The sequence below is a fragment of the Actinoplanes awajinensis subsp. mycoplanecinus genome, from assembly GCF_001509495.1.
Lineage (GTDB): Bacteria > Actinomycetota > Actinomycetes > Mycobacteriales > Micromonosporaceae > Actinoplanes > Actinoplanes palleronii.
Genome location: NZ_LLZH01000097.1, coordinates 150295 through 205573 on the forward strand (window position 1 = coordinate 150295; position 55279 = coordinate 205573).

The 55279-nt window shown below is 71.6% G+C and carries 58 protein-coding genes and 1 riboswitch (2 of these 59 running past the window's edge); of the genes, 31 read left to right on the top strand and 27 right to left on the bottom strand.

Going from position 1 to position 55279, the window contains the following annotated elements:
* A protein-coding gene (locus tag ADL15_RS13935; protein ID WP_067689809.1) for an RNA polymerase sigma factor crosses the window boundary here: on the bottom strand, nt 1-984 show its 5' portion. 570 nt of this gene lie to the left of the window's left edge; 984 of the gene's 1554 nt are visible here — the first part of the coding sequence; it begins with the start codon at nt 982-984; the stop codon falls past the left edge of the window.
* Between the two features lie 253 nt (nt 985-1237).
* Here ADL15_RS13935 and ADL15_RS13940 point away from each other — a divergent pair, with 253 nt between their 5' ends.
* The gene (locus ADL15_RS13940; RefSeq protein WP_083971225.1) at nt 1238-2059 is read left to right on the top strand and encodes an inositol monophosphatase family protein; all 822 of its coding nucleotides are present in this window, start codon (nt 1238-1240) and stop codon (nt 2057-2059) included.
* Between the two features lie 11 nt (nt 2060-2070).
* Here the strand turns inward: ADL15_RS13940 and ADL15_RS13945 are convergent, their stop codons facing one another.
* Entirely contained in the window at nt 2071-2619 is a 549-nt protein-coding gene (locus tag ADL15_RS13945; RefSeq protein ID WP_067689468.1) for a LytR C-terminal domain-containing protein, read from the bottom strand.
* A 348-nt stretch (nt 2620-2967) separates the two neighbouring features.
* On the opposite strand from ADL15_RS13945, the gene ADL15_RS13950 reads away from it, so the two are divergent.
* Nucleotides 2968-3264, top strand: a complete 297-nt coding sequence (locus ADL15_RS13950; protein WP_067689470.1) for a DUF4193 domain-containing protein — start codon at nt 2968-2970, stop codon at nt 3262-3264.
* Nucleotides 3265-3393: 129 nt separating this feature from the next.
* A complete protein-coding gene (locus tag ADL15_RS13955) occupies nt 3394-4245 on the top strand; it encodes a hypothetical protein (protein ID WP_232344081.1) in 852 nt (283 codons plus the stop codon).
* On the opposite strand, the gene ADL15_RS13960 is transcribed toward ADL15_RS13955, so the two are convergent.
* Nucleotides 4211-4708 (bottom strand): DUF3093 domain-containing protein, encoded by a 498-nt coding sequence (locus ADL15_RS13960; protein WP_067689472.1) that lies wholly within the window; start codon nt 4706-4708, stop codon nt 4211-4213. The two genes, ADL15_RS13955 and ADL15_RS13960, sit on opposite strands and share 35 nt — an antisense overlap.
* A 94-nt stretch (nt 4709-4802) precedes the next feature.
* Here ADL15_RS13960 and dut point away from each other — a divergent pair, with 94 nt between their 5' ends.
* Genes dut through ADL15_RS13980 form a run of 4 tightly spaced genes read left to right on the top strand, consistent with a single transcriptional unit; the run spans nt 4803 to nt 7150 of the window.
* Nucleotides 4803-5255, top strand: a complete 453-nt coding sequence (gene dut, locus ADL15_RS13965) for a dUTP diphosphatase (protein ID WP_067689473.1) — start codon at nt 4803-4805, stop codon at nt 5253-5255.
* A 20-nt stretch (nt 5256-5275) separates the two neighbouring features.
* Nucleotides 5276-5935: a DUF3710 domain-containing protein gene (locus ADL15_RS13970; protein WP_083971228.1), complete on the top strand. Its 660-nt coding sequence runs from the start codon at nt 5276-5278 to the stop codon at nt 5933-5935.
* A 58-nt stretch (nt 5936-5993) separates the two neighbouring features.
* On the top strand, nt 5994-6371 hold the full coding sequence (locus tag ADL15_RS13975) for an OB-fold nucleic acid binding domain-containing protein (RefSeq protein ID WP_067689479.1): 378 nt from the start codon (nt 5994-5996) through the stop codon (nt 6369-6371).
* Nucleotides 6368-7150, top strand: a complete 783-nt coding sequence (locus ADL15_RS13980) for a DUF3159 domain-containing protein (protein WP_067689483.1) — start codon at nt 6368-6370, stop codon at nt 7148-7150. Before ADL15_RS13975 ends, ADL15_RS13980 begins: the two co-directional genes overlap by 4 nt.
* On the opposite strand, the gene ADL15_RS13985 is transcribed toward ADL15_RS13980, so the two are convergent.
* On the bottom strand, nt 7147-7815 hold the full coding sequence (locus ADL15_RS13985; RefSeq protein ID WP_067689486.1) for a potassium channel family protein: 669 nt from the start codon (nt 7813-7815) through the stop codon (nt 7147-7149). The two genes, ADL15_RS13980 and ADL15_RS13985, sit on opposite strands and share 4 nt — an antisense overlap.
* 1 nt (nt 7816) lies before the next feature.
* Nucleotides 7817-8482, bottom strand: a complete 666-nt coding sequence (locus tag ADL15_RS13990; RefSeq protein WP_067689489.1) for a potassium channel family protein — start codon at nt 8480-8482, stop codon at nt 7817-7819.
* A gap of 60 nt (nt 8483-8542) precedes the next feature.
* On the opposite strand from ADL15_RS13990, the gene ADL15_RS13995 reads away from it, so the two are divergent.
* Both ADL15_RS13995 and ADL15_RS14000 read left to right on the top strand, forming a co-directional pair.
* Nucleotides 8543-10639: an APC family permease gene (locus ADL15_RS13995; protein WP_067689492.1), complete on the top strand. Its 2097-nt coding sequence runs from the start codon at nt 8543-8545 to the stop codon at nt 10637-10639.
* Nucleotides 10636-12024, top strand: coding sequence for a class I SAM-dependent RNA methyltransferase (locus ADL15_RS14000; protein ID WP_067689494.1), 1389 nt, complete (start codon nt 10636-10638; stop codon nt 12022-12024). The genes ADL15_RS13995 and ADL15_RS14000 overlap by 4 nt, the downstream gene beginning before the upstream one ends.
* Before the next feature lie 1149 nt (nt 12025-13173).
* On the opposite strand, the gene ADL15_RS14005 is transcribed toward ADL15_RS14000, so the two are convergent.
* Complete coding sequence (locus ADL15_RS14005; RefSeq protein ID WP_157441352.1) at nt 13174-13542, bottom strand: MerR family transcriptional regulator; 369 nt, start codon at nt 13540-13542, stop codon at nt 13174-13176.
* A 101-nt stretch (nt 13543-13643) separates the two neighbouring features.
* Here ADL15_RS14005 and ADL15_RS14010 point away from each other — a divergent pair, with 101 nt between their 5' ends.
* Complete coding sequence (locus ADL15_RS14010) at nt 13644-14717, top strand: alkene reductase (protein ID WP_067689500.1); 1074 nt, start codon at nt 13644-13646, stop codon at nt 14715-14717.
* A gap of 19 nt (nt 14718-14736) precedes the next feature.
* Here ADL15_RS14010 and ADL15_RS14015 read toward each other — a convergent pair whose 3' ends face one another.
* Together ADL15_RS14015 and ADL15_RS14020 are read right to left on the bottom strand one after the other, a co-directional pair.
* The gene (locus ADL15_RS14015; protein ID WP_067689503.1) at nt 14737-15609 is read right to left on the bottom strand and encodes a bifunctional 5,10-methylenetetrahydrofolate dehydrogenase/5,10-methenyltetrahydrofolate cyclohydrolase; all 873 of its coding nucleotides are present in this window, start codon (nt 15607-15609) and stop codon (nt 14737-14739) included.
* A gap of 18 nt (nt 15610-15627) precedes the next feature.
* Nucleotides 15628-15709, bottom strand: a riboswitch (ZMP/ZTP riboswitch).
* A 316-nt stretch (nt 15710-16025) separates the two neighbouring features.
* Nucleotides 16026-17390: a cation:dicarboxylate symporter family transporter gene (locus ADL15_RS14020; RefSeq protein ID WP_067689506.1), complete on the bottom strand. Its 1365-nt coding sequence runs from the start codon at nt 17388-17390 to the stop codon at nt 16026-16028.
* A 138-nt stretch (nt 17391-17528) separates the two neighbouring features.
* Between ADL15_RS14020 and dxs the strand changes: the two genes are divergently transcribed.
* From dxs to ADL15_RS14045, 5 genes are all read left to right on the top strand, one after another.
* Entirely contained in the window at nt 17529-19454 is a 1926-nt protein-coding gene (gene dxs / locus ADL15_RS14025; RefSeq protein WP_067689509.1) for a 1-deoxy-D-xylulose-5-phosphate synthase, read from the top strand.
* An 86-nt stretch (nt 19455-19540) separates the two neighbouring features.
* Nucleotides 19541-20863, top strand: a complete 1323-nt coding sequence (locus ADL15_RS14030; RefSeq protein WP_067689512.1) for an outer membrane protein assembly factor BamB family protein — start codon at nt 19541-19543, stop codon at nt 20861-20863.
* A 39-nt stretch (nt 20864-20902) separates the two neighbouring features.
* Nucleotides 20903-22252 (top strand): outer membrane protein assembly factor BamB family protein, encoded by a 1350-nt coding sequence (locus tag ADL15_RS14035; protein WP_067689515.1) that lies wholly within the window; start codon nt 20903-20905, stop codon nt 22250-22252.
* A 68-nt stretch (nt 22253-22320) separates the two neighbouring features.
* Entirely contained in the window at nt 22321-22995 is a 675-nt protein-coding gene (locus ADL15_RS14040; protein WP_067689518.1) for a response regulator transcription factor, read from the top strand.
* Nucleotides 22996-23045: 50 nt separating this feature from the next.
* Nucleotides 23046-24239, top strand: coding sequence for a sensor histidine kinase (locus ADL15_RS14045; RefSeq protein WP_067689822.1), 1194 nt, complete (start codon nt 23046-23048; stop codon nt 24237-24239).
* A 29-nt stretch (nt 24240-24268) separates the two neighbouring features.
* Here the strand turns inward: ADL15_RS14045 and ADL15_RS14050 are convergent, their stop codons facing one another.
* Both ADL15_RS14050 and ADL15_RS14055 read right to left on the bottom strand, forming a co-directional pair.
* Nucleotides 24269-26332: a 3-hydroxyacyl-CoA dehydrogenase NAD-binding domain-containing protein gene (locus ADL15_RS14050; protein WP_067689520.1), complete on the bottom strand. Its 2064-nt coding sequence runs from the start codon at nt 26330-26332 to the stop codon at nt 24269-24271.
* Nucleotides 26329-27525 carry a thiolase family protein gene (locus ADL15_RS14055; RefSeq protein ID WP_067689523.1) on the bottom strand — a complete coding sequence of 399 codons (1197 nt, stop codon included), beginning with the start codon at nt 27523-27525 and terminating at the stop codon, nt 26329-26331. Before ADL15_RS14055 ends, ADL15_RS14050 begins: the two co-directional genes overlap by 4 nt.
* A 328-nt stretch (nt 27526-27853) precedes the next feature.
* Between ADL15_RS14055 and ADL15_RS54140 the strand changes: the two genes are divergently transcribed.
* Complete coding sequence (locus tag ADL15_RS54140) at nt 27854-28000, top strand: hypothetical protein (RefSeq protein ID WP_198170761.1); 147 nt, start codon at nt 27854-27856, stop codon at nt 27998-28000.
* Between the two features lie 39 nt (nt 28001-28039).
* On the opposite strand, the gene ADL15_RS14060 is transcribed toward ADL15_RS54140, so the two are convergent.
* Nucleotides 28040-29344, bottom strand: a complete 1305-nt coding sequence (locus tag ADL15_RS14060) for an HRDC domain-containing protein (protein WP_067689526.1) — start codon at nt 29342-29344, stop codon at nt 28040-28042.
* 147 nt (nt 29345-29491) lie between these two features.
* Here ADL15_RS14060 and ADL15_RS14065 point away from each other — a divergent pair, with 147 nt between their 5' ends.
* Nucleotides 29492-30691, top strand: a complete 1200-nt coding sequence (locus ADL15_RS14065) for a S1C family serine protease (protein WP_067689529.1) — start codon at nt 29492-29494, stop codon at nt 30689-30691.
* A 258-nt stretch (nt 30692-30949) separates the two neighbouring features.
* On the opposite strand, the gene ADL15_RS14070 is transcribed toward ADL15_RS14065, so the two are convergent.
* A complete protein-coding gene (locus tag ADL15_RS14070; protein WP_067689540.1) occupies nt 30950-31522 on the bottom strand; it encodes a DUF3000 domain-containing protein in 573 nt (190 codons plus the stop codon).
* On the opposite strand from ADL15_RS14070, the gene hemE reads away from it, so the two are divergent.
* From hemE to hemQ, 3 genes are all read left to right on the top strand, one after another.
* Nucleotides 31521-32639 (top strand): uroporphyrinogen decarboxylase, encoded by a 1119-nt coding sequence (hemE, locus tag ADL15_RS14075; protein WP_083971230.1) that lies wholly within the window; start codon nt 31521-31523, stop codon nt 32637-32639. The genes ADL15_RS14070 and hemE overlap by 2 nt on opposite strands.
* A gap of 175 nt (nt 32640-32814) precedes the next feature.
* Entirely contained in the window at nt 32815-34206 is a 1392-nt protein-coding gene (gene hemG / locus ADL15_RS14080; protein WP_067689546.1) for a protoporphyrinogen oxidase, read from the top strand.
* The gene (gene hemQ, locus ADL15_RS14085) at nt 34203-34904 is read left to right on the top strand and encodes a hydrogen peroxide-dependent heme synthase (protein WP_067689549.1); all 702 of its coding nucleotides are present in this window, start codon (nt 34203-34205) and stop codon (nt 34902-34904) included. The genes hemG and hemQ overlap by 4 nt, the downstream gene beginning before the upstream one ends.
* Nucleotides 34905-35039: 135 nt before the next feature.
* On the opposite strand, the gene ADL15_RS14090 is transcribed toward hemQ, so the two are convergent.
* On the bottom strand, nt 35040-35495 hold the full coding sequence (locus ADL15_RS14090; RefSeq protein WP_067689552.1) for a GNAT family N-acetyltransferase: 456 nt from the start codon (nt 35493-35495) through the stop codon (nt 35040-35042).
* An 82-nt stretch (nt 35496-35577) separates the two neighbouring features.
* Between ADL15_RS14090 and ADL15_RS14095 the strand changes: the two genes are divergently transcribed.
* From ADL15_RS14095 to ADL15_RS14115, 5 genes are all read left to right on the top strand, one after another.
* Nucleotides 35578-35832 (top strand): isoamylase early set domain-containing protein, encoded by a 255-nt coding sequence (locus tag ADL15_RS14095; protein ID WP_067689555.1) that lies wholly within the window; start codon nt 35578-35580, stop codon nt 35830-35832.
* A gap of 64 nt (nt 35833-35896) precedes the next feature.
* The gene (gene wrbA / locus ADL15_RS14100; RefSeq protein WP_067689558.1) at nt 35897-36502 is read left to right on the top strand and encodes an NAD(P)H:quinone oxidoreductase; all 606 of its coding nucleotides are present in this window, start codon (nt 35897-35899) and stop codon (nt 36500-36502) included.
* 12 nt (nt 36503-36514) lie between these two features.
* Entirely contained in the window at nt 36515-37312 is a 798-nt protein-coding gene (locus ADL15_RS14105; RefSeq protein ID WP_067689561.1) for a thymidylate synthase, read from the top strand.
* 97 nt (nt 37313-37409) lie between these two features.
* Nucleotides 37410-37889 carry a dihydrofolate reductase gene (locus tag ADL15_RS14110; RefSeq protein WP_067689826.1) on the top strand — a complete coding sequence of 160 codons (480 nt, stop codon included), beginning with the start codon at nt 37410-37412 and terminating at the stop codon, nt 37887-37889.
* 67 nt (nt 37890-37956) lie between these two features.
* Complete coding sequence (locus ADL15_RS14115; protein ID WP_067689564.1) at nt 37957-38928, top strand: glycosyltransferase family 2 protein; 972 nt, start codon at nt 37957-37959, stop codon at nt 38926-38928.
* Here ADL15_RS14115 and msrB read toward each other — a convergent pair.
* Nucleotides 38909-39313: a peptide-methionine (R)-S-oxide reductase MsrB gene (gene msrB / locus ADL15_RS14120; protein ID WP_067689567.1), complete on the bottom strand. Its 405-nt coding sequence runs from the start codon at nt 39311-39313 to the stop codon at nt 38909-38911. The two genes, ADL15_RS14115 and msrB, sit on opposite strands and share 20 nt — an antisense overlap.
* A gap of 73 nt (nt 39314-39386) precedes the next feature.
* Between msrB and ADL15_RS14125 the strand changes: the two genes are divergently transcribed.
* The 3 genes from ADL15_RS14125 (at nt 39387) to ligD (ending at nt 41705) form a co-directional block, all read left to right on the top strand.
* The gene (locus ADL15_RS14125; RefSeq protein WP_067689570.1) at nt 39387-39875 is read left to right on the top strand and encodes a hypothetical protein; all 489 of its coding nucleotides are present in this window, start codon (nt 39387-39389) and stop codon (nt 39873-39875) included.
* A 100-nt stretch (nt 39876-39975) separates the two neighbouring features.
* On the top strand, nt 39976-40524 hold the full coding sequence (locus tag ADL15_RS14130; RefSeq protein WP_067689573.1) for a hypothetical protein: 549 nt from the start codon (nt 39976-39978) through the stop codon (nt 40522-40524).
* A gap of 143 nt (nt 40525-40667) precedes the next feature.
* Nucleotides 40668-41705 carry a non-homologous end-joining DNA ligase gene (gene ligD, locus ADL15_RS14135; RefSeq protein ID WP_067689576.1) on the top strand — a complete coding sequence of 346 codons (1038 nt, stop codon included), beginning with the start codon at nt 40668-40670 and terminating at the stop codon, nt 41703-41705.
* Between the two features lie 39 nt (nt 41706-41744).
* On the opposite strand, the gene ADL15_RS14140 is transcribed toward ligD, so the two are convergent.
* The 3 genes from ADL15_RS14140 to ADL15_RS14150 all read right to left on the bottom strand — a co-directional run bounded on the left by ADL15_RS14140 (nt 41745) and on the right by ADL15_RS14150 (nt 44914).
* Nucleotides 41745-42212 carry a GNAT family N-acetyltransferase gene (locus ADL15_RS14140; RefSeq protein ID WP_067689579.1) on the bottom strand — a complete coding sequence of 156 codons (468 nt, stop codon included), beginning with the start codon at nt 42210-42212 and terminating at the stop codon, nt 41745-41747.
* Entirely contained in the window at nt 42197-43735 is a 1539-nt protein-coding gene (locus ADL15_RS14145) for an alpha/beta hydrolase (RefSeq protein ID WP_067689829.1), read from the bottom strand. Before ADL15_RS14145 ends, ADL15_RS14140 begins: the two co-directional genes overlap by 16 nt.
* A 111-nt stretch (nt 43736-43846) precedes the next feature.
* Complete coding sequence (locus ADL15_RS14150) at nt 43847-44914, bottom strand: ATP-dependent DNA ligase (RefSeq protein WP_067689582.1); 1068 nt, start codon at nt 44912-44914, stop codon at nt 43847-43849.
* Between the two features lie 258 nt (nt 44915-45172).
* Between ADL15_RS14150 and ADL15_RS14155 the strand changes: the two genes are divergently transcribed.
* Nucleotides 45173-45835: a hypothetical protein gene (locus ADL15_RS14155; protein WP_067689585.1), complete on the top strand. Its 663-nt coding sequence runs from the start codon at nt 45173-45175 to the stop codon at nt 45833-45835.
* Here ADL15_RS14155 and ADL15_RS14160 read toward each other — a convergent pair.
* Genes ADL15_RS14160 through ADL15_RS14170 form a run of 3 tightly spaced genes read right to left on the bottom strand, consistent with a single transcriptional unit; the run spans nt 45832 to nt 47530 of the window.
* Entirely contained in the window at nt 45832-46200 is a 369-nt protein-coding gene (locus ADL15_RS14160) for a DUF3037 domain-containing protein (RefSeq protein ID WP_083971241.1), read from the bottom strand. The two genes, ADL15_RS14155 and ADL15_RS14160, sit on opposite strands and share 4 nt — an antisense overlap.
* A complete protein-coding gene (locus ADL15_RS14165; RefSeq protein ID WP_067689590.1) occupies nt 46197-46919 on the bottom strand; it encodes a HipA family kinase in 723 nt (240 codons plus the stop codon). The genes ADL15_RS14160 and ADL15_RS14165 overlap by 4 nt, the downstream gene beginning before the upstream one ends.
* Before the next feature lie 56 nt (nt 46920-46975).
* A complete protein-coding gene (locus ADL15_RS14170) occupies nt 46976-47530 on the bottom strand; it encodes a hypothetical protein (protein WP_067689593.1) in 555 nt (184 codons plus the stop codon).
* A 161-nt stretch (nt 47531-47691) separates the two neighbouring features.
* On the opposite strand from ADL15_RS14170, the gene ADL15_RS14175 reads away from it, so the two are divergent.
* Entirely contained in the window at nt 47692-48321 is a 630-nt protein-coding gene (locus ADL15_RS14175; RefSeq protein WP_067689596.1) for a TetR/AcrR family transcriptional regulator, read from the top strand.
* Nucleotides 48322-48343: 22 nt separating this feature from the next.
* Here ADL15_RS14175 and ADL15_RS14180 read toward each other — a convergent pair whose 3' ends face one another.
* Together ADL15_RS14180 and ADL15_RS14185 are read right to left on the bottom strand one after the other, a co-directional pair.
* Nucleotides 48344-49810 carry a deoxyguanosinetriphosphate triphosphohydrolase family protein gene (locus tag ADL15_RS14180; protein ID WP_067689598.1) on the bottom strand — a complete coding sequence of 489 codons (1467 nt, stop codon included), beginning with the start codon at nt 49808-49810 and terminating at the stop codon, nt 48344-48346.
* Nucleotides 49811-49820: 10 nt separating this feature from the next.
* Complete coding sequence (locus ADL15_RS14185) at nt 49821-50339, bottom strand: hypothetical protein (protein ID WP_394326934.1); 519 nt, start codon at nt 50337-50339, stop codon at nt 49821-49823.
* 149 nt (nt 50340-50488) lie between these two features.
* Here ADL15_RS14185 and ADL15_RS14190 point away from each other — a divergent pair, with 149 nt between their 5' ends.
* Nucleotides 50489-51589 carry an MBL fold metallo-hydrolase gene (locus ADL15_RS14190; RefSeq protein WP_067689604.1) on the top strand — a complete coding sequence of 367 codons (1101 nt, stop codon included), beginning with the start codon at nt 50489-50491 and terminating at the stop codon, nt 51587-51589.
* 333 nt (nt 51590-51922) lie between these two features.
* Here the strand turns inward: ADL15_RS14190 and ADL15_RS14195 are convergent, their stop codons facing one another.
* From ADL15_RS14195 to ADL15_RS14210, 5 genes are all read right to left on the bottom strand, one after another.
* A complete protein-coding gene (locus tag ADL15_RS14195; RefSeq protein WP_232344082.1) occupies nt 51923-52468 on the bottom strand; it encodes a nucleotidyltransferase domain-containing protein in 546 nt (181 codons plus the stop codon).
* A gap of 17 nt (nt 52469-52485) precedes the next feature.
* A complete protein-coding gene (locus tag ADL15_RS54145) occupies nt 52486-52707 on the bottom strand; it encodes a hypothetical protein (protein ID WP_198170772.1) in 222 nt (73 codons plus the stop codon).
* 135 nt (nt 52708-52842) lie between these two features.
* Nucleotides 52843-53736, bottom strand: a complete 894-nt coding sequence (locus ADL15_RS14200; protein ID WP_067689607.1) for a diacylglycerol/lipid kinase family protein — start codon at nt 53734-53736, stop codon at nt 52843-52845.
* A gap of 58 nt (nt 53737-53794) precedes the next feature.
* Complete coding sequence (locus ADL15_RS14205; RefSeq protein ID WP_067689610.1) at nt 53795-54361, bottom strand: GAF domain-containing protein; 567 nt, start codon at nt 54359-54361, stop codon at nt 53795-53797.
* A gap of 10 nt (nt 54362-54371) precedes the next feature.
* A protein-coding gene (locus tag ADL15_RS14210; RefSeq protein ID WP_067689613.1) for a hemolysin family protein crosses the window boundary here: on the bottom strand, nt 54372-55279 show its 3' portion. Its footprint extends 364 nt past the window's final position; 908 of the gene's 1272 nt are visible here — the last part of the coding sequence; its start codon lies off the right edge, out of view — the gene reads right to left on this strand; its stop codon occupies nt 54372-54374.

Consider the following 55279-nt stretch of genomic DNA (forward strand, 5'->3'; position numbering starts at 1 on the left):
CTTGGTGTAGTCGAACTTCTCGACCGCGCGGATCAGGCCGAGGTTGCCCTCCTGGATCAGGTCGAGGAAGGCCATGCCGCGACCGGTGTACCGCTTCGCCAGCGAGACCACCAGCCGCAGGTTCGCCTCGAGCAGGTGGTTCTTCGCCCGCTCGCCGTCCCTGTTGATCCACTTGAGGTCGCGCTCGAAGTTGCGCTCGAGCGCCTCCTCGCCCTCCTCGGCGGCGCGCAGCCGCTCGGCGGAGTAGAGGCCGGCCTCGATCCGCTTGGCGAGCTCGACCTCCTGCTCCGCGTTGAGCAGCGGAACCTTGCCGATCTGCTTGAGGTAGGCGCGGACCGAGTCGGCCGACGCGGTCAGCTCGGCGTCGCGGCGGGCCTGCTTGAGGGCCTCGGACTCCTCGTCGTCCCACTCGAAGTCGCCCTCGGTGGCGGAGCTCGCGGCGTCGGTCGCGGCGGCCACGACCAGAGCCGGCGCCTCCTCGACGACGACGTCCTCGATCCCGGCGGCGAGTTCCTCGGGGTCGATCTCTTCGCCCTCGGGACCCTCACCGGGCTTGGCGGCCTTGGCCGGACCGGCCTTGCCGGCAACCGCCTTCTTGGCGGGCACCGCGGCCTTGCGCACCGGCGCGGCGGCCTTCTTGGCGAGCGCGGAACCGTCGCCGGCCGGGCCGGGCTGCTTCGGCGCCGGCGTCGTCTTCTTGACCGGCGCCGTCTTGGCGGTGGTCGCCCGCGAGGCCGGGGTGGTGGAGCGGGCCGCGGACACCTTGCGGCGGGTGCTGGCCGAGCCGTCGACGACGACGGTGATGCCGGCGTCCACCAGGCCGCGCAGGATCTTCTTGGCCTGTGCCGGGTTCACCGAGGCGGACTCGAGCGTATGCGCTACCTGGGCCGAAGTGAGCTGCCCGCCCGCACCCTGAGCATGGGTGATCAACGCCTCGGTGAGAGAGCGAACGTCGGCACCGTTCTGGTGGGCTGCTTCTGTCACGAATGACCTTCCGGAGGCGATGAGGTTGGGCACGGCCATGTTCCAGCGCAGCACGCGGGGGCGAGTCTCGCCGGAGTCGATTTGGGCGCCCCCGGGTCACGGAGCATCCCGCAGCGAGCGTCCGTGAAGCGTGGGCAGGGGTGAATTGTAGCGCCGTCCACCGAGATCCTCCCCCCGCAGCACGCCGCCGGGGGCCGACGACCTCGTCAGAGACGCTCCGGGCGAGAATCGTATCGGCGGAAAGGACCGATACGTGAGCGAGATTCCTCCGGGCCCGGTGCCCGGCGAGTTGCTGGAGATCGCCGTTCGAGTGGCGCGGGAGGCGGCGGCCACCGCGCGCCGGATGCGCGACGAGGCGATCGGGGACGTGCAGACCAAGAGTACCGACACCGACGTGGTGACGGCAGCCGACAAGGCGGTGGAGCGTCAGGTCGTCGACGCGCTGCGGGCAGTCCGGCCGGACGACGGGGTGCTGGGCGAGGAGTACGGCGACAACGCGGCCGCGGTGCCGGGCGCGGTGCGCTGGATCGTCGACCCGATCGACGGCACCGTCAACTACCTCTACGGCCTGCCGCAGTACGCGGTCTCGCTGGCCGCCGAAGTGGACGGCGAGGTGGTGGCCGGCGTGGTCCGCAACGCCGCGACCGGTGACGAGTGGACCGCGACCCGCGGCGGCGGCGCCTGGCGTGCCGGACGCCGGCTGTCCTGCTCCACCGAGACGGTGCTGGGTCAGGCGCTGATCGGCACCGGCTTCGGCTACGACCCCCGCCGGCGGGCGCACCAGGGCCAGGTCTTCGCCCAGATGATCACCCGTGTGCGGGACATCCGGCGGATGGGCGCGGCGTCTTTGGACCTCTGCCTGGCCGCGGAGGGCAGACTGGACGCGTTCTTCGAGAAGGGTCTCAACCCGTGGGATTACGCAGCCGGTGGTCTGATCGCGTCCGAGGCCGGGATGGTCGTCACCGGCCTGAACGGCGCGCCGGCCGGGCCGGAGATGGTGCTACTGGCCCCGCCGGCGCTCTTCGAGGCGCTGCACGAGCTGCTGACCGAGCTGGACGCGTCCGGCGGGCCGTAGGGCCGGGCGGCTCAGTCGTCCTCGGGCTTCTTGGTGATCGGCTTGACGCAGGCGCCGGCCGGCAGGTCCGGCTCGCCGATCTCGACGAGCGACTGGTTCACCTCGGTGGTCGTCGCGAGCTGCTGGAATTGGCTGCCGATCACGATTTCGACGACCGCACCCTTACGCTTGGCGTTGTACTCCATCTCGGCCTGGGCCAGGAAGTACGCCTGCACCAGCTGCGCCTTGCCGACGGCGTCCGGGCCGAAGCGGATCTCCGCGACGCCTTTGAACTTGGTCTTGCTCTTACCGGGGGTCTGAATGGTGAAGCGACGGTTCTTGAATTCGTTGGAGACACCGTCCGCCAGGCCGGCCCGGTTGGTGCCGTTGAGGACCTTGAGGGTGACCTCTGCGGGGTCGTCCGGGAGCTGCATGTCCGCGAGCGGGGCGCCGTCCGGGCAGTTCGCGCCGTTCCCGACGTCGGCCTGCTTGTCGCGGACGAGCGCCACGATGACGAAGACGATCGCCGCCACGGCGAGCACGCCGACGACGACGAGCGCTCGGACGCGCGCAAAGCTCATGGGGTTGGCTCCAGGATCGGACGACAGGCCCCGGTGAGGTCCTCGGGCCTGTCGAGAGGTTAGCGTCTGACCGCCAGACGCGCGGAAACAGGGAATGCTTCCGGCGTGCCGACGGTGATCCTTCAGGCTGATACCCCTACTTTGATGTCGCCTCAGTCACATCGGGAACAATGTGCCGCCAGAGGGCGTACAACTTTGCCGCAGCAGCGGTAAGGTTCCGCGCTCGCCGGGCCCCGTCCTCGGTGCCCGAACGAGTGTCAGAAATCGTCTGGCGGAACCGGGAACCGAAACCAAGTCATCGGCGTTACTAACGCCAAGTGACACATCGATACAGGAGAGTGAAAACCGATGGCCACCGACTACGACGCCCCGCGTCGCGATGAGGTCGACCTCGGCGAGGACAGCCTCGAGGAGCTGAAGTCCCGTCGTGCTGACTCGCAGTCCGGTTCGGTGGACGTCGACGAGGTCGAGGTGGCGGAGAGCTTCGAGCTGCCCGGCGCCGACCTCGCCGACGAGGAGCTGACCGTCAAGGTCCTGCCGATGCAGACCGACGAGTTCCGCTGCTCCCGCTGTTTCCTCGTGCACCACCGCAGCCAGCTGGCGACCGAGCGGAACGGGGAACTGATCTGCCGCGAGTGCGCCTGATCGGCGTGCTCGCGCGCAGAGCGCTGACACCCGGCGAGGGTCGCCGGGCCTCACCCGAGGATTGACAACGGGTTTGACCCCGAGGCGGAACCGGGCACTGTACCGGCGAAGACGACGGGAAGGACGACGATGACTCAACCGGAGCGCGCCACCGAATCCGAGGCCACCGGCCCCGGCGCCGACGCGTCCGCGATCGGCGCCGACCCGCTGGAGACCCCGGCCGAGGCTCGTGCCGACGAGGAGCTGGGCCGCACTGTCGCGGCCCTGACCGCCGACGACCTGGAACCGGCCGGCCGTCGGCGTCTGCTCGGCCGCCTGGTGGGTGACGTGCGCCGTCGCGGCGTGGGCCAGATGTTCAAGCCCAGGGCCGCGCTGCGCTGGATGGCCGACGTGGTCGCCGACGTGGCGCCGCACATCCCGGTGCGCAGCCGGGAGACGCTGCTCCGGCACTTCCCGGACATGGACGACGACGCCCTCGCGGACCGCCTGATCCGCAACGCCGCCCGGGCGACGGCCGGCGTGGGCGCGGCCGGCGGCGGGGTCGCCGCCGTCGAATGGGTCGCGGCGCCCGCCCTGCTCACCGCGCCGGTGCTGCTCGCCGCAGAGACCATCGCGGTGGTCGCGGTCGAGATGAAGCTGATCGGCGAGCTGCACGAGGTGTACGGCGACCCGGTCACCGGCAACGGCAGCGAACGCGCGCTCGCCCTGGTCCAGGCGTGGGCCGGCCAGCGAGGCATCAACCCGCTGATCCCCGGCACCGGGGTGGCCGGCGTGCTGGGCACCGCCGCGCGCGGCGAGCTGCAGAAGTCCCTGCTGCGCCGCTTCGGGCGCAACCTCACCTCGATGGGCCCGATGCTGACCGGCGCCGCGGTCGCCGGTTACCTGAACCGGCGGGCCACCCGCGCGGTCGGCGAGAAGGTCCGCGACGACCTGCGCAAGCGCGCCCTCAAGAGTCCTGGCCGGCGCGCTCTCGGCGGCTGAGCGCGACGAGCGTGGTGGCCAGCTCGACCGGCCGCCGGGTGCTGATCACCCAGAACGGCGTCGGGTCGGCCGGGTCGTCCAGCAGCACCTGCACGGCGGTGCCGATCCACGGGCGCTGGATCACGAACGCGTACGGATGTGCGCCGACGCCCAGCGCCTCCCGCTTGCCGGCCGCGTCCAGCGCCACCACGTCGGTGATCACGCCGAGCGGCAGCCGCGCGTCGTCGACCCGGAACTCGCCGTCGCGCACCTCGACGCGCAGCCGGCCCAGCGGCACCAGCAGCAGCACCGAGAGCGGGAGCAGCACCGCGTACGGCAGCCAGCCGGACATGCCGGGGACGCCGAGGGACAGCTCGGTGGCGATGATGGCGCCGACCAGCAGGCCGGCGGGCCACGCCCACCACGGCAGACCGAGGCGCTCCTGATGGCTCTCCGCGATGCGGGCCGGGGTCTGGGGTGTCACCCTCGAAGGGTACGGCGCGCCTCCGTGGCGGGGCGCGGCAGGATGGCAGGGTAGGCACCGCCCGAAGCCGTACCGACGTGAAGGAACGCGCACCGTGACCGACGTAGTCATCCAGGTCCGACGGATCGAGAAGGACCTGCCCCTGCCGGCCTACGCCCACCCGGGTGACGCCGGCGCGGACCTGGTGGCGGCCGAGGACGTGGAGATCGCCCCGGGCGACCGGGTGAAGGTCCGCACCGGTCTCGCGGTCGCCATTCCGGACGGCTTCGTCGGTCTGGTCCACCCGCGTTCCGGACTGGCCGCGCGCCTCGGGGTGACGGTGCTCAACGCGCCCGGTACGGTCGACGCCGGTTACCGTGGCGAGATCCTCGTCAACCTGATCAATCATGATCGGGCACAGTCCGTGAAGATCTCCCGTGGCGACCGGATCGCGCAACTCCTCGTCCAGCGGGTGGAGCGGGCGGTGTTCCACGAGGTGGACACGCTCGACGACACGTCGCGGGGCGCGGGCGGGCACGGTTCGACCGGTGGCCACCAGGCCCTCTGAGCATCGAAAGGCTGGCAGTGATGTTCTCCCGTAAGCGCGAGGGCGCCAAGCACGTACGCGCGGCCGACGCGCCGCCCTCGAAGGCACTCGCCAAGAGTCTGGCGGCCGATGGGGGGGCTCCCGCGCCCGAGTTCGGCCCGTGGGACGCCAAGCACGCCCCCGACGACGTGCAGCGCCTCGACCTGGGCAGCCTGCAGATCCCGGCGATCGAGGGCGTCGAGGTGCGGGTGCAGGCCAATCCGGACGGAGCGGTCGAGCAGATCGTCCTGGTGGACGGCGAGAGTGCCCTGCAGATCGGGGTGTTCGCGGCGCCGAAGACCGAGGGCATCTGGGGCGAGGTGCGCGAGGAGATCGCCACCGCGATGACCGCCGACGGCGTCGACGCCCGTGAGGTGGACGGCCGGTACGGCATCGAGCTGATCGCCCGGGTCAACACCCCGGACGGCCCGGCCGACGTGCGGTTCGTCGGGGTGGACGGCCCGCGCTGGATGGTCCGGGCGCTGTTCCAGGGCGCCGCGGCCGCCGACCGGTCCAAGGAGGGTGTGCTCGGCGAGGCGCTCGAGGGCATGGTCGTGGTCCGCGACGAGGAGCCGCGTCCGGTTCGTGAGCCGCTGCCGCTGCGCCTGCCCGCCGAGATGGCCGAGCAGAACGCCGAGCAGAACCCCGCGCAGCAGGTTTGATCGCCGATCGGCGTACGGTGGGATCAAGGGTGTCGTCTAGAGAGGTGGCATCGGTGCCATGACCACCGAAGAGCGCACCGGCCTGCGCCGGTTCCTGGACCGGTTGACCGCGACCGATTCCGAGCTGGACGCGCAGGAGTTGCAACGAGACGTGGCGAAGTGCGGGGCCAAGCCGGCTGGCGAGTGCCAGCGCGGTCAGGTCGTTTCGGTGTCCGGGCGACTGCGCACCGTGGCGTACACTCCTCGCACCAACCTGCCCACCCTGGAGGCCGACCTCTGGGACGGCAGCGACGTGGTGACGCTGGTCTTCCTGGGCCGCCGGTCGATCGCCGGCATCGAGCCCGGCCGGCAGCTCACCGCGCGCGGCCGGATCGCGATCCGGGACGACCGCAAGGTCATCTACAACCCGTACTACGAGTTGGAGGCGCCCCGGTGACATCCGGCAGCGAGCCGCGTCACGCCGCACACGAGACCGTGGGGGAGCGGGTCGCCGAGGACATCGTCGAGGAGCTCGACCTGCACCCGGTGCCGGACGGCAAGGCCGATGACGACGAGGCGCTCCCGCCGCTGAGCGAGCAGATCGCCGAGCAGCTCGGCGGCGTGCGCGGGCTAATCGAGTCGAGCGTCCCGGTGCTCGCGTTCGTGGTGCTCAACGTGGTGTTCGGCGACTCGGTGCTGGGCCTGGAGAAGCGCACCGCGCTGCTCTGGGCGATCATCGGCTCGGTCGGCTCGGCGCTGATCATCGGCGGGGTCCGGCTGGCGCGCCGCCAGCCGGTCCGGCACGCGGTGAACGGGTTGTTCGGCATCGCCATCGGTGCGTACTTCGCCTGGAAGAGCGGCGACGCGAAGAACTTCTTCCTGCCCGGCATCCTGCTCACCTTCGGGCAGGCCGGGGTGCTGCTGATCTCGGTGTTCGTCCGCAAGCCGCTGATCGGGTACGCCTGGGGCATCATGGCCAACAAGGGCCGGCAGGACTGGTTCGGCAACTCCCGGCTGTTCCGCGCCTTCCAGTGGCTCACCGTGCTCTGGGTGGCGTCGCTGGTGGTCCGGGCCGGCATCCAGTTCTACCTCTGGTCGATCGACGACGCGAACGCGCTGGGCATCGCCCGGATCCTGATCAGCTGGCCGATCTACGCCGGTACGTTCGCGCTCACCGCCTGGGTGATCCACCGGATCACCACGGAGCAGCAGAAGGCCGAGGAACCGGTCGCCTAGGCGGCGGTGTGTCCCAGCACCACGGCGCGGATCTGGTCCTCCACCTCGGCGGTGCACACGAAGATCAGCTCGTCGCCGGCTTCCAGCGTGTCGTCCGGCGTCGGCACCACGACCCGCTTGCCGCGCAGGATGGCGACGAGCGCGGCGTCCCGCGGCATCGGCACCGCCCGGATCGGCTTGCCCTCGTAGGGCGCGTTCTTCGGCAGGGTGATCTCCACGAGGTTGGCCTCACCCTGCCGGAAGGTCATCAGCCGGACCAGGTCGCCGACCGTCACCGCCTCCTCGACCAGCGCGGCCATCAGGCGCGGCTTGCTGACCGCGACGTCGACGCCCCACTGCTCGGTGAAGAGCCACTCGTTCTCGGCCCGGTTCACCCGGGCCACCACCCGGCCGACCGCGAACTCGGTCTTGGCCAGCAGCGACATCACCAGGTTGGCCTTGTCGTCGCCGGTCGCCGCGACCACCACGTCGCAGGACGCGACGTCGGCCTCCTCCAGGCTGCTGACCTCGCAGGCGTCGGCGAGCACCCACTGCGCCTGCGGCACCCGCTCCGGGCAGAGCTGACGCGGCTGCTTCTCGATCAGCATCACCTCGTGACCGTTGCCGATCAGTTCCTGAGCGATGGACCGGCCCACGTTGCCGGCTCCCGCGATCGCGATGCGCATGTCAGTGCCCCTCGTAGCCGGCGCGCCCGGCGATGTCCAGAACCCGGTTCACGGTCTCGTCGGTGACCAGCATGAAGACCTGGTCGCCGTCCTGCAGCACACCGGAGGGCTGGGCGAGCGAGCCCACCCCGAAGCGCACCAGGTACGCCACCCGGGCCCCGGTCGCCTCCTCGAGGTTCTTCACCGTCCGTCCGACCCAGTCCCGGTGCACCGGCGCCTCGACGATGCTGACCACACTCGTCGGGTCGCGGAACACCTCGTTGCGGTCCTCGGGCACCAGGTGCCGGAACATCCGGTCGGCCGCCCAGCGGATCGTCGCCACGGTGGGGATGCCGAGGCGTTCGTACACCTGGGCTCTTTTTGCGTCGTAGATTCTGGCCACGACGCGGGAGACGCCGAACGTCTCGCGGGCCAGCCGGGCCGAGATGATGTTGGAGTTGTCGCCGCTGGAGACGGCCGCGAAGGCGTCGGCGCGTTCGATGCCGGCGGCCCGCAGCACGTCGCGGTCGAAGCCGATGCCGGTCACCGTGACGCCGCCGAAGTCCGTGCTCAGCCGCCGGAACGCCTCGGCGTTCTGGTCGATCACGGCGACCTGATGGCCGCGCGTGTCGAGGCTGTGCGCCAGGGTGGAGCCGAGCCGGCCACACCCCATGATCACCACGTGCACGGCTGTGCCCTTCCGCTTCGCCGACCGTCCCGGAATGAGCCTCCCATGCCCCACTGGCGCATGGTGTCCGGGGCGGGCTACGCCGGATCGGGTCCAGCCGTACCCTTGGCACTCGTGGCCAGTACCACTTCCCTAGCCAAGCGGCTGCTCCTCGGCCGGCCTTTCCGCTCGGACAAGCTTCAGCACACGCTGTTGCCCAAGCGGATCGCTCTGCCGGTGTTCGCCAGCGACGCACTCTCCAGCGTGGCGTACGCGCCCGACGAGATCCTGTTGACCCTCTCCATCGCGGGGGCAGCCGCCTTCGCGATCTCTCCTTGGGTGACGCTCGCGGTCGCGGTGGTGATGGTGACCGTGGTCGCCAGCTATCGGCAGAACGTGCACGCCTACCCGTCCGGCGGCGGCGACTACGAGGTGGCCACGGTCAACCTCGGTCCGCGTGCCGGGCTCAGCGTGGCCAGCGCGCTGCTGGTGGACTACATCCTGACCGTCGCGGTGTCGGTCTCGTCCGGGGTGAACAACCTCGGTTCGGTCGTTCCCTGGGTGGGTGACAACAAGGTCGGCGTCGCGATCGCGGCGGTCGCCGTGCTCACCGCGCTCAACCTGCGCGGGCTGCGGGAGGCGGGGGTGGCGTTCGCCGTCCCGACGTACCTTTTCATCCTGGTCATCCTCGGGATGATCGCGACCGGCCTGTTCCGCATCTTCGTCCTCGGCGAGGACCTGCGCGCGCCCAGCGCCGGACTGACCATCACCGCCGAGGAGCACCACCTCACCAGCTTCGGCTTCGTCTTCCTGCTGCTGCGGACGTTCTCGTCGGGCTGCGCGGCGCTCACCGGCGTGGAGGCGATCTCCAACGGGGTGCCCGCGTTCAAGCCGCCGAAGAGCAAGAACGCCGCGACCACGCTGATGCTGCTGGGCGGCCTGGCGATCGTGATGCTCGCCGGGATCGTGCTGCTGGCCCGGATGACCCACCTGCAGTACGTCGAGGACCCCGGCACCCAGATCGTCGCGAACGCCGGGTTCTACGAGCAGAAGACGGTCACCGCGCAGCTCGCGCAGACCGTGTTCGGCGACGGGTCGTTCATGTTCCTGCTGACCGGCGGGATCACCGCGCTGATCCTGTTCCTGGCCGCGAACACCGCGTTCAACGGCTTCCCGGTGCTCGGCTCGATCCTGGCGCAGGACCGGTACCTGCCCCGGCAGTTCCACACCCGCGGGGACCGGCTGGCGTTCAGCAACGGCATCGTCTTCCTGGCCGGCGCCGCGATCGTGCTGATCATCGCGTTCCAGGCGGAGACCACCCGGCTGATCCAGCTCTACATCGTGGGCGTGTTCGTGTCGTTCACGCTGTCCCAGGGCGGCATGATCCGGCACTGGAACCGGCTGTTGAAGATCCAACGGGACCCCGAACGCCGGCGCCGGATGATCCGCTCCCGGGCGATCAACACGTTCGGCATGGGTCTGACCGGCGCGGTGCTGATCGTCGTACTGATAACGAAGTTCCTCCTCGGCGCGTGGATCGCCATCGCCGCGATGATCGTCTTCTACGCGCTCATGCTGGCCATCCACAAGCACTACACGCGGGTGGCCGAGGAGCTGCAGCCCACCGAGGAACGGCCGGTGCTGCCGTCCCGGAACCACGCGGTGATCCTGGTCAGCAAGGTGCACCAGCCGACCCTGCGCGCCGTGGCCTACGCACAGGCGACCCGGCCGGACACGATCACCGCGGTCACCGTGAACGTCGACGACAAGGACACCCGCAACATCCAGGCCGAGTGGGAGCGCCGCGAGCTGTCGGTCTCGCTGACCGTGGTGGACTCGCCGTACCGGGAGATCACCAAGCCGATCATCGACTTCGTGAAGGGGGTGCGCCGCGCCTCGCCGCGCGACGTGGTCACCGTCTTCGTACCGGAGTACGTGGTCGGCCGCTGGTGGGAGAATCTGCTGCACAACCAGAGCGCGCTGCGGATCAAGGGCCGGCTGCTCTTCGAACCGGGTGTGATGGTCACCAGCGTGCCCTGGCAGCTGCGTTCCAGCCAGGACCGGGACCTGGAACGGCTGGACCGCGGACTCAGCCGGGCACCGGCCCGCGGCCCGCGCTTCCACCCCGAACCGACACCTCCCGACGACCACGACCAGATCGGTGCTGACCAGAAGTGACCACTCCGGATGAAGACCTGGTCGAGGGCGACCGGATCGAACTGACCGTCGGCGCGCCCGCGCACGGCGGGCACTGCGTGGCCCGGTTCGGCGGCCCGGGCGGCCGGGTGATCTTCGTCCGGCACGCGCTGCCCGGCGAACGGGTCACCGCGGAGATCACCGAACGGCACCGCGGCTACCTGCGCGCGGACGCCGTGGAGATCCACGAGGCCTCGCCGGACCGGGTCGAGGCGCCCTGCCGGTTCGCCCACCCGGGTGGTTGCGGCGGCTGCGACCTGCAGCACGTCTCGGCCGACGCCCAACTCCGGTGGAAGACGCAGGTGGTCCGGGAACAACTCGGCCGGATGGCCGGGCTGACGCCCGAGGACCAGGACAAGATTTTCGTACGGGTGGAGCCGCTCGGTTCCCCGCTGGGCTGGCGTACCCGGGTCCGGTACGCGGTGGACGCCGCCGACCGTCCCGGCCTGCTCCAGCACCGCTCGCACCAGGTGGTGCCGGTCGACCGCTGCCTGATCGCCCACCCGGCGATCCAGCAGCTCGACCTGCTCGAGCGGTCCTGGCCGGCGACCAACGCCCTGCACGTGATCGCGTCCACCTCGGTCCCGGACCAGGTGGTCGTCCTGGAACGCCCGGCCGGGTCGTCGAGCTCTTCCGGCTCTTCGGGCTCTTCCGGTCCCTCGGGCTCTTCGGGCTCTTCCGGTCCCTCGGGCTCTTCGGGCTCTTCGGGCTCCTCGGGCTCCTCGGGCTCCTCGGGCTCCTCGGGTGATGATCCGACCGAGGCGCCGGGCGGTGCCGGGCTGGTCCGGATCAGCGGGCCGGAGCGGGTCACCGAGACCGTCGGGGACCGGTCCTGGGAGATCGCGCCGGAAGGGTTCTGGCAGGTGCACCCGGAGGCCGCCGCGACACTGACGGCCGCGGTGCTGGCGATGCTGCGCCCGGCCGAGGGCGAGACCGCCTGGGACCTGTACGGCGGCGCGGGCCTGTTCGCCGCCGCGGTCGCGGAACGGACCGGCGCCCGTACCGTCGTGGTCGAATCGTCGCCGCTCGGCGTCACCGCGGCCCGGGCGAACCTGAGCGACCTGCCGCAGGTCGAAGTGATCTCGGCCAAGGTGGAGACCGCCCTGGCCCGGCGCCGGCTCACCGGCCCGGTCGACCTGATCGTGCTCGACCCGCCCCGAGCCGGAGCCGGCGCCGCCGTGGTCCGCGGCATCGTGGCGGCGAGCCCCCGCGCGGTCGTCTACGTGGCCTGCGACCCGGCCGCCCTGGCCCGGGACGTGAAGACGTTCCGCTCACTCGGCTGGGAGCTGACAGAGCTGCGCGCCTTCGACTGCTTCCCGATGACCCAGCACATCGAGAGCGTCGCGCTGCTGCTGCCGCCGGCCTGAGACTTCTCCACAGTCCGGGGCTGTCCACAGCCCGCCCACCCAAGCCCACCCAATCCCGCCACACTGTCCGAGGGGGCTCCCCCTGGGAGGGTGGGCCGGTGGGTGGTCTGCTTCTTGGTCAGCGAGGTGCTACTGCCCGGCCGGTCGCGGTGGCTTCTCGGGTTCGCCTCTTGGTCGCGGTGGTCTCTCAGCCCGCCGCTCGGTCGCGGTGGTCGCTGGTGGTCGTTGTTGGGGGCCGGGATGTCCAGCCGCTCGGTGTTGTTGTAACGGTCAGCGTGGGTGATCGATGTCGTTGGGGCGGTGGAAGTCCGCGCTCGGCGTCGGTGGGGCGGTGGAAGTCCGCGCTCGGCGTCGGTGGGGCGGTGACAGTCCGCGCTCGGCGCCGAAGGGGCGGCAGGGGTCCGCGCTCGGCGCTGAAGGGGCGGCAGCCGTCCGCGGTGGGTCGGGTTCGGGGCGGTAGCGGTCCGCGGTCGGGTTGTGCGTGCGGCTATCGCCCCCAGGTGGGCGGCGAGCGCACGCAATCCGGCAACGCGGACTCGCACCGCCCTAACGCGGACTCGCACCGCCCTACCCAGCAGCCACAGACACATCCGAGCGGGCATGTACACCCCCACCCCGCCCACACAGGTGATCGAGGGGCGACCAGCCGACGATCAATGTGCTCGACGCTCCCAGGCAGACACCGTGCTCACCCCCGGCCGGGATCGGCTAAATCCCGCCCGCGAGCGCACGGCCGTGCACTCGCCGGCAACCTGCCACCCGCGCCACCGCCCCGACCGGGATGCCCTCGCGGGCCAAACGGTTCCGGCCGTCCCGTCAAGATCAACTTAAGCTGAGGGGCATTCGGGGAGATCGGGCTGGTCCTGGTGGTCGCTATTAGGTCCGTTTAACGGCCGCCAGCACCAGCTCAGGCAACCGGGGCTGTCGGGGCCGTTGTGACAGCCCTCAGGGCCAGCCGGGCGGCTCAGGGGAGCAGGGCCTGGTGCTCCTGCCTGAACAACCATGGGTGCTCGGTGGGCCGACCTGGAGATGTCACGCCGGTTCGGCGGCGGGTGGCGGTCCGGGGTGGCGCGGTGTCGCGCGGCCTCACGGGCGGGACTCGGCTCGTAGCCTGCGGACGTGCGCTCGGTATCCGTACCAAATGGGGGTTTATCTTGCGGTCAGTGTCGTGCGGTGTGCGGAGGCGACGCTCATCAGGTGGTCCAGGGCGTCCCGGGTGCGGATCAGGTCGTCGATGTGGGCCGACAGCCGGTCGCGTTCCTCGCTCATCCGGTCCATCGCGGCGTCCGAGTTCTCCAGGCTCGGCGTGTCCACGCAGGGCAGCAGTTCGGCGATGGTCCGGCTGGACAGCCCGGCCGTGTACAGCCGCTGGATGAAGGTGACCCGCTCCACCTCCTGCTCGGTGTAGTGCCGCTGCCCGCTGGGGCTGCGCACGCTGACGAGCAGGCCCTGCTCCTCGTAGTACCGGACCGAGCGGACGCTGACCCCGGCCCGGGCCGCGAGATCTCCGATGCGCACGTCGCCTCCTGGGTGTGACCTGGCACGCAAACCTTGCCTCTGACGTCAATGTCAGGTCTTAGCGTAGCCCCCTGATCCGAGGGACCTACGGAGGACCTGTGATGACCGAACTGTTCAGCGGTTTCCAACTCGGCGGCCTGAGCCTGCCGAACCGCCTGGTGATGGCGCCGATGACCCGGGTACGCGCGGCAGCCGGCGGCCTGGCCACCCCCTCGATGGCCGGCTATTACGCGCAGCGGGCCACGGCCGGGCTGATCGTCAGCGAAGGGGTGCAGCCGAGCCTGATCGGGCAGTCCAACCCGGGCACCCCGGGGCTGCACACCGACGAGCAGGTCGCCTCGTGGCGGCCGGTGACGGCGGCGGTGCACACCAACGGCGGGCGGATCTTCGCGCAGCTGATGCACGGCGGCCGGGTGTCACATCCGGACACCACCGGGCACCAGCCGGTCGGGCCGTCGGCGGTCGCCGCGGTCGGGGACGTGTTCACGCCGACCGGGCCGCAGCCCGCGCCGGTGCCCCGCGCGCTGGCCCTGCCGGAGATCGCCGAACACGCGCTCTCCTATGCCGGCGCCGGCCGCCGGGCGATCGAGGCCGGGTTCGACGGGGTCGAGCTGCACGGGGCGAACGGGTACCTGATCTCGCAGTTCCTGTCGTCGAACGCGAACCTGCGCACCGACGGGTACGGCGGGTCGGTGACCGGGCGGATCCGGTTCGCCGTGGAGGCGGTCGAGGCCACCGTGGATGCGGTCGGCGCCGACCGGGTCGGGATCCGGCTGTCGCCCGGCGGCGGGTTCTGGGGTGTGCGGGAGGACGACGTCCCGGCGCTGTACGCCGCGCTGCTGCCGGAGCTGGCGCGGCTGCGCATCGCGTACGTACACCTGGAAGCGACAGCGGACCGGGAGGTGCTGACCACCTTGCGCCGCATCTGGCCCGGGGTTCTGATCATGAACCCGGTGCTGCCGATGGGGCCGAAGCAGACCGGGCGGGACGAGGCCGAGGAGTGGCTGGGGCTCGGCGCTGAGCTGATCAGTTTCGGCCGGGGGTTCATCGCCAACCCTGATCTGGTGGAGCGGCTGCGGACCGGCGTCCCGCTGGCGCCGGTCGACGAGGCGACGTTCTACCAGGGCGGGGACGCGGGCTACCTCACCTACCCGGCATACCAGTACGCCGGGTAGGTGATCAGCGAGCCGGCCGTCACGGGTTGGCGCGCTCCGCGGCGGCGACGGCGTTGCGGAACAGCATGGCGACGGTGGTCGGCCCGACCCCGCCGACCCGCGGCGTGATCGCCCCGGCCACCTCGGCGCACGACTCGTCCACGTCCGGCAGCAGACGCCGGCCCTCGTAGCGGACACCCGCGCCGATCACCACGGCGCCCGGCTTGACGTGTTCCGGCTGGATGATGCCGGGCACGCCGGCCGCGGCGATCAGGATCTCGGCGCGCTGCGTGTACCGCGGCCAGTCCTTCACCCCGGTGTGCACGACGGTGACGGCGGCGTTCGCGGTCGGGCGCTTCTGCGCGAGCAGCATTGCGAGCGGACGGCCGAGCGTGGCGCCACGACCGAGAATGACCACCTCACGGCCGGAGATCTCGATGCCGTGGTGCGCCAGCAGTGCCTCGATGCCGGCCGGGGTGCAGGGCAGCGGGCCGGGCAGGCCGACCGCGAGCCGGCCCATGTTGAGCGGGTGCATCCCGTCGACGTCCTTGTCGGGGTCGAGGGTCTGCAGCGCGGCGTCATAGTCGAGGTGCGCCGGGATCGGGTACTGGATCAGCACGCCGTGCACGTTCTTGTCGTCGTTGAACCCGGCGATCACCTTGAGCAGGTCGGCCTGGCTGAGGTCGCCGCTGAGGTGCTCGTGCGGCGACTCGAAGCCCAGCTCGGCGGCCTGCTTCTGCTTGATCCGGATGTACCCGGCGCTGGCGTCGTCGTCGCCGACCAGAATGGTGGCCAGGCTGGGCCGGACGCCGCGCTCCTTGAGGCGGGCGACCCGGTCCCGGACGTCGGCCAGCACGGCCTCGGCGACCGGTGCGCCGGGCAGGAGACGGGCGCCGGTGGTTTCGGTGGTCATGTCTGTCTGCTCCTGAAGCCGGGGAGCCCAGGCGGTCGACTCCCGTGACGAGCTCCCCGATGGTTGGACCATCCTCGTGCCGCCAGTCGCTGCTTGCCTCCCAGGATGCCGGACGTGGCCGCGCGCCGGCTCAGCGGGGGTCCGCCTCCAGGAATACCCGAAATATCCGTCCAGACCGCCGCTCCGTCACTGCCGGCTGCGGCTCCAGATTCGCCATCATTCGGTACGAATACCGAGCGCCCGCCCGCAGGCTACAAGCCGAGTCCCGCCCATGAGGCCCCGCGACACCGCCCACCCCCGGACCGCAGCGCGGCTCCCCGTCCCCGGCTGGTTCTGAGGGGTGTCTCGAGGCGGTTGAGGCACCCCTGGGCGCCAGCCGGTCACCCGGCGCCGGGTCGCGGCACGGTGCCGGCCGGTCACCCGGTGGGTGGGGGTGTTTCCCGGGTGGGGGTGGGCTGGGCCGGGGTGTCGTCGTGGGGGTCGTCGTCGAAGGTGGACTCGTCGAAGGGGGACTGGCCGGCCAGGACGCGGTCGGCCTGGGCGCGGTCGATCTCGTGGGTCCACGTGCCGACCAGGACGGTCGCCACCGCGTTGCCGGCGAAGTTGGTCAGCGCGCGGGCCTCGGACATCAGCCGGTCGATGCCGACGATCATGCCGACGCCGGGTACCAGGTCGGGGCGGTGGCTCTGCAGGCCGCCGGCCAGGGTGGCCAGCCCGGCGCCGGTGACGCCGGCCGCGCCCTTGGACGCCACGATCATGAAGAGCAGCAGGCCGATCTGCTGGCCGACGGAGAGCGGCTGGTCCATGGCGTCCGCGATGAACAGCGACGCCATGGTCAGGTAGATCGCGGTGCCGTCCAGGTTGAACGAATACCCGGTGGGCACCACGATGCCGACCACCGGGCGGCTCACCCCGAGGTGACCCATCTTGGCGATCAGCCGGGGGAGTGCCGACTCGGACGACGAGGTGGACAGGATCAGCAGGAACTCCCGGGCCAGGTACCGCAGCAGCCGGAAGATCGACATCCCGGCGGCCAGCCGGAGCAGCAGCCCGAGCACCACGAACACGAAGATCGCGCAGGTGACGTAGAACCCGGCCATGATGGCGGCCAGGCTCTTCAGCGCGTCGAAACCGGTCGCGCCAACGAGGGCGGCCATCGCCCCGAACGCGCCGATCGGCGCCAGCCACATGATCATCGCGAGGATCTTGAAGACCACCCGCTGGATCAGCCCGATCGCCCGGATCACCGGCTCGCCGCGGTCGCCCAGCGACTGCACGGCGAACCCGACCAGCAGCGACACCAGCAGCGTCTGCAGCACCTGGGTGCTGGTCAGCGCGGAGACCAGGGTGTCCGGGATGATCCCGAGGACGAACGCGACGCCGCCCTCGGCCTGCTCGCTCACCTGCGCCGCGCCGGTCTTCGCGAGCTCCTCGCTGAGGTGCAGCCCAGCGCCGGGCTGCAGGATGTTGCCGACCACCAGGCCGATCGCCAGGGCCACCGTCGACATGATCAGGAAGTAGCCGAGCGCCAGCCCGCCGACCCGGCCGACCTGGGCGGCGCGCCGGATCGAGCCGACGCCGAGAACCAGGGTGCAGAAGATCACCGGGGCGATCATCATCCGGATCAGGTCGACGAACCCGGTGCCGAGCGGTTTGAGCTTCACCGCGACGTCGGGGAAGAGGAACCCGAGGGCGATGCCGAGAGCCATCGCGAGGAGCACGGCGAGGTAGAGGAAGTGGCTGCGGTCGCGGCGCTGCGGAGCTTCGGCATCGACGGACATGCTTCAGTTTCGCACAGGCATGTGATCTGCATCACCCCCATCATCCGGATCGGGGAATGTGGAGATGCTGTGGAGGACGCCACCCTGGCCGTTCGCGCCAGGTCGCGTCCGGGCGTCACCCGGATAGACTCCGACCCTATGAGCGACTCCCCCTCGACCCCGGCCGGCCTGCTGACGACCATCACCTCTCCGGGTGACCTGAAGCGACTGTCCGCGGAGCAGTTGACCCTGCTCGCGGCCGAGATTCGAGACTTCCTCGTGGCCAAGGTGTCGCGGACCGGTGGCCACCTCGGGCCGAACCTCGGCGTGGTCGAGATGACCCTCGCCATGCACCGGGTCTTCGACTCGCCGAGCGACAAGATCCTCTTTGACACCGGCCATCAGGCGTACGTCCACAAGATCGTCACCGGTCGGCAGGCCGGCTTCGACGAGCTCCGCCAGCGGGGTGGCCTCACCGGGTACCCGAGTCAGGCGGAGAGCGAGCACGACCTGATCGAGAATTCGCACGCCTCCACCGCGCTCTCCTACGCCGACGGCCTGGCCAAGGCGTTCACGCTGCGGGGAGAGGACCGGCACGTGGTCGCGGTGGTCGGCGACGGCGCGCTGACCGGCGGCATGTGCTGGGAGGCGATCAACAACATCGCCGCCACGAAGAACAAGCTGGTCATCGTCGTCAACGACAACGGCCGGTCGTACGCGCCGACCATCGGCGGCCTGGCCGACCATCTCTCCACCCTGCGGCTCAACCCGGGGTACGAGAAGGTGCTCGACCTGGTCAAGAACGCGCTCGGCTCGACACCGCTGGTCGGCAAGCCGGTCTTCGAGGTGCTGCACGCGGTCAAGCGCGGCATCAAGGACGCGATCAGCCCGCAGCCGATGTTCGAGGACCTGGGCCTGAAGTACATCGGGCCGGTCGACGGCCACGACCAGCAGGCGATGGAGTCCGCGCTGCGCCGGGCCAAGGGCTTCAACGCGCCGGTGATCGTGCACGCGGTGACCGTCAAGGGTTATGGCTACCGCCCGGCCGAGCAGGACGAGGCGGACCGGTTCCACGGCCCGGGCGCGTTCGACCCGGAGACCGGCGCGCTGACCGCGAAGCCGTCGCTGAAGTGGACGAAGGTCTTCGCCGAGGAGCTCGTCGCGATCGCCGACGAGCGTCCGGACGTGGTCGGCATCACCGCCGCGATGGCCGAGCCGACCGGTATCGCCGCGCTGGGCCAGAAGTACCCGGAGCGGACGTACGACGTCGGCATCGCCGAGCAGCACGCCGCGACGAGCGCCGCCGGTCTGGCGATGGGTGGCCTGCACCCGGTGGTCGCGGTCTACGCGACGTTCCTGAACCGCGCGTTCGACCAGGTCCTGCTGGACATCGCGATGCACAAGCTGCCGGTCACGTTCGTGCTCGACCGGGCCGGCATCACCGGTCCGGACGGCCCGAGCCACTACGGCATCTGGGACATGAGCGTCTTCGGGGTGGTCCCGGGCCTGCGGATCGCCGCGCCGCGGGACGCCGCCACCCTGCGCGAGGAGCTGCGCGAGGCGCTCGCGGTGGGCGACGGCCCGACCATCGTGCGGTTCCCGACCGGCGCGGTCGCCGCGGACACGCCGGCGCTGCGCCGGGTCGGCCCGGTGGACGTGCTGCGCGAGACCGAGGGCCGCAAGGACATCCTGCTGGTCGCGGTCGGTTCGTTCGCCGGCCTGGGGCTGGACGCCGCCGAGCGGCTCGCCGAGCAGGGGTACGCCGTGACCGTCGCCGACCCGCGCTGGGTCCGCCCGGTGCCGGCCGAGCTGGTCGAGCTGGCCGCCGGGCACCGCCTGGTGGTCACCCTGGAGGACGGCATCCGTACCGGTGGCGTCGGCGATGCGATCGCCGCCGCGCTGCGGGACGCGGCCGTGTCCGTGCCGCTGCGCGACTTCGGCGTGCCGGCCGGCTTCCACCCGCACGGCTCCCGGGCCGAGATCCTCGCGTCGCTCGGGCTGACCGCGCAGGACATCGCCCGGGACGTGACCGAGTGGGTGTCGCGCCTCGACGCCGCCGACGAGGTGGCCGAGCCCGCCCTGTGACCGCGGGTCCGGGGAGGAAATGACCGATCGAGGACGCCCCGCATGATCGACGAGCGTTTCCGTTATTCAACCGTTACTTTTAACGGATGGGTGCGGAGACGTTCGTCGAGCCAGTCCTGATCGAGCTGGGCCTCGACCGGGGTGTCCCGGAGACCTACGAGCGGCCCCGGCGGTCCACCGCCCCGCCCTGGTTCGCCCCGGTCCTGCTCGTGGTGCTGCTGCTGGTCAGCTCGGGCGCCTCGGCCGCCCCGCCGAAACCGCCGCTGACCACGCTGCTGCGGATCGCGATGAGCCCGTCCGACCCCTATCTGGTGACCGGCGGCCAGCTGCTCACCCAGACGTTCGGCCTGCTCACGGCGTATGACCTGGATTCCGGGGCGCTGCGCTGGCGTGCCGGGCAGCCGATCCCGGTCTACCGGCTGCGCACCGGCGGCGGGCTGCTGCTGATGCGGCCGTGGACCACCAGCGGCACCGAGCCCGGCACCACCGCGATCTCGGTGGCCACCGGGGCGTTGGAGTGGCGCAACGCCCGCTCCGTGATCACTTTCGCCGGCAGTGACGCGCTGCTGGCGGTGAGCACCCCGCGCAGCCTGTCCGGCACCGGCCGCCGGGTGCAGGGCGCCGTCGAGGTGCTCGATCCGGTCACCGGGATGGCCCGCTGGCAGCTCCGGGTGCCGTCCACCGGTGTGGTGCTGGGTGTGCCCGGCCCGGCCGACACCGGGTCCCGGCTGCTGCTGATCCGCGACGACCGGACGGCCGCCCTGTTCGACCTGACCGACGGCCGGCAGTTGGCCGGCCGGGAGCTGCCGTCGGCCAACTACGGCCCGGACAACCCGGTGGTGGCCGGCGGCCTGGTGGTGCTGCGGCACCCCGGCGCGTTCGGCATGGAGGTCTCCGCGTACGACCCGGTGACGCTGCGCCCGGTGTGGACCGAGCCGGCCGACGGCACCGTCGAGGTCCGCGCCTGCGGGCTGCTCGCGTGTTTCCTCGGCGAGCACGGCATCCGGGCCGTCGACCCGGCCACCGGCGACGAGCGCTGGACCCGGCCCGGGTGGCAGACCGTGGAGGAACGCGGCACCACCCTGGTGGCGTACCCGACCGGCGACGACGCCACGGGACCGACCGCGCTGGTGGACTCCGCGACCGGCCGGGTGCTGGCGGACCTGGCCGGGTGGCGGCCGGTCGCCGGGGCGAACCGGTCCGGTGGGCTGCTGGTCACCCGGGTGGTCCCGGCCGGCGCGCGTACCATGGTCGCGGTCGTCGACCAGGACCGTGGCCGGCTGCGCCCGATCGCCGAGCTGCCCGCCGGGACGAGCGACTGCGAGGCGGCACCCGACCGGCTGGTCTGCCGATCCGCGTCCGGCGAGCTGGTGGTGTGGGCGTATGACGAGGCGGCCGGCGTGAGCTGATCGCCGGCTGACGTAGGCGTACGGAAAAAAGGGTGTGTCGTGACGCTGATCGAGCTGGACCGCGACGCCCCGCTCGAGCCGCCGCCCACCTCGCGCCGACCGCTCGTGGCCTATCGCCGGACCGCCCTGGTGGTGGCGCTGATCCTGCTCGCCGCGCTGGGCGGTGCGGCGCCGGCCTCCGGGATCCGGTGGCGCTACCTCGGCGTGATCACCCCGGCGGCCGCACCGGACGGCCCGATCACGCTGGCCGGCGGGCAGGTCTACACGGTCGACACCACCGGGACCGAGCCGTCGGTGACCGCCTGGCGCCCGGCCCGCCCGCCGGTCCGGCTGTGGACCACCCGGGTGCCGGTCGGTGGTGAGCCGGGCGTGATCCCGGTCGCCTCGGTGACCGTGCGGCAGGCCGGTGAGGTGGCGTTGCTGACCGCCGGCGCCGCCACCACCGCGGTGGACGCCGCGACCGGCCAGGTCCGCTGGTCCGCGCCGGTCACGGTGGGTGTGCTGGACGGCAGCGGCGCCGGCGTCACCGTCGACCGGGTGTTCCGCCCCGGCACCGAGTACGACCAGGAGTCCGGCGACCCGGGCCCGCTCTACTTCTCCGCCTCCGGCGAGCCGCACACCGAGCCGCCGCTGCGCACCGACGTCCGCGGCCTCGACCTGGCCGACGGCCGGACCCTGTGGACGACGTCACCGGGTGGCGCGGTGACCGTCGACGTGGTGCCCGGCGACGACCCGGCCGTGCTGATCACCTCGTCCCAGCGGCTCACCCTGGTCGCCGGGCGCACCGGCCGGCTGCTGCGCGAGGCCGAGCTGCCGCAGCTGGCCGGGCACGGTCCGGCCAGTGGGTCGCTGATCGGCGACATCGCCCTGATCAGCTATCAGGAGCCCGGCCGGCAGGTCGCGTTCGAGGCACGCACCCTGCGGCGGCTGTGGGAGCGCGACGTGCCGGAGATGGTCGCCGACCCGGCCGACTGCCAGGGGGTGCTCTGCGATGGCGGGCACGGTGACCTGCGGGTCCTCGACCCGGGCACCGGTCTGGCCCGGTGGAGGGTGCAGGAGGACGTCGACCTGGCGATCCGCGCCGGGTACGTGCTGGAGACCGACGCGGCCACCGGTGAACCGGTCCGGCTGACCGACCCGCACACCGGGGCGACCCGGGTGGACCTGGCCGGCTGGACCGGTGAGGTGTCCGGATCGGCGGGCCAGCCGCTGGTGCTGCGGCGCCGGGAGGGGCGCGGTGCGCAGGCGTTCGCCACGGTGGTGCCCGGGCACGCCGAGATCCGCCGGCTCGGTGTGGCCGGTACCGGGCTCGGCGACTGCGACGCGGACGGGCGGTTCCTGGTCTGCCGGGCCGCCGACGGGCTGCGGATCTGGGCGTACCGGAGCTGACCACCTGTCGCGCGCGATGGGTAGCCTGCAGCTACACCCGGTCAGGGTGTTGACGTCAGGAGTCTGCGGTGCGCGTGCTGGTGGTGGAGGACGAGCGGACGATGGCCGACGCGATCGCCCGCGGACTGCGGCGGCACGGGATGGCCGTCGACGTCGCGTACGACGGTCTGCAGGGCCACGAGATGGCCTACGTGACCCGGTACGACGTGGTGGTCCTGGACCGTGACCTGCCCGGCATGCACGGCGACGAGATCTGCGCCGCCCTCGTCGAGTCCGGCGCGCTGACCCGGGTGCTGATGCTGACCGCCAGCGGTTCGGTCGCCGACCGGGTGGAGGGCCTGCAGCTCGGCGCGGACGACTACCTGCCCAAGCCGTTCGCCTTCGACGAGCTGGTGGCCCGGGTGCAGGCGCTGGGCCGGCGGGCCACGCCGCCCGCCCCGCCGGTGTTCAGCGTCGGCAACCTGGTCCTCGACCCGGCCCGCCGGGCGGTGACCCGGGGCGGTGTGCCGGTCGACCTGACCAACAAGGAGTTCGGCGTGCTGGAGGTGCTGCTCAAGGCGCGCGGCGCGGTGGTCTCCAGCGAGGAGCTGCTGGAACGGGTCTGGGACGCGAACACCGACCCGTTCACCACCACGGTCCGGGTGACCGTGATGACCCTGCGCAAGAAGCTCGGCGATCCGCCGCTGATCGAGACCGTGGTCGGCGCCGGTTACCGGGTGCCCGAACCGGTCGTGACCACGTGACCGTCTACCAGGGTCAGCAGAGCCACGGCCAGCTGAGCCGGCCCGCCGGTCTGCTGCGCCGGCTGACCCGGCCCACCCTGCGGCTGCGGCTGACCCTGCTGAACGGGATCCTGCTGGTCGCGGCGGGCGCGGTCCTGGTGGTGCTGGCCTGGCTGCTCGTCGACGAGTCACTGCACCCGGCCGACGAGCTGCGCGCCGGTTCGGACGTGACGCTCAACGACGGCACGTTCCGGGAGGCCCGGGCCTGGCAGAACGAGATGATCGACCAGGCTTCCGACCAGCTGCTGATCAAGGGGTTGAGCGCGCTCGTCGCGATCGGCATCATCGGTATCGCCGGGGGATACCTGGTCACTCGGCGGGCGCTGCGGCCGCTGCACACCGTGACGCAGACCGCGCAGCGGCTCGGTGAGGAGACCCTGGACCAGCGGATCCGGTATTCCGGCGCCGACGACGAGGTGGCCGAGCTGGCCCGGACGTTCGACGCCATGCTGGACCGGCTGGCCGGCGCGTTCGAGTCGCAGAAACGGTTCGTGGCGAACGCGTCGCACGAGCTGCGGACCCCGCTCGCGGTGATGCGGACCGAGATCGACGTGACGCTCAGCGACCCCGAGGCGGACGTGGCCGAATACCGCCGGATGGCCCGGGTGGTGCGCGACGCCTCGAGCCGGGCGAACGGGCTCGTCGACGCGCTGCTGGTGCTGGCCCGTTCGGAGGCGCAGTCCGGCCGGCGGCTGGTCCGGAAGGTCCCGGGTGACCTGGCGGCCAGCGTCGCCAACGCGCTGTCCGCGGTGAAGCCCGAGGCCGACCGGATGAAGCTCGAGGTGAGTACGGAGCTGGCGGCCGCGCCGGTGGTCGGCGACCCGAGCCTGCTGGACCGGCTGGCCGGCAACCTGATCGAGAACGCGATCCGGTACAACCACCTGATGGGCCGGCTGTGGCTGCGTACCGAGTCGGTGGACGGGCAGGCCCGGCTGATCGTCGGGAACACCGGTCACGAGGTCGAGCAGTTCGAGGTGCCCGGGCTGTTCGAGCCGTTCCGGCGGGGTGGCTGGGAACGTACCGGCTCGCGCGGGTCCGGGCTGGGGCTGTCCATCGTGCGGGCGGTGTGCGACGCGCACGGCGGGACGGTCTCCGCGGTGGCCCGGCCCGACGGCGGGCTGGAGGTCACCGTGTCGCTGCCGGCCGCCGAGACCACGCCGGTGGTCGCCGCGACCGCCGCGGTGCCGAAAAGCCCCGCCCGGTGATCCGGACGGGGCTTCTGCGGACGAGCTGATCAGGCGCGGCGGACGTTCGCCGCGCCGTCCGGCAGGAACCGCTTGCCGGTGACCTGCTCCGCGATGCCGCTGCGGTCCAGGTACGGCGTGATCCCACCGAGGTGGAACGGGTACCCGGCGCCGAGGATCATGCACAGGTCGATGTCCTGCGCCTGCGCGACCACGCCCTCGTCGAGCATGATCCGGATCTCCTCGGCCAGTGCGGTGAGGGCCTTGACCCGCACCTCGTCGGCGGTCAGCGGAGCGTCGCCGGCGTCGAGCAGCTTCACGACCTCGACGTTGATCTCGTCGTCGACCAGCAGCGGCAGGCCGGCATCGACGATCTTCTTGAGGTTCGGGCTGTCCACGTACCGGTCCGGGAACGCGGTGTGCAGCGTCTCGCCCACGTGGTACGCCACGGCCGGCCCGACGAGCTGCAGCAGCGCGATCGGGCGCATCGGCAGGCCCAGCGGGTCGAACGCCTCGTTCACCACGTCCAGCGGGGTGCCGGCGTCGATCGCCTTGAACACCTCGCTGGTGAAGCGGGTCAGCACCCGGTTGACCACGAACGCCGGGGCGTCCTTGACCAGCACCGAGGACTTCTTCAGCTCCTTGCCGACCGCGAACGCGGTGGCCAGGGTGGCGTCGTCGGTCTTCTCGCCCTTGATGATCTCGAGGAGCGGGAGGACCGCGACCGGGTTGAAGAAGTGGAAGCCGACGACCCGCTCGGGGTGCTCGAGGTCGGCGGCCATCTCGGTCAGCGAGAGCGAGCTGGTGTTCGTCGCCAGGATCGTCTCCGGCTTGACGATCTTCTCGAACTCGGCCCAGATCTGCTTCTTGAGCTCGAGGTTCTCGAAGACCGCCTCGATCACGAAGTCGGCGTCGGCGAAGACCGAACGGTCCACCGAGCCGCTGATCAGGCCGCGCAGCTTGGCCGCCGTGCCCTCGTCGAGCCGGCGCTTGGCGACCAGCTTGTCGATCTGCTCGGTGACGTAGCCGACGCCCTTGTCCACCCGGGCCTGGTCCAGGTCGGTGAGGACCACCGGGACCTGGAGGCGGCGCAGGAAGAGCAGGGCCAGCTGGGACGCCATCAGACCGGCGCCGACGATGCCGACCTTGGTGACCTTGCGGGCCAGCGAGGCGTCCGGGACGCCGACCGGGCGCTTGGCGCGGCGCTGGACCAGGTCGAACGCGTACAGGCTGGCGCGCGCCTCGTCACCCATGATCAGGCCGGCCAGGGCCTCGGTCTCGGCCGCGGTGCCATCCTCGAACGACGCGTCCTTGGCCAGGGCGAGCAGCTCGAGGGCCTTGTTGGCCGACGGGACCGCGCCGTGCAGCTTCTCGTCCAGCTGGTTCTTGGCGAACCAGAGCACGCCGTCCCACATCTCCCGGTCGATCTCCGGGCGCTCGACCGTGACGTCGCCCTTGACGACGCCCGCGGCCCAGGCCAGCGAGTCCTCCAGGAAGTCGGCGGCCGGGAAGAGCGCGTCGGCGACGCCCATCTCCTTGGCCTGCTTCGGGCGCAGCACCTTCTGGGTCAGCGGGTTCTGCAGGATGACCTGCGCCGCGCCGGCGATGCCGATCAGGTTCGGCAGCAGCTGGCTGCCGCCCCAGCCGGGAACCAGGCCGATCGCGACCTCGGGCAGGCCGAGCGCGGCCGCGCCGGTGGAGACGGTGCGGTAGTGGCAGTGCAGGGCGACCTCGAGGCCACCGCCGAGCGCCGCGCCGTTCACAAACGCGAACGTCGGGATGGTGCTGTTCTTCAGCCGGGCGAAGACCCGGTGACCCAGCTCGCCCAGCTCGGCGGCCTGCTCGTGCGAGGAGAGCAGCGGCATGCCGGTGATGTCCGCGCCGACGCAGAAGATGTACGGCTTGCCGGTGATCGCGATGAACGCCGGGTCGGCCGCGGTGGCCGCGGTGATCGCCTCGTCGAGCGACGTGAGCCCGGCCGGTCCGAAGCTGTTCGGCTTCTTGTGGTCGAAGCCGTTGTCCAGCGTGATCAGCGCGACCGGCTTGTCCAGGCCGGGGACCTTCACGGAGCGGACGAGAGCCTTGGTGACTACCTCATTGGGGTTCTCGATCACTTCGCGAAACCTTCCCAGTTGGGGTTCTCCCAGATCACGGTGCCACCCATGCCGATACCGATGCACATGGCGTTGATGCCGTACCGGACCTCGGGGTGCTCCTCGAAGTGCCGGGCCAGCTGCGTCATCAGGCGCACGCCGGAGGACGCGAGGGGGTGACCGATCGCGATCGCGCCGCCCCACGGGTTGACCCGCGGGTCGTCGTCGGCGATGCCGTAGTGGTCCAGCAGCGCCAGCACCTGCACCGCGAACGCCTCGTTCAGCTCGAACAGGCCGATGTCGTCGATGGTCAGGCCGGCCTTCTTCAGGGCCTTCTCGGTCGACGGGATCGGGCCGTAGCCCATGATCTCCGGCTCGACGCCGGCGTACGCGAACGAGACCATCCGCATCGCGACCGGCAGCCCCAGCTCGCGGGCGGTGGCCTCGTCGGCCAGCAGGGCCGCGGTGGCGCCGTCGTTCAGGCCGGCCGCGTTGCCCGCGGTGACCCGGCCGTGCGGGCGGAACGGGGTCTTCAGCGTGGCGAGCTTCTCCATCGAGGTCTCGCGCGGCGCCTCGTCCACGGTGGCCAGGCCCCAGCCCAGCTCGGCGCTGCGGGTCGCGACCGGGACCAGGTCGGGCTGCATCTTGCCGTCGGCATACGCCTTGGCCGTCTTCAGCTGCGAGTTCAGCGCGAAGCGGTCGGTGCGCTCCTTGGTGATGGCCGGGAGCCGGTCGTGCAGGTTCTCCGCGGTCGAGCCCATCACCAGGGCGGACGGGTCGACCAGCTTCTCGGTCAGGATCCGCGGGTTCGGGTCGGCGCCCTCACCCATCGGGTGCCGGCCCATGTGCTCGACGCCGCCGGCGACGGCGATGTCGTAGGCGCCCATGGCGATGCCGCCGGCGACGTTGGTCACCGCGGTCATCGCACCGGCGCACATCCGGTCGATGGCATAACCGGGCACCGTCTTGGGCAAGCCGGCCAGCAGGGCCGCGGTCCGGCCGATGGTCAGGCCCTGGTCACCGGTCTGCGTGGTGGCCGCGATCGCGACCTCGTCCACCCGCTCCGGCGGGAGTTGCGGGTTGCGCTTGACCAGCTCTCGGATGCAGCGGATCACCAGGTCGTCGGCGCGGGTCTCGGCATACATGCCGCCCGCCTTGCCGAACGGGGTGCGGACGCCGTCGACGAAGACGACCTCGCGTACTTCACGGGGCACAGCAAGCCTCCTTGCGGGCGTGAACCCTAAGCGTGTGAAGAATGCTACTCGCCGGTAACTAGTGGGTGCCAGGGCCTTGCCTAAACGTCACAGCTTTGTTTCGTGTGACGATCATGAAAAACCGAAAACCCCAGATCAAGAGCTTTTCGTCGTGCGTCCGCCGGGGTGCAGACCGCCGCTCCCGCCGGGACCCGGGGCGACTCGCTGGCCGCTGCGCGTCCATAACGCTCCCCACCCCGGGCGACGCCCGTGGGCGGTCGCGGTTTAAACCATAAAACCCTCCGGCGGGCTCTGCCGGAGAACCCCGGGCCGGGCGTAGCGTCGATCCATGGGTAAGCCGCTCACGTGCCGGCTGGGCCGGCACCGATGGGTCCGCCGCGCCACCGAGGACGGCGGCACCTACAAGCAGTGCGTCCGCTGCGGCAAAGACCACGACGGTCTCCGCCCCCAGCCGGGCTCCGGTTTCTCGATGTGATGGCGAAGGGCTCCGGCGCGACGCGCCGGAGCCCTTCGATCAAGCGGCCGGTTCTGGAGCGGGGAGCACCGTCGCCAGCTGGCCGGCGATCAGGCCTACCTGCCAGTTGCGGGCGCCGAAGCCGCGCAGCGTGTCGGAGACCGTCTGCGCGCTGATGTCGTCCGGCGGTGACCAGGCCAGCCGGCGGATGAAGTCCGGGCTGATCAGGTTCTCCGGGGGCAGCCGATGGGTCTCCGCGGTGCCCACCACGACCTGACGGCACCGGGCCAGCCGGGCCGCGGCGACCGGGTCACGTTCGGCCCAGCGGTGCGGCGGCGGCGGACCCTCCACCGGCACGTTCACCGGCAGCGCGTCGTCGGGCAGCGCCCGGGCCTGATCCAGCGCGTCCAGCCAGATCTTGGCGAGCCGGCGCACCGAACGGCCGCCGAACCCGGGGATGGCGAGCAGGGTGCGCTCGTCCTTCGGGTCGGCCTCGGCCGCGGCGACGATCGCCGAGTCGGGCAGCACCCGGCCGGGCGCCGAGTCACGGCGGGCGGCGATGCCGTCCCGGGCGTACCAGAGCGCACGGACCCGGGACTGTGCCCGGGCGCCCCGCACCCGGTGGATGCCGGACGTGCGGCGCCACGGATCGGCGCGAACCCGCGGCGGCCGGTCGGCGCCGGCCACCAGCGCGGCGAACTCCTCCGCCGCCCAGGCCGCCTTGCCCTGCCGGTCCAGCTCCGCGGCGAGCAGGTCACGCAGGTCGGTGAGCAGTTCCACGTCCAGCGCGGCGTAGGTCAGCCAGGAGTCCGGCAGCGGCCGGGTCGACCAGTCCGCCGCCGAGTGGTGTTTCTCCAGCGAGAAACCGAGCAGCTGCTCGGTGAGCGCGGCCAGGCCGACCCGTTCGAACCCGGCCAGCCGGGCGGCCAGCTCGGTGTCGAACAGCCGGCGCGGTTTCATCCCGAGCTCGGCCAGGCAGGGCAGGTCCTGGCTGGCGGCGTGCAGCACCCACTCGGTGTCGGCCAGAGCCGTGTCCAGGGTGCGCAGATCGTCGAGCGGGAGCGGGTCGATCAGCACGGTGCCGGCGCCGGCCCGGCGCAGCTGCACCAGGTAGGCCCGCTGGGTGTAGCGGTAGCCGGACGCGCGTTCGGCGTCCACGGCGACCGGCCCGGTGCCGGTGGACATGCGGGCGACGACCTCGGCCAGGTCGGTGGCGCTCTCCACGGGAGCCGGGGTGCCATCGCGGGGCGACGTCAGGGGAACTGCCTCGGAACCGCCAGAACTTGGGTCGGGCGGCACGGCGTGCGGTCCGTCCCCTGCTGACTCCGGCGCGTCCCGACGGCGCAGGGGTGCTTCGTCGGTCACTCCGTAACCGTACGGGGGTCACACCCCTGCTGTGCGCAGCCGGGTCCCGGCGCGCCGATTCTCGATCGACTTCTTAGGTTTCAACCATTGCGCGGTTTGCTCCGTATACCCGGGTGCCACGCCGACACCTTTGGGAGGCCGTGCCGGATGACCGCCACATACGAGCCCTTCACCCCTGCTGGTTCGCCAGAGCCCCGCCGGGGTCAGGATCGCTACACCGATCGTTACGACGACCGGTACGCGGATGACGGCCTGCGCCGCCCGGAGGACCCCTGGGCAGGGCAGCAGCAGCGTTCCTGGGAGGAGCCGGGCCCGGTCTGGGCGGAGACGAGCTTCGCCGAACCGCGCTGGGCCGAGCCGCAGACGCCGCCTTCCTCACCCGCTCCGGCCTACGCGGCGCCCGCCTCGCCGGCACCGGGTTATCCCGCGCCTTCCGCACCCGCGCCGGGCTACGCGGCGCCGGGCCCGGCGTCCTACCCGGCCCCCGGATACGCGACCACCGGTTACGCGAACCCGGGTTACCCGCCGGCCGAATATCCGGCCGCGGCCTACGAGACGCCGATGGCGGCACCCGAGCCCCGCGGCTCCCGGATGTCCGGGCTCGCCGTCGCCGGCCGCGCCAAGCCGCTGATCATGGTGCTGGTGTTGCTGCTGCTGGGCGTGACCGGCTGGCAGGCGTACCGGATCGAAACCATGATCAAGAGCAGCAACGACCTGGCCTCGGCGGTCGCCGGCGAGCAGGACCGCAGCGCGGAGCTGGAGAAGGCGCTCACCAACGTCTTCGACCCGGAGGGCATCTCGTCCGCGACGCTGCCCAGCGTCTTCCGGGTCCGGGCCGGTGACTTCACCGGCACCGCGTTCTCGGTCGGCACCAAGGCCGCCGACGGCACCGCGAACCTGTTCACCAACTTCCACGTCGTCGAGGAACTCTTCAAGACCGGCGCCCGCACCGTCACGCTGGAGCGCGGCTCGACCCGGATCTCCGCGACGATCATCAAGGTCAACCAGGCCAAGGACCTCGCGCTGCTCCGCGCCAAGCAGGAGATCAAGCCGATCGCCGTCGCTCCCGGCCAGGTCAAGCCGGGCCAGCAGGTGGTAGTGGTGGGCGCCCCGCTCGGCCTCGATGACACCGTCACCACCGGCGTGATCAGCGCGTTCCGCGAGGACGACAGCGACGGCCCGACGATCCAGTTCGACGCGCCGATCAACCCGGGCAACTCCGGCGGCCCGGTGGTCAACACGAGCAAGCAGGTGGTCGGCCTGGCCACCGCCAAGGCCCGCGACGCCGAGGGCATCGGCCTGGCCATCCCGATCGCCACCGCCTGCGCCACGTTCAACGTCTGCTGACCCACCCAGCGTGTGAAGTTCGGGTGCGCTCCGCACCACAACTTCACACGCTCGGTGGTGCCGGGCGTTGTGTGGGGACTTCGGGTGCGGAGCGGACCGTAACTTCACACGCTGTGGTGGTGAGGCGCGGGGGCGGCCTGGGGTGGCGCGGTGTCGCGTCGCCCCCTGGCGGGGACGTGGCTCGTAGCCTACGGACGGGACGCGGTATGCGTACCGAAGGAATGCCTGGAGGGGATCGGCGGTGCCGGCGGCAGCGGGCTAGGTCGCGGGGGCCCGGTGGTGGTCGGCGAGCGAGGAGACGCCGGGCGGCGGCAGGCCCGCGGTCGAGGCCAGCATGTCGCACCAGCCGCGCAGGTGGGCGCCGAAGTCGTCGGAGAGCGGGGTCCAGGACGCGCGGACCTCGAGATCCGCGGTCGGCAGCGGGCCGGCCAGCTCGCCGAAGCGGGTCGAGGCGGTCTGGGTGACCGTGCCGCCGATCGCCGTGTAGGACGCCGCGTGCATGTCCAGCGCGTCGGTGAGCCAGGTCCAGGAGACCGCCGGGAGCAGCGGGTCGGTGGCCAGGTCGGACTCGAGTTCCGCGGTGACCAGGGTGACCAGGCGCAGGTCGCCGCGCCACTGGTCGTGACCGGCCGGGTCGTGCAGCAGGATCAGCCGTCCGCTCGCCACCTCCTCGCCGGAGCGCAGGACGGTGGCGCTGAGCGCGAACGAGTACGGCGCGAGCCGCTGCGGCGCGGCGATCTCCTCCAGCAGGATCTCCGGCCGTGGCGAGTCCGCGCGCAACCCGGCCACCGCGCGGGTGAACACATCGGGAACAGCGGAGGGGGACGCCATGGGGGAAGAGTATGCCGATCTACGCCCGGAGAGCCGTCCGCCGCGCCGCCGGGCGTCTTCACTCACGTGGCACGATGGCGCGGTGACCGTTCTCAACGATTCCCCGTTCGTGCGTGCGTGCCGAGGCCTGACGGTTCCGCACACGCCCGTGTGGTTCATGCGGCAGGCCGGGCGCTCGCTGCCGGAATACCGCAAGATCCGCGAGGGGATCGGCATGCTCGACTCGTGCCGCCGCCCGGACCTGGTCACCGAGATCACGCTGCAGCCGGTCCGCCGGCACCACGTGGACGCGGCGATCCTGTTCAGCGACATCGTGGTGCCGATCGCCGCGGCCGGCATCGACCTGGACATCGTGGCCGGCACCGGCCCGGTGGTGGCCGAGCCGTTGCGCACCGCCGCGGATCTGGAGCGGCTGCGCCCGCTCGCCGCCGGCGACGTGGACTTCGTCGCCGAGGCGGTGCGCCTGCTGGTCGCCGAGCTCGGCAGCACCCCGCTGATCGGGTTCGCCGGAGCGCCGTTCACGCTGGCCAGCTACCTGATCGAGGGTGGCCCGTCGCGGACCTACCTGAAGACCAAGGCGATGATGTACGGCGCTCCCGACCTGTGGAACGCGCTGCTCTCCCGCCTCGCCCAGATCACCCTGACCTTCCTGCGGGTGCAGGTGGAGGCCGGGGTGAGCGCGGTGCAGCTGTTCGACTCGTGGGCCGGCGCGCTCTCCGAGGCGGACTACCGGCAGTACGTGATGCCGCACTCGGCCGCGGTGCTGCGCGGGCTGCTCGACGCCGGTGTGCCGCGGATCCACTTCGGGGTGGGCACCGGGGTGCTGCTGGAGGCGATGGGCGAGGCCGGCGCGGACGTGGTCGGTGTCGACTGGCGTACCCCGCTGGACGTGGCCACCAAGCGCATCGGCCCGGACCGGGCGGTGCAGGGCAACCTGGACCCGGCGATCCTGTTCGCCGGCTGGGACGTCGTCGAGCGGGAGGCGCGCCGGGTGGTGGCGCAGGGGCAGTCGGCGCCGGGGCACGTGTTCAATCTCGGTCACGGCGTCATGCCGGAGACCGACCCGGAGATCCTCACCCGCCTGGTGGCGCTGGTGCACGAGATCTCCGCTCGCTGAGGACCTTCGGCCCTGTCCGCAGGGCCCGCCGGTCGGGCAGTCTTCCGGCTGGCCGATTTCCAGCCGGCTGTCAGGGGTGTCTCCGCGCCGCGGAGGCACCCCTGACGACCAGCCGGGATCTCACAGCGGTGGACCCCGGTCGCCGTGCACGGGTGCGGCCTGGGAGGGTGGAGACGTGCGGAAGCGGATCGCGGTCATCGGCGGTGGCATCGCCGGCCTGGCGGCCGCCGTGCGCCTGCGGGATCTGACGCCGGCGGACACCGAGATCATCGTGTACGAGCAGAGCGGCGCCCTGGGCGGCAAACTGCGCACCGGCGAGCTGGCCGGCCTGCGGGTCGAGCGCGGCGCCGAGTCGTTCCTGAACGGCGCGCCGGACGGTGGCGCCTCCGCGGCGGTGCTCTTCGCCCGCCGGGTCGGCCTCGGTGACGCCCTGGTGCACCCGGCCGCCCAGCCCGCGGCGCTGGCGATCGGCGGCACGCTGGCCCGGATCCCGGCCGGCACCCTGGTCGGCGTGCCCGGGGACCTGTCCACGCTGGACGGCGTGGCGCTGCCCGACGAGTCCGCCGACCTCGACACCGGCCACCCGCTGCTCGCACCGGGCCAGGACATCGCGGTCGGCGAGCTGGTCCGGTCCCGGTACGGCGCCGAGGTGGTCGAGCGGCTCGTCGACCCGATGCTCGGCGGCGTCTACGCGGGCCGCGCCGACCGGCTCTCGCTGCGCGCCACCATGCCGCAGCTGGCCCGTACCGCGGAGACCGAGCACACCCTGCGCGGCGCGGTCCAGGCCGCACAGGCGCTGAGCAAGCGGGCACCGGGACAGCCGGTCTTCGCGGCCGTGGACGGCGGGATGGGCCGCTTGATCGGCGCGGCTGCCACGGCCGCCCGGGCGCGGATCAGTCTCGGCCTGCCGGTGCGCGAGATCATCCGTGCCGGGAACCGCTGGCACCTGGTGCTGGGGCCGGCGCCCGAACCGCAGACCGACGACGTCGACGCGGTGATCCTGGCCGTGCCGGCGCGACCGGCCGCCCGGCTGCTGGCCGACGCCGCGCCGGAGTCCGCGCAGGCGATCGGCGACCTGGAGTACGCGAGTGTCGCCCTGGCCGGGATGGCCCTGCCGCCCGGCACCCCGCTGCCCGAGCTGTCCGGCTTCCTGGTGCCGCCGGGCGAGGGCACCCTGGTCAAGGCGGCCACCTTCTTCACCCGCAAATGGCCGCACCTGACCGGCCCCGGGGGCCCGGTGATCGTGCGGGCCTCGCTGGGCCGGGCCGGCGAGGAGGACCGCCTGCAGCACAGCGATCATGCGCTGCTCGCGATCGCCCACCGGGAGCTCGGCGAGCTGGTCGGCGGGCAGCTGCCACCGGCGGCCGCGTCGTGGATCCAGCGCTGGGGCGGCGGGCTGCCACAGTACGCGCCGGGACACCCGGACCGGGTGGCGGCGGCGCGGGCCGCGCTCCCGTCCGGCCTGGCGCTGGCCGGCGCCGCGCTGGACGGTGTGGGCATCCCGGTCTGTGTGGCGAGCGGTGAGCGGGCGGCTGACGACGTGAGCAAGTATCTGGAGGAACTATGAGCGAGCAGAGCAACGCGGCCCGGATCAACGAGCTGAACGCCACCATCCGGTACACGATGTGGTCGGTGTTCCGGGCGTCCAGCCCGCTGCCGGCCCTGCGGGACGGGCTGGCCGGTGAGGTCGACGAGCTGTTCGCGCAGCTGGCGACGAAGGACGTGACGGTCCGCGGCACGTACGACGTGTCCGGGCTGCGCGCCGACGCGGACATCCTGGTGTGGTGGCACGCCGAGAACCCGGATGACCTGCAGGAGGCGTATTCGCTGTTCCGGCGGACCGGGCTGGGCCGGCACCTGACCCCGGTCTGGTCGCAGATGGCGCTGCACCGGCCGGCCGAGTTCAACAAGAGCCACCTGCCGGCGTTCCTGGCCGGTGAGGAGGCGCGGCCGTACATCTGCGTGTACCCGTTCGTCCGCTCCTACGAGTGGTACCTGCTGCCCGACGCCGAGCGCCGCGAGATGCTCGCCGAGCACGGCAAGATGGCCCGCGGGTACCCGGACGTGCGGGCCAACACGGTGGCGTCGTTCGCGCTGGGCGACTACGAGTGGATGCTCGCGTTCGAGGCCGACGAGCTGCACCGGATCGTGGACCTGATGCGCGACCTGCGTGCCTCGGGGGCGCGTCGGCACGTGCGCGAAGAGGTCCCGTTCTACACGGGTCGCCGGCGCTCGGTCAGCGAACTGGTCACCGCCCTGCCGTGATTTTTCAGGGACCTGGCTGAGCTGGCTGAGCTGGCTTGGCTCCGCTTCGCTCCGCGGGCGTTTGCCTTGGAGTTGGCGAGTTGAGGCTCGGTTTTTCGACGGCCGCGGGGTTTGCGGACGGCGGAAAATCGCGCCTCAACTCGCCAACGGCAAACGCCCCATGGGTACGTGGGGGATCCCGTCCTCCACGTACTCCGGGCCGGTCGCCTCGAAGCCGTAGCGGGCGTAGAAGGCGACCAGATAAGCCTGGGCGTGCAACACCACGGGGCCGTCGCCGATGAGCTCCAGGGCGCGCTCGATCAGGCGGCCGGCCAGGCCGGCGCCCCGGGCGCTCTTCGCGGTCACCACGCGGCCGATCCGGGCGGTGCCCTCGTCGTCGAGGATCCGCAGATACGCCCGGACCTCCCCGCCGCGGTCGAACCACAGGTGCCGGGTGCCGGGCTCGGCATCCCGGCCGTCCAGGTCGGGGTAGACGCACTCCTGCTCCACGACGAACACCTCACTGCGCAGACGCAGCAGGTCGTAGAGGGTGCCGGGGGTAAGATCATGGAACGAGGCCACGCGCAGCTCGTCCTGCGGTTGCGGGTGCATCAGTACAGCGTATTGCGGCGCGTCGTCACCCCGCCGCCGGTCCCGCCGTTGTAGTCAAGAGGCTACGGCCTGTGGAGGACCCATGATCAAGCGCAGTAAGTTGTTCGGCACCAAGACCCGGGTGACCTTCAGTCTTCCGGCCGACGAGCCGTCCGGTGTCGTCAGCGTGGTCGGTGATTTCAACGGCTGGCAGCCGGGGCTGCACGAGCTCCAGGTGCGCCGTAACGGCACCCGCACGATCAGCGTGCCGCTGGAGCCGGGCGAGTACCAGTTCCGGTACCTGGCGACCGGTGGTGTCTGGTTCGACGATCCCGAAGGCAGTGAACTCCGCCTATAAACGTTTCGCCGGACCCGCTCAGGGGATCTGCTGGAGCTGGCAACAGAATCTCTGAGGAGGCACCGTGGCAGACGTCAAACTGGCGATCGTCTATTACTCGTCGACCGGCACCGTGCACGCGATGGCGCGCCGGCTGCAGGAAGCGGCGGAGAAGGCCGGCGCCGAGTGTCGCCTGCGCCAGGTGGCCGAACTGGCCCCGGCCGAGGCGATCGCGTCGAACGCGGCGTGGAGTCAGCACTTCGACGCCACCAAGGCCGAGCCGCGCGCCTCGGCGGACGACGTGGTCTGGGCGGACGCCGTGCTGTTCGGCACACCCACCCGGTACGGCAACGTGGCCAGCCAGCTCAAGCAGTTCCTCGACACGCTCGGCCCGCAGTGGTCGCAGGGCCAGCTGGCGAACAAGGCGTACGCCGGGTTCACCGCGTCGATGACCGAGCACGGCGGCCAGGAGTCGACGCTGCTGGCGCTCTACAACACGATCTACCACTTCGGCGGGATCGTGGTCGCGCCCGGATACACCGACCCGCTGAAGTTCGCGGACGGCAACCCGTACGGCGTCTCGCACGTCACCGGGGGCACCAACGACGCGCCGCTGGGCGACGTGCAGTACGCGGCGCTCGACCACCTGGCGCGCCGCATCGTCACCATCGGCGGGAAGCTGGCCGCCTAGTACGGTTCTCGCATGGCCGTTGACACCCAATATGAAGAGCTGCTCCGGCGGGTGCTGGAGACCGGTACCCCGAAGAGCGATCGGACCGGGACCGGCACCCGCAGCCTCTTCGGCGAGCGCCTGCGCTACGACCTGTCCCAGGGCTTTCCGCTGGTCACCACGAAGCGGGTGCACTTCAAGTCGATCGCGGTGGAGCTGCTCTGGTTCCTGCGCGGCGAGACGAACGTACAGTGGCTGCGCGACCAGGGCGTGACGATCTGGGACGAGTGGGCGTCGGAGACCGGTGAGCTCGGCCCGGTCTACGGCTCCCAGTGGCGCTCCTGGCCCACGCCCGGCGGTCACGTCGACCAGATCGCCGAGATCCTGGACACGCTCCGGAAGAACCCCGACTCGCGCCGCATGATCGTGTCGGCGTGGAACGTGGGCGAGCTGGACCAGATGGCGTTGATGCCGTGCCACGCGCTGTTCCAGTTCTACGTGGCCGACGGCAAGCTCTCCTGCCAGCTTTACCAGCGCAGTGCCGACCTGTTCCTCGGCGTGCCGTTCAACATCGCCTCGTACGCCCTGCTCACCCGGATGGTCGCCGACCAGGCCGGCCTGCTCCCGGGTGACTTCATCTGGGTCGGCGGCGACTGCCACATCTACGACAACCACGTCGACCAGGTGCGCGAGCAGCTGACCCGGGACGCGTACCCGTTCCCGTCGCTGGAGCTCGCCGCCAAGCCGAGCCTGTTCGACTACGAGTACGCGGACTTCTCGGTTGTGGACTACCAGCACCACCCGGCGATCAAGGCGCCTGTAGCGGTATGAGCGACTGCACCGAGCGGCACCCCGCCGCACCTGAAGACGATGTTGTAGGCGAGGGCCAGGAGAGCATGCCGAACGCAGGCACGGTGTGACGGTGCACATGATCTGGGCGGAGGCCCGGAACCGGGTGATCGGCGCCGGGGGAGAGATCCCCTGGCGGGTCCCCGGCGAGCAGCAGATCTTCAAGGAACGGACGATGGGCGCCACCATCGTGATGGGCCGGTCCACCTGGGAGTCGCTGCCCCGCCGCCCGCTGCCCGGGCGCCGCAACGTGGTGCTCACCCGCGATCGTTCCTGGGCGGCGGAGGGTGCTCAGGTCGTACACGATCCGGATCTGATCGTCGAAGACGATTTCTGGGTGATCGGCGGCGCGGCGGTCTACGCGGCCTTCCTGCCCCGGGCCCGGCATCTGGTCCGGACCACCATCGACCTGGACGTGCCCGGCGACACCTTCGCGCCGGAGCTCGGCCCGGAATGGGCGGTGACCGCGGGCGCCGAGTGGCGGACCGCGACCAACGGTGTCCGATTCATCGTCGAAGATCTCGTCTGTTCCGTTGGGGCACAACACCAGGACACGTGAGATTCACCCCCGGTGACTAGCGTCGTTTGCCGACACATTCGTGCATATCGCTACCTGGGGGCGCTTGATGGTCACTCTGTCCGTCGTGACGCCGATGTTCAACGAGCGTGCGGCGGTGGACCACTTCGTCGCCCGGCTGCGCCCGGTGCTCGACGGCCTTGGCGTCACCTACGAGGTCGTGGCCGTCGACGACGGCAGCTCGGACGGCACCGTGCCACGTCTGCTCGAGCTGCGGGACGGCTGGGACCAGCTGCGGGTGGTGAAGCTGCGCCGCAACGTCGGTCACCAGTCCGCGCTGGGGGCCGGCCTGCGCGCGGCCCGCGGCGCGTACGTCGTCAGCATCGACGCCGATCTGCAGGATCCGCCCGAGGCGATCGGCGAGATGCTGGCCAAGGCCCGCGACGAGGACCTGGACGTGGTCTACGGGGTCCGCAGCGACCGCAGCACCGACACGCCGTTCAAACGGAAGACCGCGGGCGTCTACTACTGGCTGATGCGGCGCCTGGTCGGACCGTGGGTGAGCGGTCAGGCCGGTGACTTCCGGCTGATGAGCCGTCCGGTCGTCGACACCCTCAACGACCTGCCCGAGCAGCAGCCGGTCTACCGCCTGGTGGTGCCGTCGCTGGGGTTCCCGAGCGGCGAGGTCACCTACGTCCGGGCCGAGCGGGTGGCCGGTGAGACCAAGTACCCGCTCGGCAAGATGATCAAATTGAGTCTGGACAGCGTGACCAGCTTCTCGGCGGCGCCGCTGAAGATCGCCACCTGGCTGGGGCTCGTCACGTTCGTGATCTGCCTGGGCCTGGTGGTGAGCGGCCTGGCCGCCTGGGCGTTCGGGGTGGTCGTGCCCGGCTGGACGTCGCTCTACCTGGCGATGCTGCTGCTCGGCGCGGTCCAGCTGATCTGTCTGGGGATGCTGGGCGAGTACGTCGGCCGGATCTACGCCTCGACGCAGAGCCGGCCGCGCTATCTGGTGGCCTTCGACACCGGTGAAGCCACCGGCGAGGTCGACGTGCCTCTTGTTACTTCGGGTCGAGCCTGATCGACAGGCTGTTCACGCAGTGCCGGGTGTTCTTCGGGGTGAATCCCTCGCCCTTGAACACGTGGCCCAGGTGCCCGTCACAGTTCGCGCACCGGATCTCGACGCGAGTCATCCCGTGGCTGCGGTCCTCGATCTCCTTGACCGCACCCGGGATGGCGTCGTCGAAGGACGGCCAGCCGCAGTGGCTGTCGAACTTGGTGTCGCTGGGGTAGAGCTCCGTGCCGCAGCCGCGACACCGGTACATCCCCTCGTCCTTGGTGCTGACGTACTCACCGCTCCAGGCCGGCTCGGTGCCGGCCTGACGGAGCACCCGGAACTCGTCCGGGTCGAGCCGGATCCGCCACTCGTCCTCGGTGGTCGGCAGCGTGGTCTTTTCGGTTGCCATGCCGACAACGGTACGTCGGCTCCCGTCGCACCGCCGGTGCGCCGATGCGCGCCGACCGGCCGTTGAGCCTTATATGGAAGCTGCTGCATCTCCGACGTTCCGGCCGACCTTCCAGCAGGCTCTCGGCCACGGCCTCTACCTCGGCGCGTTGAGCGCCGTGGCGAGTGTCACGACGGGGGTGATCGCCACGATCTTCTGGCCCGGTCCGGACAGCCCGCCGTTGTGGTCGTGGGTGGTGCTCGTGCTGGCGCCGCTGCTGCTCGGCACCGCGGTCGGGATCATGACCGGCCGGCGGACCGGTGTCGAGGTGGTGGCCGGCGGCCTGCGTACGTCGTCGCTGCTCGGTGACGACGAGGCGCCCTGGAGCCGGGTGGTCGACCTGCGGGCCGAGCGCCGCGGTCGCCGCAACGTGGTCTCGGTCTACCTGGACTCCGGGGACAGCGTGCAGCTCCAGGCGCCGTACAGCGGGGGGTTGTTCGCCGCCGACCCGCAGTTCGAGCTCAAGGTGTTCGCTTTGTCCCATTTGTGGCGTAGTCACCGTTTCGGTGGACTTCCGGGCTGATGACGCGCCGGGGCGAGATTTCGGGTAAAACGGGCAATTCCCGCTAAGCTCCCGTGCGACCATGCAACCGTACCTTTCAGCAACAGAACGGATACTCCTCATGAGCTTTGTTCGTCGGCTGGCCCTGGGGCTGCCCGCGGCCGGCGTCACCGCCTTCGCCGCGCTCGCCATCTCGTCGCCGGCCCTCGCGGCTGACGCCGCCCAGGCGGCGCACCCGGCCGTCATGGTGAGTCCGGACCGGGGGAGCGCCGGGTACGGCGCCGAGCTCCCGGCCACCACCGAGCCCACCGCGACCTCGACCGCGACGGTCGGCCCGCCGGTGACCGCGACCGCCACCACGGCGGCCACGGTCAGCCCGGACGCCACCGGCGACACCCGCGGAAACTCCGGCTACGGGGGCGAGAGCCCGACCGCGACCCCGAGTTCGGTCCAGCCGACCGGTGACGTGCAGTCGGTGCCGCCGGGCGGCGTCAGCTCGGAGACCGCCCCGGCGCCGTCCGGGTCCGTCACCACCAAGGGCAGCGGCGTCAGCGACGACTCGCTGCCGCTGACCGGTGGGCCGGTCGGTGCGACGATCGGCATCGGCGCCGTTCTGGTCGCCGGTGGCGCGGGCGCGATGTGGTACGCGCGTAAGCGGAAGACCGCCTGACGCACCCTGTGTCCAATTTGTGAGGGTCACCCAATTTTGTCGGGTGGCCCTTGCGCCCTGTCCCGGGGCTCTCACGTCTCGCCGCGAGTGATTCGCCGGCCGGCCGGGCAGCCGGGCGGCGCGATCCGTCATATCGTCGAGGCATGCCGAAAGCCGCCGCGGAAGAACACCAGATCGCCGGCCACACCGTGCGCCTGAGCAGCCCCGACAAGGTCGTCTTCGCCGAGCGCGGCTTCACCAAGCGCGACGTCTTCGAGTATTACCTCGCGGCCGGCGACGGCATCCTGCGCGCGCTGCGCGACCGGCCCACCACCCTGCAACGCTTCCCGGACGGTCTCGACGGCGAGGCGTTCTTCCAGAAACGCATCCCCGCGCGCGGTGTGCCCGATTGGATCCAGACCGCGCAGATCACGTTCCCCAGCATGCGTACGGCGGACGAGCTCTGCCCGGCCGACCTCGCGCACGTCGCGTGGGCCGCGCAGATGGGCACCGTGGTGTTCCACCCCTGGCCGGTCCGAGGCGCCGCGCCGGACCAGCCCGACGAGCTGCGCATCGACCTCGACCCGCAACCCGGCCTCGGTTTCGGCGACGTGGTCGCGGCCGCCGGCGTGGTCCGCGAGGTGCTCGACGACATGGGCTGGGTCGGGTACCCGAAGACGTCCGGTGGCCGTGGCGTGCACGTCTACGTCCGGATCGCCGCGCAGTGGGACTTCGTGCAGGTGCGCCGGGCCGCGATCGCGCTGGCCCGGGAGGTGGAGCGCCGCCGCCCGGACGCGATCACCACGGCGTGGTGGAAGGAGGAGCGCGGCGACAAGGTGTTCCTGGACTTCAACCAGATGGCACGGGACCGGACGATCGCGTGCGCGTACTCGTTGCGCGCCAACGCCCGGGCCACCGTGTCCACGCCGGTGACCTGGGAGGAGCTGACCCGGGTCGAGCCGGACGACTTCGACCTGCGGACGGTGCCGAAACGGATCGCCGAGATCGGTGACCCGCACGCCGCGATCGACGACGTGGCGCACGACCTCGGTGTGCTGCTGGAGTGGGTGGAGCGGGACGAGAAGGCCGGCTTGGGCGACATGCCGTATCCCCCCGACCATCCGAAGATGCCGGGCGAGCCGAAACGGGTCCAGCCGTCGAAGGACCGCGACCTGAAGGCGCAGCGCTCGGCCGAGGCCTGATCGTGCGGCCGCGCCCGGCCGCGTTCTCCTCGAAGCGGCTCAGAGGGCGAGCTTCATGCCCTCGTGCGAGGCGGTGAAGCCGAGCCGTTCGTAGAAGCGGTGCGCGTCGGTGCGCCGCTTGTCCGTGGTGAGCTGGACCATCCGGCAGCCCCGCTCGCGGGCCCGCTCGATCGTCCAGCGCATCAGCTCGGCGCCCAGGCCCTGCCCGCGCCGGTCCGAGCTGATCCGGACCGCCTCGACCAGCATCCGCAGCGCGCCGCCACGGCTCAGCCCCGGGATGAAGGTGAGCTGGCAGGTCCCGATCACCGCGTCGTCCGCGACCGCGACGATCAGCTCGTTGTTCGGGTCGGCCTCGATCGCCGCGAACGCCGCCCGGACCGCCGGGTCCACCGTGGCCGGCACGTCACCGAACCCGCGCTGGTGGGTGATCGCGTCGTCGGCCAGCAGCGCCAGCACGGCCGGCACGTCGGCCGCGGTGGCGAGCCGGAACGTCACTTCGCCGGGCACCGCAGGCCCTCCTGCGGGACGGTCAGGTCGATCAGATAGTTGTCGACCGCCCTCACGATGCAGGGCGTCGACGGGTACGCGGTGTGTCCCTCGCCCTCCCAGGTCACCACGTGCCCGGTGCCGAGCATCTTGGCCAGGTCGGCGGTGTTCTCGTACGGCGTGGCCGGGTCACCGGTGGTGCCCACCACCACGATCGGGGGCGCGCCGGTCGCCTTGCCGGCCGGGTACGGGTCCCGCTTGCCCGGCCAGTACGTGCACGGCAGCATCCCCATCGCCAGCGGCGCCCCGAACAGCGGGTACTTCTTGCGCCACTCGGACTGCAGGGCGCGCACCTTCGCGACGGTCGGCGCGTCGTCGGTGTCCGCGCAGTTCACCGCGAGGTTCGCGTCGAACAGGTTGGAGTAGCTGCCGGTGGTCTCGCGCTCGGCGTACTGGTCGGCGAGGTCCATGATGCCCTTGGCGTCGCCGCCCTGCAGCTCGTCGATCGCCTGGGCCAGGCTGGTCCAGCCGGTCTTGGTGTAGAGCGACGAGATCAGCCCCACGAAGATCCAGCCGGCGGTGGCCTGCCTGCCGTCCTTGTACGCCACCGGGGAGTTCTCCGCCTTGGCCATCGCGTCGGTCACCGCGCCGCGCGGGTCGGCCGCGATCGGGCAGTCGGCGGCGTTCTGCTTGCACCACGCGGTGAAGTTGGTGAACGCCCGCTCGAAGCCCTTGGCCTGGGTCTCCGACCCCTGCACGTAGTTCTCCGTCGGGTCGACCGCGCCGTCGAGCACCAGGGCCCGGACGTTCTGCGGGAACAGCTGCGCGTACGTCGCACCGAGCAGCGTGCCGTAGGAGAAGCCCAGGTAGGTCAGTTTGGGGTCGCCGACCGCGGCGCGCAGCGCGTCCATGTCGCGGGCCGCCTGAACCGTGGAGAAATACGGCAGCTGGTCGCCGTACTTCGCGCCGCAGCCGTCGGCGATCTTCTTGTTCAGCGCGGTGACCTCGTCGAACTCGGCCTGACTGACCGGGTCCGGGTCGGCGGCGAAGCTGGCGTCCTGGTCGTCGTTGCTGATGCACTTGAGCGGGCTGGACCGGCTCACCCCGCGCGGGTCGAAGCCGACCAGGTCGAACTTGTCGGTGACCGCCTTGGGCAGGCCGCCGAGCGCCTCGCCGAACGAGAGGTAGACCGCGATGTCGATGCCCGAGCCGCCGGGGCCGCCCGGGTTGACCAGCAGCGAGCCGATCCGGTCCTTCTGCGTCGCGGACCGGATCCGGATCATCGCGACGTCGTAGGTCTCGCCGGCGACCGGCTTCGACCAGTCGCGGGGCACCGCGACGGTGGCGCAGTCGTAGCTCATCCCGGCGGCGGCCCGGCCGACCAGCTTCTCCGGGACGTCGGTGCAGGGGGACCACTGCGCGGCCGCGCCGGGCGTGGAGCCGGTGGTGGGCACCCCGCCACCGCCGTCGGCCGGCTTGGCCGGGTCGGCGGCGCCCTCGGGCGCGAACGCGGGCAGGGTGCAGCCCCCGGTGGTCATGACCATCGCGGTGAGCAGAGCGATGACCGAACGCGAGCGACGGCGCACGACGCGACCCTTTCGAGTTCCGGGGACCTTTGCCGCCACGAGGCTAGCCGGTCGGTACGACGCCCGCGATCAGCGGCTGGTCAGCACCTCGGCGAGATCGAAGCGGACCGGGCGCTCCAGCTGCTCGTACGTGCAGGTCCGGGGCTCGCGGTCGGTGCGCCAGCGCTCGAACTGGGCGGTGTGCCGGAAGCGCAGCCCCTCCATGTAGTCGTAGCGCACCTCGACCACCCGCTCCGGGCGCAGCGGGATGAACGACAGGTCCTTGCCGTTGTTCCAGCGGCTCACCTCGTTCTTGCGCGGGGTGCGCTCGCCCTGCTGGTGCGCCGCCCAGTTCCACGGGTGGCCCTCGAACTCGGTGACCAGCGGCTGCAGCTCCTGGAACAGCTCCTCGCGGACGGTCAGCGGGAACGAGCCGATCACCCCGACCGAGACCAGCACCTCGCGCTCGTCGTAGAGGCCGAGCAGCAGCGAGCCGATCCGGTTCTCGGCCGACTTGTGCACCCGGTAGCCGGCCACCACGCAGTCCGCGGTGCGCTTGTGCTTGATCTTGAACATCACCCGTTTGTCCGGCAGGTAGGTGATGTCCCGGGGCTTGGCGATCAGTCCGTCCAGCCCGGCGCCCTCGAACTCTTCGAACCAGCGTTGCGCGGTGGTGACGTCATCGGTGGCCGGCGTGACGTACACCGGAGGTTTTGCCTGGGAAAGGGCCTGGACCAGGCGGTCCCGCCGCTGCGCGAAGGGCAGCTCGGTGAGGTCCTCGTCGCCGAGCGCCAGCAGGTCGAAGGCGACGAAACTGGCCGGGGTCTGCTCGGCGAGCAGCGCGACCCGGCTGGCCGCGGGGTGGATCCGCTGCTGCAGCGCCTCGAAGTCGAGGGTGTTGCGCCCGGTGTCGGCCACGATGATCTCGCCGTCGATCACCGCCCGCTCCGGGAAGTTGGCCAGCACCGCCGCGACCACCTCGGGGAAGTACCGCGTCATCGGCTTCTCGTTGCGGCTGCCGATCTCCACCTCGTCGCCGTCCCGGAAGATGATCGACCGGAAGCCGTCCCACTTCGGCTCGTAGATCTGCCCCGGTGGGATCTCCGGGACGGGCTTGGCGAGCATCGGCTTGACCGGCGGATGGATCGGCAGCTGCATCCGCCCAGTCTGCCGCGAAAAAACGTACAAGGAAGCCCTTTACTCTGCCCCTGGGGCAGACTCCACGATCTGACTCATGGAATCGCAGCCCGCGGTGAGCGGCGAGATGCTCGCGCTGCCCGACGCCGAGGCGGTGACCCGTCTGGACCGCTGGTGGGCGGGGGAGGACGCGGCGACGGCGGCCCGCCGCTCCGGTTACCTCTGGTTGCGGACCGCGCTCGCTCACGGCGACGAGCCGGAAAACCCTATGGGGTACGCATGGAGCGGCGCCCGGCGCGCAAGGTCGCCACCATCCGCACGGTCGTCGACCAGCAGGCCCTGGTGCCGGCGCTCGCCACGGTGCTGCGCGACGACTGTTTCTATCCCCGGATCACCGCCGCCTACGACGGCACCACGACCGGCTCGCCGCGCTGCCCGCCGGCCCGGCCGGGCACCCGGTGGATCGCCACCGACACCGGGGTGGACCCGGCCGCGGCGTGGCCGGTGGACGTGACCGACCTGCCGCTCGGCCCGGCCGGCCTGCACACCGCCGCACAGGCCTGGCGCGCGCTGCGCCGCGGCGGGCTCGACCCGTCGGCGTACGGCACCGGCCCCGGCCAGGAGGTCGGTGGCCCCTGGCTGATCCTGGACTACCTGCTCGTGGAGCTGGCCCACCGGAGGGGCGACGAGCTGCTGCTCTGGGACATCTTCGGGCAGGGCATCCCGTACGCGAGCCTGCCCTGGGCCGACCTGCCCGCCGGCCTGCCGGACGACCTCGGGCACCTGGACGAGATCGCCGAGTTGCTGGTCGCCGCGGACGCCGGTGACCCGGCCGCCGAGGACAAGCTGGCCCTCCGGTATGCGGAGGACGCCCGCCTGCACCCCGGCGAGTCCGTCGTGTGCGTCTCGCCGCGGGGCCTGCGGTATGCCGTGCCGCTCTAGCGGACCAGGAGTCCCACGAGTCGGTCCAGCTCGGCGCCCGGGTCGACGGCCAGACCCATGTGGACCGGGCTCGCCCGCAGGATCGTGCTGCGCGGGGCGACCAGCCAGCGGAAACGCTCGCCCAGTTTCATCCCGGCCGACGCGCCACCGCCGAGGCAGGTCGCCTCCCAGGAGTCCAGCGACCCCTGGACGGCGGGCACGTCGGCGGCCGGGTCCAGGGCGAGCAGCCGGGTCTCGTCGAGGTGGGTGCGGGCGGCCAGGAAGTCGTGGCGGTGGCAGTAGAGCAGCACCCCGACGTTGATCAGCTCGCCGCGTTCGATCCGGGGGACGGCCTGGATGACGGCGTACTCGTAGGGAACCCTCACGGCAGCCACGCCTCCGGCTTCGCGGCCCGGCGGGTGAGGTGGTCGAGGTAGGCGTTGCGGTCCCCGTCGTCCAGCCAGTCCTCCGGCACCAGCGCGACCACCTCGGCGAGCAGCTCCGGGGTGAGCCGGGCGGCCAGCGCCGGACCCTCGGCGGCGAGCGCGGTGGCGTAGGGCTTCAGCACGTGATCGTCCCAGCGGTACGCGCGGTGCACGACCTTCTCGGCCCGGGCCCAGTCGTGGTGGAAGTAGAGCGTGGCGCCGTGGTCGATCAGCCACAGGCCGCCGTGCCAGATCAGCAGGTTCGGGTTGCGCCAGCTGCGGTCCACGTTCTCCACGAACGCGTCGAAGGCCAGCACCCGGCTGGCCAGCCCGGCCTCGACCGGGTGCGCGTTCGGGTCGTAGCCCAGCGCCCCGGGCAGGAAGTCCATCCCCAGGTTGCCGCCGGCGCTCGCCTTGATCAGCTCCTGGACCTCTTCGTCCGGCTCGGCGCGGGCCACCACCGGGTCGAGTTCGACCCGGGCCAGCTCCGGCATCGGGAGCCCGAGCCGCCGCGCGAGCTCCCCGGAGATCACCTCGGCGACGAGCGCTTTCGGGCCCTGGCCGGCGCCGCGGAACTTCACCACGTACGTACCGAAATCGTCGGCCTCGACCACGCCGGGCAGCGACCCGCCCTCGCGCAGTGGGGTGACGTAACGAATGGCAGTGACCTGACGCAGCACGCCCCGAGCCTAGGCCAGCGGATGCCGGGGTCCCGCCCCGGCATCCGCCGTGCATGTCACGTGGTGGGCGGTCCCTGGCGGCGCAGTTCGTCGACCTTCGTCATCGCCGTGCGCAGCTCGGACAGCCAGTCCTCGGTGTGCTGGCCGACCAGCCGGACGCACCAGGCCAGCGCGTCCGAACGGGACCGGGCCACCCCCGCGTCCACCAGGGTGTCCAGCACCTGCCGCTCGGGCTGGCGCAGCCGGGTCATCACCGGTGCGGCCAGGTGCGTGTAGAGCTCCGCGGTGTCCCCGCAGCGGGCACCCCAGGCGACCTTGCGCTGGTAGCGGTGCTCGACCTGCCGGGCGACCCGGATCCGGTCGTCGCGGGTGTTCTCCCGGAACTGGGTGATCCGCCCGCCGTGCGCGGCGGCCCGGTCCGCCTCGGTGGACTCGGCGGCCAGGTCCGGCTCGGGCAGCCGGCCCCAGATGATGATCTCGTCGCGGTCCACGACGACCTCGGGCGGCTCGATGAACCACCCGTCCGGCACCGCCCCGGTGATCCAGGCGGCAGCGTCGTCAGCGGGCGGCGGTTCGGTGCGTGCCCCGGGCGGGGCGGGTCGGAAACGCATGACGACCTCCTCGGTCTTGCAGTGATTACATGCTTACACCGCAATCGCGTAAGTGGCCAGTGGTCGACATCTCGGCGGTCTTCCGGCTAAGGTGCTGTTTGAGCGGTCGCTCAAACGGGGGGTGACCGCTCCCGAACATTGGCGTCCGCGAGAGGAAATCGGTGAGCGACACCAAGCAGCGCCTGCTCGACGGCGCCCTGGCCGCCGTCCGCGAACACGGCGTGACCGGCACCTCGGCCCGGACCATCGCGGCCGCCGCCGGAGTGAACCAGGCGCTGGTCTTCTACCACTTCGGCTCGGTCGACGAGCTGCTCGGCGCGGCCTGCCGGCAGGCCACCGAGCAGCGGGTGGCGCTCTACGCCGGCCGGTTCGCCGCGGTCACCTCGCTGCGCGACCTGCTCCAGGTGGGCCGCGACCTGCACACCGCCGAGCTGGCCGAGGGCAACGTCTCGGTGCTCGCGCAGACCCTCGCCGCGGCGCAGAACAACGAGCGGCTGGCCGAGCCGATCCGGGCGACGTTCCAGCTGTGGACCGGCGAGATCGAGGCGGTGCTGCGCCGGGTGCTGGCCGGCTCGCCGATCGCCGAGGTCGCCGACCTGCCCGGCCTGGCCCAGGCGATCTCCTCGGCGTTCGTCGGCCTGGAGCTGTTCGAGGGGATCGACCCGGTCGGCGGGCAGCGCGCGATGGACGCCATCGACCAGCTCGCGGTGCTGGTCGAGGTGCTCGACGAGCTGGGCCCGCTGGCCACCCGGGTGCTGCGCTCGAGAATTAAAAAAGTCGGCAAGAAGTAGAAAAGCGGCAAGAAGGAGAAACTCAGAGCACGAACGCGTCCGTCCACAGCTGCCGCGACCGCCCGGACAGCGCCTCCATCAGCCCGACCGCCTGCCCGTCGGTCAGCCCGGCCACGAAGTCGATCACCGCGCGCCCACGCGCCCGGCTCAGCCGTTGCGGCGTGCCGTCCGGCAACTCCGCCTCGGCCAGCTCGACCAGGTCCCGCAGCCTCCGCGGCAGCCGGTCCTCCTCGTCCGGGTCGCCGAGCCAGCTCAGCAGCGCCTCGACCAGCGAGGACAGCAGCCGGCCCTGACCGCGCTGGTGCAGGGCCAGGTCCGGCCGGGCCAGCACGAACCGGTTCTGCACGAACTTGAGGACCTGCACCTCGTGCCACTGGGCCACGGCCAGCTGCGCGTGTCCGCTGCGGATCGCCGCCTGCTCGGTGAGCCCCACCGAGTCGACGAGCCGCCGGGTCCAGGTTGCCGAGAACGCCGCGACCCGCGCCTCGGCGGCCACCGACCCGTCGAACGGCTCGGCCAGCAACCCGTCCACCAGCTCGGCCCGGACCAGCTCGACCGCGTCGGCGAACGCGCTGTCGTCGGCGATCCAGTCCTCCTTGCGGTGCAGGCTCAGGCGCAGCGACTCGATCGCCCCGCCGGCCCGCTTCAGGTCGGTGGAGGGGCCCCAGCGCTGCCAGGCGAGCAGCTCGGCGGCGACCGCGCCCTGCTGCAGCACGCCGACCCGGTGCACGTCCTCGAGGTCGTGGATGGCGTACGCGATGTCGTCAGCGGTGTCCATCACCGAGGCCTCGACGGTCTGCTGCCAGTCGGCGACCCGGCCGGCGAACGGCGCCCGGGCCGCCCGTACGTCGGCGACCTCGGTGGAGTACGCCCCGAACTTCGCCGAGCCGCCCTCCTCGTCGTCGGCGTGCGCGGCCGCCCCGCGTGGCGGCGGGTCCATGAACCGGGGGTGCGGCTCCGGGTGCCCGTGCCGGGTCCACGGGTACTTCAGGATCGCGGCGCGGGTGGCGTTCGTCAGGTTCAGCCCGATGGTGGCCTGCCCGCGGATCTCGGTGCTGGTCACGATCCGGTACGACTGGGCGTTGCCCTCGAAGCCGTCGGCCAGGCCGAGCCGCTGCCGGGCCAGCCGGTCCAGCACCCGCTCGCCGAGGTGGCCGAACGGCGGGTGGCCGAGGTCGTGGGCGAGCGCCGCGGCTTCCACCACGTCCGGGTCGCAGCCGCCCAGCTTCTCGCTCAGATCCGGCTCACGGGCCTGGATCCGCTCGGCGATGGCCCGGGCCACCTGGGCGACCTTGAGGCTGTGGGTGAGCCGGTTGTGCACCAGCAGTCCGGCCCCGCCGGGGCTGATCACCTGGGTGACCCCGGCGAGGCGGGCGAAGAAGGGTGAGCTGACGATCCGGTCCCGGTCCACCCGGAACGGGCTGAACGCTAGGTCACCTGGTGCGACGGTGCTGTCGCCGAAGAGCCGTCGGGCCCGTGGATCGTCCATCCACCGGAGGTTACCGGGACTGCAGAGCGTCCAGCGCGACGGCCATGGCGATGACCAGGCGACGGTCCAGGTTCGGGTCCAGGATGGCGACGTTGTAGGTGTCCCGCAGGCCCCACTTGCGCTCCACCGAGAACACCGTGTTGCCGTTGACCTGGAAGTCGAAGTGGTACGGCAGCCAGGACAGGTAGTCCACGAACCGGCGCAGCAGGGCCACGAACAGGTTCCGCTCCTGGCCGACGGCCTCGTAGTAGCCGGGCTGCTCGAGCACCCAGGTGGAGCGGAGCAGCGAGGCGCCGAACTTCTTGCGGAACAGGCCGATCGGGTTGCCGATCGCGTCGAAGATGTCGTAGGTCGCGCCCAGGTCGATCACCTGACGGGCCTTGAAGCCCAGGACCGGCACCTGCTTGGTGTCGTCGGTGTAGAGCGTGACCTGCTCTTTGAACGCCAGCCTCTTCTGCTGGGCGAAGGCGAGGACACCGGCCTCCTGGCCGTCCGGCGTGACACCGTGTACCTCGTACTGGTTGACCATGAAACGGATGCGCTGGCGCACGATGAGCTGCTGCTGCGCCTGAAGGATATCGATCGTCACGGCGGCAGTGTGTCATACGCGTCACTTGCTGAGTGCCAGCTCAGGGAGGCGGTGGGCGAGAAGAGCCGGATCGGGTCAGACTGGGGGGCATGGCGAAGCGTGTTCGTACCCGTACGGTGATGGCTCTGGCTCTCGGGGCCGCGGCGGTCTGGGCCGCTCGCGATCTGCCCGCGCAGATCGGCGCGAGAGCGCGCGGCGCACGCCGCGCCCGGATGGAGTCCTCACCGCAGTTCTCCGGTGGAAAGTTCCGCAACACCGTGCCGGCCACCGAGGTGGCCGCTGCCTCCATGCCGCGGCTGTTCATCTCCGCGGTCACCGACACCGAGTCCCGCAAGCCGCACCTGCCGGTCCCGGTGGTCAACCCCGGCCCGGCGTCGGCCGACGGCCTGCACGTCACCTGGTACGGCCACTCGTCCGCCCTGATCGAGATCGAGGGCCGCCGGGTGCTGCTCGACCCGGTCTGGAGCGACCGCTGCTCCCCGTCCCGGCTGGCCGGCCCGCGCCGGCTGCACGAGCCGCCGGTCCCGCTGCGCGAGCTGCCCCCGCTGGACGCGATCGTGATCTCCCACGACCACTACGACCACCTCGACATGGTCAGCATCCAGAACCTGGTCGACCTGCAGGCCGCGCCGTTCCTGGTGCCGCTCGGCGTCGGCGCCCACCTGGAGCGCTGGGGCGTCCCGGAGTCCCGGATCGTCGAGCTGGACTGGAACGAGTCCCACAAGATCGGCACGCTCGAGCTGATCGCCACCCCGGCCCGGCACTTCTCCGGCCGCGGCTTCAACCGCGACGAGACCCTCTGGGCCAGCTGGGTGATCAAGGGCCCGACCCGCCGCGCGTTCTACTCCGGCGACACCGGCTACTTCCCCGGCTTCGCCGGGATCGGCGCCCAGCACGGCCCGTTCGACGTGACGTTGGTGCAGGTCGGGGCGTATGGCGACGCCTGGCCCGACATTCACATGTTCCCGGAGGACGGCGTCTCGGTCCACCTCGACGTCCGCGGCGGGCTGATGATCCCGGTGCACTGGGCGACGTTCAACCTGGCCCTGCACGACTGGCCGGAGCCCGCCGACCGCACCTGGCGCGAGGCGAAGGCCCGCGACGTGCGCCTGGCGATCCCGCGCCCGGGCGAACGCGTCGATGTCGACAACCCGCCCCCGGTCGACGGCTGGTGGCAGCAGATCGCGTGATCGTCCCCGGCGACGCACGCACGAAGATCAAATTCAAGATCAAGATGTCGTGCGTCCGCCGGGGTACAGACCGCCGCTCCCGCCGGGACCCCTCCGGGCTCGGCTGGCCGCTACGCGTCCAAAACGCCAAGCCCTCCAGGGCGACGTCCGCGTGTGGTCCCGGTAACCCCACGTTGCGTGTGAAGTTCAGGCGCGCTCCGCACCAAAAGTCCCCACACTCGGGGTCACCCCACGTTTGCGTGTGAAGTTGGGGTGCGGAGCGCACCGAAAGTCCCCACACTCGGAGTCCCCCACGTCTGCGTGGGGAGTTTGGGTGCGGAGCGCGCCGTAACTTCACACGCTCGGGTGGGGGCGTTGTGGGGTGAAGGTGTCGGGCAGCGGGAGGTGGAAGCGGGCGCAGAGCAGCGGCACGTCGTGGTGGTCAGCCGCCCGGGGCGGGTACCCGGTGTGCCAGCGCACCGACCAGGCCGCCGCCTCGCAGCGGACCGGGCGCCCCGCGATCTCACCCCGGCCGGCCAGCGCCTCCGCCGGGAACGTGTGCCCGCCCACCACCGAGCCGTAGTGGATCTGACCGTCCGCCCGTACCTCGTAGAGGTGCAGGTCGACGCGGAGCCGGCCGCCGTCGTGCAGGACGAAGTTCCACGGCCGGTCGCCCGGCCACGGGAACACCCGGTCGACGCCGAGCCCGGCGAACCCCTGGAACGCCGCGCCCAGTTCCGCGGCCGGCAGCCACAGATCCAGGTCGGAGTGCTCCCGGGTCTGCTCGCCGAGCAGCGCGTCCACCGCCCAGCCCCCGCTGAGGCACACCGCCACCCCGCGCGCCTCCAGCGCGTCGAGCACTGTCACGACGTCCGCAGCCGTACCGATGTGTTGGTCCACGGGACCAGCTAACCCGATCAGCGGGCCAGGTCGTAGACGGCGACGGTCAGGCTGATCAGGGCGACGAGCGCGCCGACGGCTAATCGGAGCGTGTGCGCCCAGGCGATGCGGCGGTTGCGGCGTGCCGAGCGCCGCGCGTCGCGGACGTCCCGCCAGGCCGCCTGGGCGCGGCCGACGCGGTAGGCGATCACCGGGACGGCCCCGGCGGCCAGCAGGGTGCCGACGATCTGCGGTGTCATGGCGGTTCCCCTCGGTAGGTGAGCCGCCAGTCTGTACGTCACCGACCGCCGCAATCCAGGGGATACTCGGGCAGATAGGGCGAACAATCCGCCGCCCTGGCACGGACCGTGACGAACTCTTCTGTCGTATTCCGGTCAGCTCGCCGGGACGCACACCTCGACCGCACCGGGCACGACCGACACCGAGAACTTCTTCGTCCGGTTCCGGGCGCCGCCGTCCAACTCGTACTCCAGCTTCGAGCCGAGCTTGACGTCGACCTTCCGGGCCCTGGTCATCCGGACGAACGGCGAACTGTCCGACCGGCCCACCGCCATCGTGCCCAGCGCCCGCGCCCACTGCAGCGCGCCCTGCGCGGTCGTCACCCCGACGTCGAGCCAGCCGTCGTCCGGCGACGCGTCGTCGAACGCCTGGATCCCGCCGGTGATCGTCCCGACGTTGCCGATCAGCACGCAGGTCGCGTCGTCGTCGAACCAGGTCGTGCCGTCCACCTTGATCTTCGTGCGCGGTGCCTCGCCCTCGACGTGCCGGATGCCGGTCCAGACGTAGGCGAGCTTGCCCAGCCGGTCCTTCAGCGCGCCGTCCGCGTCTTTGATCATCGCGCCGTCGAAGCCGACCCCGGCCATCACCGCGAAGTGCTCGTCGTTCACCAGGCCCAGGTCGAGCCGGCGCCGCGAGCCCTCGAACGCGATCTCCACGGCCTTCTCGAGATCGGTGGGGATGCCCAGGTTGCCGGCGAGCAGGTTGCCGGTGCCGGCCGGCATGATCGCGACGGGGACCTTCGCGCCGTCGGTGGCCACCACGTCCAGGGCGCGCTGCACCATCCCGTCACCGCCCCAGACCACGAGCAGGTCCGGCTTCTCGGCGAGCGCCTTGCGTATCTTGGCGGGTGCCTTGCGGCTCTTCGGCACCTCGTACCAGATCAGGTTTTTGATCTCGCGGTCGGTGAGCCGGCGGCGGAGCTCGTCGAGTCCACCGCCGAGGGTCTTTCCTTGGTGGGCAACGACGGCGATCGTGCGGGGGGTTCGCATATCGCCGCCGTTACCCGGACCGGCGCGCTTCCAACCACTGGTCGCCCAGCGGCCGGGATCAATTGACGGTTTCCCGCATCCGTTGCTCGGCGACCGCGCTGCGGACCACCATGAGCCGCAGTTCCAGCTCGTCGGAGACCAGCGCGGCCAGGTGTTCCAGGGCCTTGAGCTGGCGGGCCGAGGCCTCCCGGGGCCGGCTGTCGATCACGTTGACCGTGCCCAGGCGGTACCCGTCGTGGGTGCGGATCGGCGCCGCGGCGTAGAAGCGCAGCCCCAGCTCACCCCGGACCAGCGGATGCTCCAGCGTGCGCGGGTCGACCGCGGCGTTGTTGATCACGTAGACGTCGTCCTGGGCGATCACCGACGCGCACAGGCCAGGTTCCTTGCCGAGCTGGCGCACCCCGGTCAGGCCCTGGCAGGCGGCCAGCCAGACCCGATCCTGCTCGACCAGCGACACCGTCGCGATCGGAGTGTCGAAGATGGCGCCGGCCACGAACGCGATCCGGTCGTACGCATCCTCGACCGGTTGGTCCACCAGCCGGTAGCGGCGCACCGCCGCGAGCCGGGCCTGCTCCTGCGGGTCCACATTGTCCAGGTATTCATAGGCCTGCGATTCCACTGTCATGGATGCGAGCCTATGCCGGTCCCGGGTGGTCGGCGTCACACAACCGGTCAGTCAGCCGCACCTTGGTTATCGCCCGGCCGGTCACCTCGACCACCTCCGCGGTCAGGCTGGGCAGCGTCACCACCTCGCCGGGCGCGGTCGGGATGTGCCCGAGCGAGGCCAGCACCATCCCGGCGATCGTGGTGTAGTCGCCGTGCCCCTCCAGCCCGAGCGCGTGCAGCGGGTGCGAGCCCGGTACCAGCAGGGCGCCGTCCGGTTCCCGGACCGCCGCGGCCGCGTCCCGGTCGGTCTCGTCGTAGATCTCCCCGACGATCTCCTCGACCAGGTCCTCCATGGTCACGATGCCGTCCACCGAACCCCGCTCGTCGACGACCAGGGCCAGCTGCCGGCGTTCGGCCCGGAGCTGGCGCAGCGCGTCCGACACCCGCAGCGTGTCCGGCAGGTAGACACACTGCCGGGCCAGCTCGTCCAGCGGCGCGTCGGTGCCGATCAGGTCGCGCAGGTGCACCACGCCGGTCGCGTCGTCCAGCCCGGCCGGCCCGGTCACCGGCGCCCGGGAGTGCCCGCCGTCGATCAGCAGCCGCAGCGCCACGGCCGCCGGCGTGCCGCTGGGCAGGGTGAGCACGTCCCGGCGGGGGACCATGATCTCCCGAAGGCTCCGGTCGGCGATCTCGAAGGCACCGGAGATGATGCTCCGCTGCTCGGCGGAGAAGTCCTGCTGTGCGGCGACCAGCTCGCGGATCTCCTCGGTGGTGACCTCCTCGCGCTGCGCGTCCGGGTCGCCACCGGCCAGCCGGACCACCCCGTCGGTGGCCTTGCCGAGCAGCCACACCAACGGCCGGGACGCGGTGGAGAGCAGGTCGATCGGCCGGGCCACGGCCAGCGACCAGCTCTCGGCGCGCTGCATCGCGATCCGTT

Excerpts from the sequence above, each read along its gene's own strand:
- ADL15_RS14010 (WP_067689500.1), top strand. The coding sequence starts at position 13,644 with ATGACCGAACTGTTCAGCGGTTTCCAACTCGGCGGCCTGAGCCTGCCG.
- ADL15_RS14015 (WP_067689503.1), bottom strand. The coding sequence starts at position 15,609 with ATGACCACCGAAACCACCGGCGCCCGTCTCCTGCCCGGCGCACCGGTC.
- ADL15_RS13950 (WP_067689470.1), top strand. The coding sequence starts at position 2,968 with ATGGCCACCGACTACGACGCCCCGCGTCGCGATGAGGTCGACCTCGGC.
- ADL15_RS14030 (WP_067689512.1), top strand. The coding sequence starts at position 19,541 with ATGGGTGCGGAGACGTTCGTCGAGCCAGTCCTGATCGAGCTGGGCCTC.
- ADL15_RS14105 (WP_067689561.1), top strand. The coding sequence starts at position 36,515 with ATGGCCGTTGACACCCAATATGAAGAGCTGCTCCGGCGGGTGCTGGAG.
- ADL15_RS14180 (WP_067689598.1), bottom strand. The coding sequence starts at position 49,810 with ATGGACGATCCACGGGCCCGACGGCTCTTCGGCGACAGCACCGTCGCA.
- msrB (WP_067689567.1), bottom strand. The coding sequence starts at position 39,313 with ATGGCAACCGAAAAGACCACGCTGCCGACCACCGAGGACGAGTGGCGG.
- ADL15_RS13995 (WP_067689492.1), top strand. The coding sequence starts at position 8,543 with ATGGTGTCCGGGGCGGGCTACGCCGGATCGGGTCCAGCCGTACCCTTG.
- hemE (WP_083971230.1), top strand. The coding sequence starts at position 31,521 with ATGGGGGAAGAGTATGCCGATCTACGCCCGGAGAGCCGTCCGCCGCGC.
- ADL15_RS14170 (WP_067689593.1), bottom strand. The coding sequence starts at position 47,530 with ATGCGTTTCCGACCCGCCCCGCCCGGGGCACGCACCGAACCGCCGCCC.
- ADL15_RS14070 (WP_067689540.1), bottom strand. The coding sequence starts at position 31,522 with ATGGCGTCCCCCTCCGCTGTTCCCGATGTGTTCACCCGCGCGGTGGCC.
- ADL15_RS13970 (WP_083971228.1), top strand. The coding sequence starts at position 5,276 with ATGTTCTCCCGTAAGCGCGAGGGCGCCAAGCACGTACGCGCGGCCGAC.
- ADL15_RS14205 (WP_067689610.1), bottom strand. The coding sequence starts at position 54,361 with ATGACAGTGGAATCGCAGGCCTATGAATACCTGGACAATGTGGACCCG.
- ADL15_RS14065 (WP_067689529.1), top strand. The coding sequence starts at position 29,492 with ATGACCGCCACATACGAGCCCTTCACCCCTGCTGGTTCGCCAGAGCCC.
- ADL15_RS14020 (WP_067689506.1), bottom strand. The coding sequence starts at position 17,390 with ATGTCCGTCGATGCCGAAGCTCCGCAGCGCCGCGACCGCAGCCACTTC.
- ADL15_RS54145 (WP_198170772.1), bottom strand. The coding sequence starts at position 52,707 with ATGACACCGCAGATCGTCGGCACCCTGCTGGCCGCCGGGGCCGTCCCG.
- ADL15_RS13975 (WP_067689479.1), top strand. The coding sequence starts at position 5,994 with ATGACCACCGAAGAGCGCACCGGCCTGCGCCGGTTCCTGGACCGGTTG.
- ligD (WP_067689576.1), top strand. The coding sequence starts at position 40,668 with ATGCCGAAAGCCGCCGCGGAAGAACACCAGATCGCCGGCCACACCGTG.
- ADL15_RS14190 (WP_067689604.1), top strand. The coding sequence starts at position 50,489 with ATGGCGAAGCGTGTTCGTACCCGTACGGTGATGGCTCTGGCTCTCGGG.
- hemQ (WP_067689549.1), top strand. The coding sequence starts at position 34,203 with ATGAGCGAGCAGAGCAACGCGGCCCGGATCAACGAGCTGAACGCCACC.
- ADL15_RS14155 (WP_067689585.1), top strand. The coding sequence starts at position 45,173 with ATGGAGCGGCGCCCGGCGCGCAAGGTCGCCACCATCCGCACGGTCGTC.
- ADL15_RS14125 (WP_067689570.1), top strand. The coding sequence starts at position 39,387 with ATGGAAGCTGCTGCATCTCCGACGTTCCGGCCGACCTTCCAGCAGGCT.
- dxs (WP_067689509.1), top strand. The coding sequence starts at position 17,529 with ATGAGCGACTCCCCCTCGACCCCGGCCGGCCTGCTGACGACCATCACC.
- ADL15_RS13985 (WP_067689486.1), bottom strand. The coding sequence starts at position 7,815 with ATGCGCATCGCGATCGCGGGAGCCGGCAACGTGGGCCGGTCCATCGCT.
- ADL15_RS14150 (WP_067689582.1), bottom strand. The coding sequence starts at position 44,914 with ATGCAGCTGCCGATCCATCCGCCGGTCAAGCCGATGCTCGCCAAGCCC.
- ADL15_RS14115 (WP_067689564.1), top strand. The coding sequence starts at position 37,957 with ATGGTCACTCTGTCCGTCGTGACGCCGATGTTCAACGAGCGTGCGGCG.
- ADL15_RS54140 (WP_198170761.1), top strand. The coding sequence starts at position 27,854 with ATGGGTAAGCCGCTCACGTGCCGGCTGGGCCGGCACCGATGGGTCCGC.
- ADL15_RS14200 (WP_067689607.1), bottom strand. The coding sequence starts at position 53,736 with ATGCGAACCCCCCGCACGATCGCCGTCGTTGCCCACCAAGGAAAGACC.
- ADL15_RS14095 (WP_067689555.1), top strand. The coding sequence starts at position 35,578 with ATGATCAAGCGCAGTAAGTTGTTCGGCACCAAGACCCGGGTGACCTTC.
- ADL15_RS14185 (WP_394326934.1), bottom strand. The coding sequence starts at position 50,339 with ATGGTCAACCAGTACGAGGTACACGGTGTCACGCCGGACGGCCAGGAG.
- ADL15_RS14090 (WP_067689552.1), bottom strand. The coding sequence starts at position 35,495 with ATGCACCCGCAACCGCAGGACGAGCTGCGCGTGGCCTCGTTCCATGAT.
- ADL15_RS14110 (WP_067689826.1), top strand. The coding sequence starts at position 37,410 with ATGATCTGGGCGGAGGCCCGGAACCGGGTGATCGGCGCCGGGGGAGAG.
- ADL15_RS14130 (WP_067689573.1), top strand. The coding sequence starts at position 39,976 with ATGAGCTTTGTTCGTCGGCTGGCCCTGGGGCTGCCCGCGGCCGGCGTC.
- ADL15_RS13955 (WP_232344081.1), top strand. The coding sequence starts at position 3,394 with ATGACTCAACCGGAGCGCGCCACCGAATCCGAGGCCACCGGCCCCGGC.
- ADL15_RS13945 (WP_067689468.1), bottom strand. The coding sequence starts at position 2,619 with ATGAGCTTTGCGCGCGTCCGAGCGCTCGTCGTCGTCGGCGTGCTCGCC.
- ADL15_RS14145 (WP_067689829.1), bottom strand. The coding sequence starts at position 43,735 with ATGGTCATGACCACCGGGGGCTGCACCCTGCCCGCGTTCGCGCCCGAG.